Origin of the sequence: Pseudarthrobacter sp. NPDC059871 (genome assembly GCF_042731175.1) — a bacterium.
In the GTDB taxonomy this organism is placed as follows: Bacteria; Actinomycetota; Actinomycetes; order Actinomycetales; family Micrococcaceae; genus Arthrobacter.
Map to the genome: position 1 here is coordinate 111,822 of NZ_JBHWJV010000010.1, position 54,950 is coordinate 166,771.

A 54,950-nucleotide genomic window follows, 5' to 3' on the forward strand; every position below is an offset into this window, starting at 1 on the left:
GGCCTCCGCAACCAGGCGCTCCGGCACTGCCGGATCCTGCAGGTCCGCTGACAGGACGTGGACTTGGGCGCCAATGGCTTCGAGCTCAGCGGTCAGCCGGACTTCATCTTCGGGATCACTCCCCCACGGCATCCGGCCGTCGTAGTTTTCCCAGCCTGCCAGCACCAGGTCCCAGCCGTCGGCCGCGAGCTGGCGCGCGATTCCGGCGCCGATGCCGGCCAGCCGGCCGGCGCCCGTCACCAGGGCTACGTTGCGGGCAGGGACCGGAGCCGTGGATTCCATGGGTCCCAGCCTAGCCGCGCCGGGCAGGGACCCCGTTCATGCCGCTGCGTGCTCCGCCCCGGCCTGCGCTTTCCCGGCGCCGCGGTGCTTCCGGATGGTGGCGCTGATGACGGCGGCGATGGTGCACATGGCAGCGGCACCCAGCCACGCGTAGGTGTAGTGCCCGGTGGCGTCCCGGAGCGCACCTGCGGCCAGCGCTGCGGCGGCGGCCCCCAGCTGGTGCGCGGCGAACACCCAGCCGAACACCACGCTGCCGTCCGCACCGAAGGTTTCGCGGCAGATGGCGGCCGTCGGCGGCACGGTGGCCACCCAGTCCAGGCCATAGATCACCACGAACACGATCATGCTGGGCTGGACCTCGGCGCTGAGCTGCAGCGGCAGCACCAGCAGGCCGATGCCGCGGAACTGGTAGTAGACGGCCAGCAGGATGCGCGGGTTGAACCGGTCCGTGAGCCACCCGGAGGCAATGGTTCCGAGGATGTCGAAGATCCCGACGACGGCCAGCAGCCCCGCGGCAGTGGTTTCCGGCATGCCGTGGTCGTGCGCAGAAGGGATGAAGTGGGTGCCGATCAGGCCGTTTGTGGTGGCGCCGCAGATCGCGAAGCCGGCGGCCAAGGCCCAGAACGTGCGCACCTTGCTGGCCCGGCGGAGCACCTGCAGGGCCCGGACGGCAGCGTTGGCGCGCGGACCGGCGTCGGCGGCAGGCCGGGCCGGAATTCCTGCCTGTGCCGGCACTGCTGAAGGTTCGGCGCCGTAGGGCAGGACGCCGGCTTCAGCAGGCGAGTTCTTGAGGAACTTCAGCACCAGCGGGACCACGGCCAGGGCCCCTGCGGCGATCAGCAGCGAGGCCTGCCGCCAGCCCGGGTCCTGCGCGAGCATGGCGATGAAGGGCAGGAAGACCAGCTGGCCCGCGGCGCTGCCGGCCGTCAGGATGCCGATCACCAGTCCGCGGCTCCTGGTGAACCAGGTGTTGGCGATGGTGGCGGCGAAGACCAGTGCCATGGAGCCGGTGCCCAGGCCGATCAGCAGGCCCCAGGTCAGCAGGATCTGCCAGGACTGGTTCACCAGGACGGTGAGGGCGCTGCCCATGCCGATCAGCACGAGTGCCGTGGCAGTCACCTCCCTGACGCCGAAGCGTTCCATCAGGGCCGCGGCGAACGGTGCCGTCAGGCCGAACAGGACCAGGTTGATGCTGACCGCCGCGGACAGGACGGTGGTACTCCAGCCGAATTCCTGCTGCAGCGGGACCATGAGGACGCCCGGGGCTGCCCGGAAGCCTGCTGCGCCCACCAGCGCGAGGAAGGCCACGGCCGCCACGATCCAGGCGGGGTGCAGCCGGCGGGGAGGACGCGCCTGCTCCGCGTGGTTGGGGCGTTCCGGGGCGTCAGCCGCCCGCTCGTCGGGGACGGCCGCTTCGTCGGGCAGGGTGCTCATGCTGCGGTTCCGTTGTGGCTGGCGGTGGCAAGGGCCAGGGGCGTGTCGGACCGTGTCTGGCTGTGCCAGCTGGTGTTGGCGGCGGTGAGCTGCTGGCCGCAGGAGGTGCAGGTATCGGCGGACGTGGTGCGCTGCCCGCAGTCCGAATGGATAACGAACATGTGGGCCTTTTCCGATGGCGCCGGCAGGTGCTTCTCCGACCAGATCGTCACGGCATTCAGGACCGGGAGTACGTCCTCGCCTTTTGCGGTGAGGACGTACTCCTGGCGGGTGCGGCCGCCGTCGTCGTAGGCCTGCTTCGCCAGCAGCCCGGCGTCGACCAAACCCGCAAGGCGCTTGGTGAGCACCGAGTCCGCCGCCTCCAGGCGGGCCTTCATGGCGTCGAAGCGGCCGTTGCCGAAGAAGACCTCGCGGAGGACCAGGATGGTCCAGGGGTCCCCCAGGACGTTCAGGCCGCGGGCCATGCTGCAGTTTCGGCGGGACCAGTCGGATCGAAGTGGCATGCCGGAAACCCTAGCTGACTTCTTTCAAGAAAGCCAGACCCTGTGCGTGCTTCAGGGGATTGCGGAGAAGGCCTGCTCCAGGTCGGCCACCAGGTCCTCTTTGTCCTCGATGCCGCAGGAAAGCCGCAGCAGGTTCACCGGCACGGCAAGCTCGGTGCCCTTGACCGAAGCGTGGGTCATTTCGGACGGGTAGTTCATCAACGATTCGATGCCGCCCAGGGACTCGGCCAGGGTGAACACCGAGGTGGATTCGGCCACCTTCCGGGCAGCCGCCTCGCCACCCTTGAACTGCACGGATACCATGCCGCCGAAGCTCCGCATCTGCTTGCTGGCCAGCTCGTGGCCGGGGTGCGACGGCAGGCCCGGGTACAGGACCGCTTCCACCTCGGGGCGTTCCAGCAGCCATTCGGCCACGGCCTGGCCGTTCTCGCTGTGCCGGTCCATCCGCACGCCCAGGGTCTTCAGGCCGCGGGTGGTGAGGAACGCGTCCATCGGCCCGGACACGGCACCGACGGCGAACTGCACGAAGCCGATCTTTTCCGCCAGTTCCGCGTCCTTGACCACGACGGCGCCGCCCACCACGTCGGAGTGGCCGCCGATGTACTTCGTGGTGGAGTGGACCACGACGTCGGCGCCCAGGGCGAGCGGGTTCTGCAGGTAGGGAGACGCGAAGGTGTTGTCGACCACCAGGAGGGCACCGGCGTCGTGCGCAATGTCCGCGAGCGCGGCGATGTCCGTGATCTTCATCAGGGGGTTGGACGGGGTTTCCACCCACACGAAGCGGGTCTTGTTCGCGGCGACGGCGCTGCGGACGGTGTCCAGGTTGGCCATGTCCACGGGGGTGTTGCCGATTCCCCAGTCGCCCAGCACACGGCTGATCAGCCGGTACGTGCCGCCGTAGGCATCGTTGCCAAGGACGATGTGGTCGCCTGGCCGGGTGAGGGCCCGGATCAGGGCGTCCTCAGCGGCCAGGCCTGAGCTGAAGCTGTAGGCGTGGGTTCCCAGCTCCAGTGCGGCCAGCTGTTCCTGCAGGGCGTCGCGGGTGGGGTTGCCGCCGCGGCCGTACTCGTAGCCGCTGCGAAGGTTGCCGATGCCGTCCTGCGCGTACGTGGAGCTGAAGTGCAGCGGCGGAACAACGGCGCCGGTGCGGGGCTCGAAGGCTTGGCCGGCGTGCACGGCGCGGGTGTTGAATCCTTGGTTTTCCTGCAGGGACATGGTGCTCCTTTCGAACGGTGGTTGAGCGTGCCGAAAACGTGTTTCGGCAAGCTCATCCACCGGGTATCAGTTGCTGAGGTACGCCAGAAGGTCGTGCCGGGTGAGGATGCCGATGGGGGCGCCCACGAACGTGACCATCACGGTGTCCACGTCGGAGAGCAGCTCGCGGGCCGCCGAGATGCTTTCCAGCGATCCGATGACGGGCAGCTTGGGGCCCATGTGTTCGGCGATCTTGTCCGTCAGTTTGGCTTCGCCGCGGAAGAGCTTGGCCGTCAGGGTGCGTTCGTCCACGGCACCGAGGACCTCGCCCATCACCACCGGGGGTTCCTGGGAGAGCACCGGGATGTGGCTGACGCCGAACTCGTTCATGATGTTGATGACGTCGCGGACCGACTCGTTGGGGTGGATGTGCACCAGGTCAGGCAGTTCACCGTTCTTGGACTTGATGACCTCGCCCACGGAGGTTTCCTCGCCGCCGGACAGGAAGCCGTAGGAGCGCATCCACTGGTCGTTGAAGATCTTGGCGAGGTAGCCGCGCCCGGAGTCGGGCAGGATCACGACGACGACGGCTGATTCGGGGAGGTCCTTCGCCGCCTGCAGGGCCGCCACCACGGCCATCCCCGACGAGCCGCCCACCAGCAGTCCCTCTTCGCGGGCCAGCCGACGGGTCATGGCGAAGGAGTCTGCGTCGGTGACGGCGATGACCTGGTCCGGGACGGACTTGTCATAGTTCGCCGGCCACATGTCCTCGCCCACGCCCTCGACGAAGTACGGCCGGCCGGTACCGCCCGAGTAGACCGAACCCGAGGGATCCGCCCCGATGATCCGGACCACGCCGCCGTCGGACTCGGGACGGTCCGCCGAAACCTCCTTGAGGTAGCGTCCGGTGCCCGTGATGGTGCCGCCGGTGCCCGCCCCGATGACCACATGGGTGACCTTGCCGTCGGTGTCCTGCCAGATCTCCGGACCGGTGGTCTTGTAGTGGCTGCCCGGCGCGGCCGGGTTGGAGAACTGGTCCGGCTTGTAGGCGCCCGGCGTTTCCCTGACCAGCCGGTCCGAGACGCCATAGTAGCTCTGCGGGCTGTCCGGGGGCACGGCGGTGGGCGTGACCACAACCTCGGCGCCGTACGCCTGCAGGACCGCCCGTTTGTCCTCGCCCACCTTGTCCGGGACGACGAAGATGCACTTGTAGCCCTTTTGCTGTGCCACAAGTGCCAGGCCCACTCCGGTGTTGCCGGAGGTGGGTTCGATGATGGTGCCGCCGGGCTGCAGCTTGCCTTCCCGTTCGGCGTCCTCAACCATCTGCGCCGCGATGCGGTCTTTGATGGACCCGCCGGGGTTCAGGTACTCAACTTTCACCAGGACGGTGGCCCTGATGCCCTCTGTCACGTGGTTGAGTTTGATGAGCGGGGTATTGCCGATGAGGTCCAGGATGGACTGGGCGTACTTCATAGGTATAAAGCTACCGCTTCCTGCACGCGCCACCCGGCCCGGGGTGCGACGATAAGTCGGTGAAGCAGTTCGCATGGGCCAAGGCTGCCCGCAGTTACCTGCTGCCCGGTGCCGCGCTTGCGGCAGGCCTGGCAGCCCTGGCCACCGGCATCCTTCCTCTTCCGGCGTTCAATGAACTGGCCGGACGGACGGTGCCTATCCTGGGCTTTGTCCTGGCCATGTCCCTGGTCACCGAACTGGTGGACGAGGCCGGCCTCTTCCGGGCCGTGACGGGAAGGCTCGCAGCCCTGGGCCGGGGCCGGGTGTTTACCCTGTGGCTGCTGGTGATCGCGCTGGCCACCGTGTCCACGGTATTCCTGTCCCTGGACACCACCGCGGTACTGGTGACGCCGGTGGTGGTCCTCCTTGCCATGCACGCCGGAATTCCGCCGCTGCCATTCGCCCTGACCAGCATCTGGCTGGCCAATACGGCCTCGCTGCTGCTGCCCGTGTCCAACCTGACCAACCTGCTGGCCCAGGAGCGGCTGGGGCTGAGCCCGGTTCAGTTTGCCGGGCTGGTGTGGGCACCGGCAGTAGTGGGTTTGCTGGTCCCCCTCGTCCTGCTGTGGCTGGCGTTCCGGCGCGACCTCCGCGGGCAATACCGGCCACGGCCCGTCCGCCCGGCCCGGGACAGGCCCCTGCTGGCGATAGCCGCGGCCACGCTGCTGGTCCTGCTGCCGGCCCTGGTATCCGGCCTCCCGGTCCAGTACCCCGCCCTTGCCGCAGCGGCTTTCCTGACAGCTGTGTTCGTCTGGCGCCGGCCGGCGGCCTTGAAGTGGTCCATGGTGCCGTGGCGGCCCCTGATGCTGACAGCAGGGCTGTTCATGCTGATGGAAGCCCTGCATGCCAACGGCCTGACCGCCCTGCTCGACGGCGTTGCAGGTTCCGGCGAGGACTTGCCCGCCCTGCTCCAGTTGGCCGGGGTGGGGGCGGGCGCGGCGAACGTGGCCAACAACCTGCCGGCCTACCTCGCCCTGGAACCCGTGGCGGACTCCCCCGCCCGGCTGGCCGCGCTCCTGATCGGGGTTAACCTTGGGCCGCTGGTCAGCCCATGGGCATCCCTGGCCACGCTGCTGTGGCACGAGCGGCTCCGCGTACTGAACGTCCCCGTCAGGTGGGGCGGCTTCGCGCTGGCCGGGCTCGTGGCGGTGCTGCTGACGGTCCCCCTTGCCGTCCTGGCACTGTGGTCCGTCTCAGGGATGCACTAATTCGTCCGTTGCCCCGCACAGTGACTGCATGGGCGACGGTCAGGCGGCAAACATCTGCCAGAGAATGATGGCGGGCAGAATGGCCTGCCCGATCCCGCTAAGCCAGAGCCTTGGTTCACTGATGACCAGAACAGCACCGAGGATTGCATGGGCGATGCACATCATGGCCACGATGGTCCGGCCTGTCGCGACGTCCCCGGAGTTGGCAATGATCACCCCGGCAATCCCGAACAGGCCCCACACAATGTTGTAGAACCCTACGTTTACCGTCCACAGCCGAACCGCTCCGGTGTCTTCAGGCTTGATCAGGAAGATTGGGTAGAGCCGCGGATTTTTGTACGCGAAGGCTTCCAGCAGGCCCACCGAAACGAGGGTCAGCCCCGTGATAATTGCCAGCACCTGGATCAGTGTGCTCATACGGAGCCCTCCTGACTCGGCGGCGGGCTGCTAGGTGCCGTCCGCCGTTGCCTGGCCGGCCCCGCCGGGTTCGCCGGCTTCATTGGCGGGAAGGTTCTCCCACAGCCCCAGCACGTTGCCTTCGGTGTCCTTGAAATAGGCGAAGTGGCCCATGCCCGGGATGGTTTCTTTGGCCCGCACCACCGCTCCACCCAGCGATTCGACGGCCTTGAGGGTGGCATCGATATCCGGTACGTCCACGGTGATGACGGGCGAGGCCAGGTCCGCCTCCCGGTCCATCATGCCGCCATTGATCGCTCCGGGTTCCGTGGGCCGGCCCGAGGAATCCATCGGCGTGGTGGTCACGTTGGTGTAGTAATCCATTCCCGGCACCGGTTCCAGGGTCCAGCCCAGGGCCTGCCGGTAGAACTCTGCTGCCCGTCCGCGGTCGTCCGCGGGGATTTCGAAATGCACTACTCCGCCCATGGCGTTTTCCTGCCTTCCCGGCCGGGCGCGGCGTCTCCGCGCCTCACGCTGGATTTTAGTCCCGCCCGTCTCCGCTGATAAGGGCCCGCCATGTCGCAGGGCCGTGGGACGATTAAGGCATGACCATCGCAGCAGCACCTCCCCGGCTTGCCGCCGGCGCGGACGTGTCCCTGTGCTGGTACCCGGAGGGCTCCTACAGCCTGGCCCGCACCCTTGGGCCGCTGCTGCGCGGCCACAGCGACCCGTCCTTCAGCGTCCAGGGAGATGTCATCTGGAACGCGTTCACGACGCCGGACGGTCCGGCCACGCTGCGGCTCAGCCCGGTGGGAGGTACTGCTGCCGGAGCGCACGACGACGTCCCCCGGGTCCCTGCCCGGGTGGACGTCCAGGCGTGGGGACCGGGCGCCGAACTGGCGGCACGGGCTGCTCCGCGGCTGATGGGCGCAGATGACGACTGGTCCGGTTTCGATGAACCGGAATTCCACGCCACGCTGCCCCGGATGGTCCGCGAAGCCCGGCGGCGGAGCCACGCGCTGCGGCTCCCGGCCAGCGGCCGGATGGTGGACCAGCTGGTGCCCATCATCCTGGAGCAGAAGGTCACTGTCATCGAGGCCCGGCGGGGGTACCGGTACCTGGTGCAGCGGTACGGAACGCCTGCCCCGCCGGCCGGCACGTCAACACCCAAGGGTCTGCTGGTTCCGCCCACGGCCACGCAGTGGCTGCAGGTTCCCAGCTGGGAGTGGCACAAGGCGGGCGTGGGACCCCAGCGTTCGGCCACGGTCATGCGGGCCCTGCGCTCCGCAGTCGCGCTTGAACGGCTGGCCGGGCTGCCGGCGGCCGAGGCCGGGATGAAGATGCAGACCATCCCGGGCATCGGAATCTGGACGGCGGCTGAAGTAGTGCAACGGACACACGGCTGCCCGGATTCCATCGCCGTGGGTGACTACCACCTCGCGGCCTATGTGGGGGCGGCCCTGACCGGACGCCGGACCGATGACGCCGGGATGCTCCGCCTGCTCGAGCCCTGGAACGGGCAGCGGCAGCGGGTAGTACGGATGATCCAAAGCACCGGCTTCCGCAAGCCGACCTTTGGCCCCCGGATGACCATCCAGGACCACCGCGGGCACTAGCCACCGGACTGAACGCGTAAGGCGGCCCGCAGGTGGGTAAGGTTTCCGGATGGATGCGGCAACGAATGCGACCCCCGGTACCAACGAGCCCGAAGAGGACAGCCATGTCCAGCTTCAACTGGCCATCTTCAATGTCACCCGGGATGCGGAGGGCAACGATCTGGAGGAGATCAAGGAGATGCTCCGGGCAGAATTTGCCCGCCGCGGCGTCCAGTCCCCGCCGGCCACCTGGCTGGACTCGGTGGCGTCCGCCGCGTTCTACGGGAAGCCGTATATCGTGGACCTCCCCTCCGCGCTGGCCGCCGATCATGTCGTGCCCGCCCCCACCGAGGAGGTGAGGGAACAGCTTGAACTGCGGCGGGAACTGCGGAACGAAAAGCTGCCCCCGGGTATCCTCCCCGCCGCGTCCGAATGGAAGCTGTCGCCGGACGAGGTGACCGCGGCTGAACCCGCCCCACCGCCGGGCGGGCGTCCCGCCCACAGCACGGAACGGAGCGCCGCCGGCCTCCGTCCGCTGCTCGTGGCAGCCGCGCTCGCCGCCGCCGGCGTCCTGGCGTTTGCCGCCGCGCGGGCCTCCCGCCGAGGCGGCCGCCGGACCAGGTAGGTCGCCTCAGGCAACGGCAGGGCTGCGCCGCAGGAACGAAGGAAAGGTTACAGGCCCAGCCGGGCCACCGCTTCCTGCCGCATCTCCACCTTGCGGATCTTCCCCGAGACCGTCATGGGAAAGCTGCCGCGGATCTCGACGTAGCGGGGTACCTTGTAGTGGGCCAGCTGCCCGCGGCAGAAGTCGGCCACGGCCGCAGCGTCCAGCCGTTCGGCGCCGGGCTTGAGGATGATGCAGGCCATCAGTTCCTCACCGTACTTGTCGTCCGGCACCCCGATCACCTGGACGTCCTGGACCGCCGGGTGGGTGTAGAGGAACTCCTCGATTTCACGGGGGTAGATGTTCTCCCCGCCGCGGATCACCATGTCCTTGATCCGGCCCTCCACCAGCACGTAGCCGTCGGCGTCCATCCGCGCGAGGTCTCCGGTGTGCATCCAGCCCTCGGCGTCGATGGCCTCCGCGGTCCTGTCCGGCTGGTTCCAGTACCCTTCCATCACCGCGTAGCCGCGCGTGCAGAGTTCGCCTATCTCCCCGTGCTCCACCACGGCGCCGGACGCGGGGTCCACGATCTTGCTCTCCAGGTGCGGCATGGTCCGGCCCACCGTTTCGGTCCGGTGCTGCAGGGTGTCACCCTTGCGCGTCATGGTGGACACCGGCGACGTCTCGGTCATGCCGTAGCAGATGGCCACGTCCGTCATGTTCATGTCCGCGATGACGTGGTTCATCACCTCGATGGGGCACAGCGACCCGGCCATCACCCCGGTGCGCAGCGTGGAGAGGTCGTACGAGGCGAAGTCCGGCAGGGCGAGCTCGGCGATGAACATGGTGGGCACCCCGTACAGGGACGTGCCGCCGAAATCCTGAACCGCCTCCAGCGCCGCGGCCGGCGAGAACCCGCGGCCGGGGATGATGGTGGCGGCGCCGTGGCTCAGGGCGTTGAGGTTGCCGATCACCATCCCGAAGCAGTGGTAGAACGGCACCGGGATCACCACACGGTCGTGCTCGGTGTAGCCCAGCAGTTCCCCGATAGCGAAGCCGTTGTTCAGGATGTTGTGGTGCGTGAGGGTGGCGCCCTTGGGGAAACCCGTGGTGCCGGACGTGTACTGCAGGTTGATGGGATCGTGCGGATCCAGTTCCGCCATACGCGCCTTCAGGGCGGAGTGCCCGACGGCGTCAGCCCGCTTGAGCAGCTCTGCGTACGTCTGCTCCGCGTCGCTGAGCGGGGACACGGCGTCGTCCACGTCCCCGCCCGGAACCGGCAGGAACACCAGTTCCCGCAGCTCCGGGCAGACGGCGAGCGCCTGCCGCGCCATGCCCACGTAATCGCTGTTGGTGTCCGACGGCGCGGTCACGAGGGTCCGCATCCCGTTCTGCTTCACCACGAATTCAAGCTCGTGGCTGCGGTACGCGGGGTTCACGTTGACCAGGATGGCTCCCACCTTTGCGGTGGCGTACTGCAGCAGCGTCCACTCGGCGCAATTGGGGCTCCAGATGCCCACCCGCTCCCCCTTGGCCACGCCCAGGGTGAGGAGCGCGCGGGCCAGCCGGTCGACGTCGTCGTTCATCTTGCTGTAGCTCCAGCGGCGCGCGTCGGCGCCGGGCACCGGCGCCGCCTCGATCAGGGCGTCGTGGTACGGGAACCTGGCGGCCACCCGCTCGAAGTTCGCACCAATGGTCTCCTCGAGCAGCGGAACGTCAGTGTCCCCGGCTGTGTATGCACGCATGCAGGCACGCTACCAACAGGGAGGCGGCAATGACAGCATCCCTGTCGCATGTCCGCCGCAACACGGCGGGAAGCGGCGCCGGCGCCCGGTATTGTGAAATCCATGAGTGCACCGATCGACCTGCAGGCAACGTTCATCCCCAACGAGGGCGAGTTCTTCCGCGTGAAGCTGGCCCTGGAAATCGCCATCGACGAGGTGGTGAACGAGCCTGGCTGCATCCGTTACGAACTGACGGAAGCCACGGAGGAAAAGCTGGTCCTGACCGAACAGTGGGCCTCCGAGGAGGACCTGGCCAAGCATTCGAAGGGGACCGCGGTGCAGGACCTCAACGAATCGCTGAGCGCCCTGCTGGCCGAGCCCGCCACGGTGGAACGCCTCTAGCGGGCCCTTGAAACCAAAAGAGCGGGACCTCCCTGGGGAGGTCCCGCTCTTCGTTTAAGGATTTTTTACAGGTCCGGGATCTGCGAGCCGTCCTGGGGACCTGAGGGCTTGGCCGCGGCTGAAGCCTCTTCACGCTGCTTGGCCACGTGGGCGTGGACTTCCTCCATGTCCAGGGCCTTCACGGCGTCCACCACCTGTTCCAGCTGCTGGGCGTTCAGCGCGCCGGGCTGGGAGAACACCAGCACCTTTTCGCGGAAGGCCATCAGGGTGGGGATGGAGGAAATGCCTGCCTCCGCGGCGAGCTGCTGCTCGGCTTCGGTGTCCACCTTGGTGAAGAGGACGTCCGGGTGTTTCTCGGAAACTGCCGAGTACGTGGGCCCGAACTGCTTGCACGGACCGCACCATTCTGCCCAGAAGTCGACCAGGACAATGTCGTTGCCTTCGATCGTCGATGCGAACTGTTCACCTGTGATGTCAAGGGTTGCCATGGAATAACGGTACGCGGGATGCCGCCGCGGTGCGTGGCTGTTCGCTGCACGCGTCATCGGGAATAACCCGGCCCTGCACATGTACACCGCCGCTCCGGGGGCTTACCCTGTGGTCATCAGCCCCGCAGCGGCACCCGGGAGGGCAGCATGGACATCGCGGTCTCCGCGCATTCCCTGACCAAGAGCTTTGGCCGCCGCGAAGTCCTGCACGGCGTCGACTTTGAGGTGCAGGCCGGCAGTGTTTTCGGTGTGATCGGCCCCAACGGCGCGGGCAAGACCACCACCATGCGCTGCCTCCTGGACATCATCCGCCCCAACGGCGGTGAGGTGCGGGTCCTGGGCCAGGACCCCCGGGCGGGCGGGCCGGACCTGCGCCGCCGCATCGGCTACCTCCCCGGCGAGCTCTTCCTCGAAGGCCGGGTGACGGGGCGGAAGCTGCTGGCCCACTATGAAGCGGTCAGCGGACCGGTGCCGCCCGGCAGGATTGATGAACTCGCGGAGCGGCTGGACCTCGACCTGGACCGGCACACCCGCAAGCTGTCCAAGGGCAACAAGCAAAAACTCGGCCTGGTGCAGGCCTTCATGCACCAGCCGGAACTGCTGGTGCTGGACGAACCCACCAGCGGGCTGGACCCCCTGATCCAGCAGGAGTTCCACGCCATGCTGCGCGAGGCCCGCCACAACGGGCAGACCGTGTTCCTCAGCTCCCACGTCCTCAGCGAGATCCAGCAGACCGCTGACACGGTGGCCATCCTCCGCGACGGCCGCATCATCGCCGTCGAATCCGTCACGGGGCTGCGGGAGAGCGCAGTGCGGCACCTCCGCTTCACGGCCTCCCACACAGCGGCGCCCGACGCCGTAGCGCTGCTCACGGCCGTGCCAGGCATCGGGAACATCGAGGTGCTGGAGTCCAACGGCGGGGTCACCCTGTCCGCGGTCCTCGAGGGCGCCATCCAGCCGCTGCTCCATGCGCTGGGACGGCTTGAGCTGACCGACCTTGTGCTGGAGGAGCCCGACCTTGAGGAGTCCGTGCTGAAGATGTACGCCACACCACGGAAGGAAAGCCGGTGAGCCATCCCGCGGGTACCAGGCTTCCGCTCTTTCGGCGGGCCTTCTTCGATTCGTGGCGCTCCACCCTGGCCTGGGCAGCCGGGCTCGCTGCGGCGGCGTTCCTGTACCTCCCGCTGTACCCCTCCATCGGCGGCAGCGACCAGATGCAGGACATGATCAACGCCCTGCCGGCGGAGATGACCCGCGCCCTGAATTACGATCAGATCGCTTCCGGCCCCGGCTACACGCAGGCAACTTTGTTCGGGCTGATCGGCTTCCTCCTCATGAGCATCGCCACCGTGGCCTGGGGCGCAGCTGCCGTGGGCGGCGATGAGGAGTCAGGACAGCTTGAACTGACGCTGGCCCACGGCGTGCGGCGGGTGCAGGTAGTCCTGGAACGCGCACTGGCGCTGCTGTTGCGGGTGCTGGTGCTGTCCGCCCTGGCCTTCGTCATCGTCGCCCTGCTGAACGGCCCCTCGCAGCTGGACATCGATCCCGCCAACCTCTTCGGCGCCGTGGTGCTGTTCGCCGGGCTTGGCCTGCTCACGGGAACCTCGGCACTGTTCGTCGGCGCAGCGACCGGACGCCGCACCTACGGGCTCGCGGCAGGAGCGGCGGTGGCGGTGCTCGGCTACGTGTTCAACGCCGTCGGCAGGCAAAGCCCGGACGTGGAGTGGCTGCTCAGGGTCAGCCCCTACCACTGGGCCTACGGCAACTCCCCCATGGTCAATGGGGCCGACTGGGTTGCTGCCGGGTGGCTCTGGGGCATCTCCGCGGCACTGGTGGTGCTGGCCGCCGTCGCCCTTGAGCAGCGCGACGTCGGCGCGTAGCCGGCGCCGTTGGTTCAGAACCCATTGCGGGCTGGCGCTGGGACCAGGCATTTAGGCCAGGCGTGCGGAGCCGGCGTTACGGCCAGGCGTGCGGAGCCGGCGTGCGGCTTCCGGGCAACTGGCTGGATTCGCGCCATTCGTGGATCCACTCGGGCAGCACCAGGTCCGCGGGCGGCTGGCCGAACTCGCGGAGGATCTCCTCCTGGCTGACCGGACCGGACCTGCCCACCAGCCGGGTGGCGATATAGGCACGCGCGTAAATCTCGCCGTCGGCCACCATCCGCTGCTCGAAGAAGATGGCCTTGGTGTCCAGCCCGATGATGCGGGTTTCGATGCTGTAGTGCTGCCAGAGCTGCAACGACTTCCGGAAGGCAATGGTCTCAGCCGCCACCACGGGACTCCAGCCACGCCGCCTCATCCGCGTCCACACGCCGCTGCGCACCATCAGGTCGAACCTGCCCAGGTCCATGAGGGACAGGTACATGCCGTTGTTGACGTGCATGGCGATGTCGATATCCGTGGGCAGGACCCGCAGCGGCAGTGAAGCACTGTCCCAAACGGTGAGCGGACGGCGGCGGGCTGAACGGAACAGCAGGAGCAGGGTCCTCAGGAGAAGGTGCATGACTCGATGTTACCCGCTGGTAACTTTGCCGGGCAGGCCAGTGAGGAGGTCCCCCACGCCGGCCGTGCACGTAGGATTTCCAGCATGACGCACCAACGCTACCGGGACCTGGCGGAATGGCCGCTGATGGGCACTGCGCTCATCTTCCTGGCAGCGTACGCGTGGCAGGTGATCGGCCGTCTTGAAGGCAGCGGCGCGAGCTGGCTGGAAGCGGTCATGTGGGCCACCTGGATAGTGTTTGCCGTCGACTATGCGGCCAACCTGTGGCTGGCACCCCGCCGGTGGGACTGGTTCGTCCGGAACCTCCACGAACTCCTCATTGTCGCCCTTCCGTTCTTCCGGCCGCTGCGCCTGCTCCGGCTGGTCACGCTGCTGTCCGTGCTCCACCGGACCGTGGGCGAGACCTTGCGGGGACGCGTAGTTACTTACGTGGCCGGTTCCGCAGGAATGCTCATCTTCGTAGGTGCGCTCGCCGTCCTGGATGTGGAGCAGTCCGCACCGGACGCGAAGATTGTCACCTTCGGCGACGCGCTCTGGTGGGCCATCACCACCATCACCACCGTGGGCTACGGCGACCTCTACCCGGTGACCCCGATCGGCCGGATGGTGGCGGCAGCGCTGATGATGAGCGGAATTGCGGTACTCGGCGTGGTCACCGCGTCGATTGCTTCGTGGCTGGTGCAGCGGGTGGAGGACACGGCGGAGTCAGTGGCCGAGGCCGTCGAGGAACCCGTCCGCGCCGAGGTTGCGGAGCTGGTGGCCGAGATCTCCGCACTCCGCCGCGAGATCGCTGAGCTGAAGGAAAACCGGACCCTCTGAGCGGTGCCCGCAGGTATGTGGCGGCCGGTTCCTGAGTACGCGGGCCGGCGGCGGCCAAGTAGCGGGCTGGAAAAGTCGGGTAATTCCTACTGATGCCGGGCTGTTCCCCGGCTTCCTAGACTCGGGATTCCTAGGACAGCACCACGCACCGGCGGTTCCCCGGGTTTGCTCCCCGGGCCCTCCGCCGCCATAAGGAGCCCCCCGCATTTTCTGGGTATGCGGCCGGCCTCATCGCACGCACCGCGCGGCCCCCGCTATGGGCAGCTACGGCGCGTCAGATCTTAATTCTTCCTGCCGAAGCCGGCTTTTTGTGCCCGGCGGCGGGAGCGCACCCGGATGGGCCACCATGAACCAGCCATACGTCACTACCGATCCCAGCAGCAGAAGCTTCGCCACCGACGAACCCCGCGACACCATCACGCCCGGCCGCCCGGCTATCAGCAACAGGCTTTGGGCCGGGATGGCAACTGCGGCAGTAGTGGCGGCCGTGGGGGTGGGAGCCTTGGCAGGCCCGTCCACCCCGATCACCAGTTCGCCGAACCAAGGCACGACGACGGCCGGCCAGGTAGCCAATGCCGCACCTGCAGCGCAACCCGCCGCTGCCGGGGACGCGCCGGCGGCTTCTACCGAACAGGTTGCCGCGGATCCGGCGCCGGCACCCCCGGCCGGGGCTGCCGCCGCACCCGCCGCCGCGGCACCCGATCCGGTCCCCGCGCCGGCTCCTGAGCCAGTACCCGCACCTGCACCGGCACCCGCAGCTGATTCCAACCGGTACACAGTGGTGGCGGGCGATACCGTCGGCGCCATTGCCGGCAGGTACGGCGTCGACATGGACACCATGCTGGCCGCCAACGGGCTGGGTACCTACAGCATCATCGTCCCCGGGCAGGTCCTCGTGTTGACCGGTCCCGCGGTGGCTGTGCCCGCGGCAGCTCCCGAGGCCATCCCTGCAGCAGCACCGGCACCCGTCGCCGCTGCACCGGCACCCGCACCCGTGGCCGCACCCGCTGCACCGGCTGCCCCCGCCGTACGCACCATCTATGTTGCCGGCGCCGGCGGGCAGTCAATGGTGGATGCCTGCATCGGCCCCATCCACTACACCCCGAACGACGGCTACTCGCTCTTCATCACCGAGCACGACTTCTGCGGCGGCTGGGCCCGGTTCTCCGGGATCGGCGTCGGCGAGACGGTGAGCATCCCCGGCTACGGGACGTACAAGGTGACGGGACGGGGCCAGGTCCCCAACCCCGGTACCACCAATGACATCATCGCCGTTTTCGGCGGCTTCCCCCGCGCCATCCTACAGACCTGCATTCCGGGGACCAGCCAGATGCTGGTGATCGCGCTCAACTGACGGACCGTCAGGCCCACCCGAACCCGGTTTCTCAGAAGCTTGTCCGCGGATCCGAACCTTGAAGGTAGGGATCCGCGGACAAGGCCATGACATGGTGCGCCGGCTACACCCCGTGGCGCTCCGAAATGTGTTCCACCAGTTCGCCTACGCGGTGTTCAGAATAGTTGCGGGCAATGTCACCCTGGCTGATGATGCCGACTAGTTTATGGTCGGCGATCACGGGGAGCCTGCGGATCTGGTGCTTTTCCATCATGTCGATGGCGGCATCCACGTTGGCGTCGGCGTCGATCCAGTGCGGCGTGCCGGAGGCGAGCTCGCGGGCCATCACCTGCCCCGGGTCCCGGCCGGCGGCGACGCACTTGAGCACGATGTCGCGGTCGGTGATCATGCCTTTCAGCTTGCCGTCGTCTCCACAGATGGGCAGCGAGCCGCAGTCCATGTCACGCATTGTCCGGGCAGCTTCCACGAGGGACTCATTTTCCTTGATACATCGCGCATCAGTGGTCATGAATTCGCGTACAGCACTCATTGAATCCTCCTTCATCGATGGAATATCGACGCAGGGCATCGGGGCACGTGCGCCGATGGTGCCAGATTACGCCCGGTCCCACACGGATGTCGACGGCGGTCTGACACGGCGGATCAGGCCGGAGCTGACGCGGGAGAAGGTGTTCCGGGGAACGAAAAAACCTCCGGAACCTGTTGGTTCCGGAGGCTTCTCCTTGGGTGGCAGATGAGGGATTCGAACCCCCGTAGGCGTTGCCAGCTGATTTACAGTCAGCCCCCTTTGGCCGCTCGGGTAATCTGCCGAACTTCATAAGAAGACCCTGATTGCAGTCTGAGAAACTTCCCTTTTCTGTTTCCAGTCCGGTCCGTTCCGCTTCCTGTAACCGCGGGCAAGACAACTTTACAGAACTTCCGCCCAAGAATCGAATCGGGTGGCCGGACGCCCCGGAAAGCCCGGAACGGCGCGGAAAACGGGGGCGCTTCAGGCCTCGCCCGCGATCCTCCCGGCCAGCCTGGCCTCAAACCTGATGGCCTGCTCCTCGGTGATCTGGTTCAGCTGCACGGCCCGCAAAAGGTCCTCACTGACTCCTGCCATGCGCGAGGATGCGTCTGCCACCGGACTGAAGACGATGGACGCCGCAACAGCGGCTGCCGCCACGGACGTTGCTGCCGTTGCCACTGCTCCTGCGGCCGCCGAAGTGGTCCGGGTGACGTAACTGACGGCTTTGCGGTGCATGGCGGTTCCCTTCGCGACTTTCCAACACGTACAACTGTTCCCGCCCCGCCTTCGTTCCCTCCGGGTGTCCGCTGAGAGGGAACTGTGAATCTTCGGCCCCCCGGTGGGAAGCAACCGTACTAGTCTGGAATGCAGAGAATAGTGCCCTGTCCGCGGACGGGGCTCCAGCCGGAATAAGGAGAGTCATGGCAGGCGAGTCAACGTTCGACGTCGTAAGCAAAGTGGACAAGCAGGAAGTGGCCAACGCCCTGAACCAGGCCCAGAAGGAACTGGCCCAGCGCTACGACTTCAAGGGCGTGGGGGCCGAGGTGGACTTCAGCGGTGAAAAGATCCTCATGAAGGCCAACTCGGAAGAGCGCGTCCTTGCCGTGCTGGATGTCCTCCAGTCCAAGCTGATCCGCCGCGGCATCTCGCTGAAGTCCCTGGACACCGGTGAGCCCTACCCCTCGGGCAAGGAGTTCCGCCTGGAGTCCACCATCAAGGAGGGCATCGCGCAGGACCTCGCCAAGAAGATCAACAAGATCATCCGCGACGAAGCGCCCAAGTCCGTCAAGTCCCAGATCCAGGGCGACGAGCTGCGCGTGACGTCCAAGTCCCGCGACGATCTTCAGGCCACCATGGCGCTGCTGAAGGACTTCGATGAAGCCGACCTACAGTTCGTGAACTTCCGCAGCTGACCGTCCGGCTACTGCAGCGGCCGGCCGGCCATGCGTTCCAGCCGGGCGATCCGGTCCCGCATGGGCGGGTGGGTGGCGAACAGCTTGTTCATGGCCCCGCCGCGGAAGGGGTTGGCGATCATCAGGTGGGAGGCGTTGACCAGCCGCTGGTCCGGCGGCAGCGGAACCATGGTGACGCCCCGCTCGATCTTGGCCAGGGCTGAGGCGAGCGCCAGCGGATCTCCCGTGAGCTGCGAACCGTCCTCGTCGGCGTCGTACTCCCTGGTGCGGGAGATGGCCATCTGGATCAGCGACGCCGCAAAGGGCGCCAGCAGGGCCATGGCGATCATGGCCAGCGGGTTGCTGTTGCGCCGGTCGCCGCCGCCGAAGAAGAGCAGCATCTGCCCCACCGACGTGATGACGCCGGCGACGGCGGCCGCCACCGATGAGGTGAGGATGTCGCGGTTGTAGACATGCATGAGTTCGTGGCCCAGGACGCCGCGGAGTTCGCGGGCGTCCAGGAGCTGGAGGATGCCTTTGGTGCAGCAGACGGCGGCGTTCTGCGGATTCCGGCCGGTGGCGAAGGCGTTGGGGTTCATGGTGGGCGAGACGTAGATCCGCGGCATGGGCTGGTTGGCCCGGACGGAAAGTTCCCGCACTATCTGGTACAGCTGCGGCGCTTGGGCTTCGGAGACCTCGAAGGCCTGCATGGAACGGATGGCGATCTTGTCGCTGTTCCAGTAGCCGTAGAACGTGGTGCCGACGCCCACGAGCGCCATGATCCAGATGGGCGCCGAGCTGCGCGTCCCCGCCCCGATCAGTGCGCCCAGGGCAAGCAGGACCGCCCAGAGCACGCCGAACAGCGCCGCGGTCTTGAGCCCGTTGTGATGTTTGTGCACGATTCCTCCTTACTAAGGGAACGGATCGCTACGGAGCCGGGTTCCGCGAGTCGTAGCGGCGGAAACCCGGCTGCAGCTTCGCCGCGGTCCAGGCCCCCGCGATGCAGAGCAGGCCTCCGAAAAGCAGCACCCAGCCCTCATTGAGGATCTTAGTTGCGCCGCCGGCCAGGAGGTCTCCAACCCGCGGCCCGCCAGCCACCACCACGATGAACACACCCTGCAGCCGGCCGCGCAGGTGGTCCGGCGTGGCGGCCTGGAGGATGGTGTTGCGGAAGACGCTGCTGACCGAATCTGCCACGCCCGCCAGCACGCAGCACAGCGCCGCGGGCAGCAGCCACGGGGTGGCCGTTTCGCCGTCCGCCCTGCCCGCGAGGAGCACCACCAGGCCGAATCCTGCGATGGACGCGCCCCAGCCCATCACGGAGAAAACCACCGCGGTTCCCTGGGCGCGTACGGTGCCCAGCGGCCCGGAGAACAGGCCGGCGAGGAAGGCCCCGACGGCGGTGCACGCGAGCAGGATGCCCACTGTCTTCTCGCCGCCGCCGATCATCAGCGCGGCGACGGCTGGGAGCAGGGCGCGCGGCTGGGCCAGGATCATGGCTACGAGGTCAATCACGAAGGTCATCCGGAGGTTGGGCCGGGTTCCCAGGAAGCGGAATCCTTCGACGACCGACCTGATGCCCGGTTTGCTGCGGGCTCCTGCGGGGCCAGGGGCGGGAGCCGGTACACGGCCCAGAGGACGAAGGCGAAGCTCGCGAAGTCGATGGTATACGTCCACCCGAAGCGGATCCAGGCCACCAGGACGCCCGCCAGCAGCGGGCCGGCGGTCATGGCGAGGCCGAACACCAGCATGCTGAGGGCGTTGGCGGCAGGCAGGAGTTCCTTGCGGATGAGCATGGGGATGATGGCGCTCCGGGCAGGCTGGTTGATGGCCTGCGCACCGCTCTGCAGCGCCACCAGCAAATAGAGCACCCAGACGTTCCCCACGTGGAGCCAGGACTGGAGTGCGATGAGGCCTGTGGTCAGCCACAGCACCGTGGTGGCCAGCAGCGCCACCTTGCGCCGGTCATGCGAGTCCGCGATGGCTCCGCCCAGCAGGCCGCCGATCACCAGGGGAACCAATGCGAAGATGCCCAACAGTCCCACGTAGAAGCTGTCCTGGGTCAGCCTGTAGACCTCAAGGCTCACCGCCACGAGGGTGAGTTGGCTGCCGACGGCAGAGACCGCCGAACCCAGCCAGAGCCGGCGGAACTCCGGGCTTTCGCGCAGCGGTGTGATGTCGGCCAGCAGTTTCCCCACCCTGCCACAGTAGTGGGCCGCCCCTGGCCCGGCCGGCAAAGCCGCAGGTCCGCCACGCTTTGAGGTAAGCCACGCCTTATTGTGAGATAGTCAGAATAAGTGGTCTAATGGGTTTCATGACGGAACACTTTGACGGCCAGGACGCTTGGGCTGCAGCCCTGCGTGCCCACGGCCGCAGGGTGACCAAGCAGCGGCTCGCTGTACTCGCCGCCGTCGAAAGCCACCCCCACTCCCCCGCCGAAAGCATCCTGGCTGCAGCCCGCGCCGAGCTTCCGGAACTGACGGCACAGTCCGTCTACGTGGTACTCGGAGACCTGACGGACCTGCACATGCTCCGCCGGTTCGAGCCTCCCCACTCCCCCGCGCTCTATGAAACGCGGGTGGACGACAACCACCACCACGCCATCTGCATCAGCTGCGGACGCGTGGAGGATGTGGACTGCGCAGTCGGCCACGCTCCCTGCCTCACCCCCCACTGGAATCCGGACGCCAAGCCGATGACCATCCAGATCGCCGACGTCATGTACCAAGGCATCTGCCAGGACTGCCAGCAGTCCCAGAAACAAACTTTCAATCCTCCCCTACAGATAAACGAGAAATAGGAGAACAATGACTGCCATTTCGACCACACAGTCGGGCGCACCGGTTACGTCCGATGCCCACTCGAAGTCAGTTGGTGCCGACGGCGCCATCATCCTGACTGACCACTACCTGGTGGAAAAGCTCGCCCAGTTCAACCGCGAGCGGGTTCCGGAGCGCGTAGTGCACGCCAAGGGCGGCGGCGCATTCGGTACGTTCAAGGCCACCGAGGACATCTCCAAGTACACGAAGGCCGCCTTCCTGCAGCCGGGCGCCGAGACCGAGATGCTGATCCGCTTCTCCTCCGTTGCCGGCGAGAGCGGCTCCCCCGACACCTGGCGTGACCCGCGCGGCTTCGCCGTGAAGTTCTACACCTCCGAGGGCAACTACGACCTCGTGGGCAACAACACCCCGGTGTTCTTCATCCGCGACGGCATCAAGTTCCCGGACTTCATCCACTCCCAGAAGCGCCTGCCGGGCACCCACCTGCGCGACGCCGACATGCAGTGGGACTTCTGGACCCTGTCCCCCGAGTCCGCCCACCAGGTCACCTGGCTGATGGGTGACCGCGGCCTGCCGGCTTCCTGGCGTGAAATGCAGGGCTACGGCTCGCACACCTACCAGTGGATCAACGCCGAGGGCGAGCGTTTCTGGGTCAAGTACCACTTCAAGTCCAACCAGGGCGTGAAGAGCATGACCTCCGACGAAGCCGAAGCCCTGGCCGGTTCCGACGCGGACTTCTACATTCGCGACCTGCACGAGAACATCGAAGCGGGCAACCTCCCCTCCTGGGACCTGCACGTCCAGGTCATGCCGTACGAGGATGCCAAGACCTACCGCTTCAACCCGTTCGACCTGACCAAGGTCTGGCCGCACGGTGACTACCCGCTGATCAAGGTGGGCACCATGGAGCTGAACCGGAACCCGGAGAACTACTTCGCGCAGATCGAGCAGGCCACCTTTGCGCCGTCGAACTTCGTGCCGGGCATCGCCGCGTCCCCGGACAAGATGCTGCAGGCCCGCATCTTCTCCTACGCTGACGCCCACCGCTACCGCGTTGGCACCAACCACGCCCAGATCCCGGTGAACCAGCCGAAGAACGAGGTCAACAACTACAGCCAGGACGGCCAGGGGCGGTTCCTGTTCAACGCGCCTTCCGTTCCGGTCTACGCCCCGAACACCTTCGGCGGCCCGGCTGCTGTTGAGCCGCAGAACGCGGCCGGCGGCTGGGAGAACGACGGCGAGCTGACCCTCGCTGCGCACTCCCTCCACGCTGAGGACGGCGACTTCGTCCAGGCCGGCGCGCTGTACCGCGAAGTCTACGACGAAGCCACGAAGGCCCGCTTCCTGGAAACCATCACCGGTGCCGTGGGCGGCGTAAAGCGCGCCGACATCAAGGAACGCGCCATCCAGTACTGGACCCACGTTGACGCCGAGCTCGGCGCCAAGCTGCGCGCCAACCTCGGCGCTGCCGGCCAGACGGAATCCGACGCCGAGGCAGCCAACAAGGTCTAGCCCGGTTACGGCCTCCGCGCCGCAACGCAGACACCCCGCCACGGATTTTTCCGGGCGGGGTGTTCTGCGTTTGTACACCTACCCGCCCGCACCTTCTGCGTTGTGCACATACGGCTGCCGGTCCACTGTTCCCCGGTGCCTGCCGGCCCTAGGCTCCGTACATGGACACTTTCGCAGGGATTCCGCCGGAGGCCTTCCGCTTCTACGAGGAACTCGAAGACAACAACAACCGTGAGTGGTGGCTGGAGCACAAGTCCACCTATGATTCCGCGGTCCGCGAGCCGCTGGAGCTTCTCCTGGCCGGGCTTGAGCCCGAATTCGGGCCAGCTAAACTGTTCCGGCCCTACCGGGACGTCCGGTTCGCACAGGATAAATCCCCGTACAAGACCGCCCAGGGCGCCTTCGCCACCCGGCAGGAAGGGGTTGGCTTCTACCTCCAGGTCAGCGCCGACGGGCTGCTGGTGGGCGGCGGCTACCACTCGCACACGCCTGCCCAGCTGGCCCGGTTCCGGGCTGCTGCAGATGCCTCCGCCAGCGGGTCCGGGCTGCAGGACATAGTGGATTCACTGGCCGGCGCGGGGTTCGCCATTGAGGGCGAGAAGCTTAAGACAGTCCCCCGGGGTTTCGGCAAGGACCACCCTCGGGCGGAGCTGCTCAAGCATAAGTCGCTGTCCGCGGGGGTCGAGCTGGGGCGGCCCGGGTGGGCATCCACGACGGCGGCCAGCGACGAAATTGCCCGCAGGTGGCGGGAGCTGCGTCCCCTGGTGGAGTGGGTGGGCCGGTACGCAGCCCCGTGACGCTTACTGCCCGGCGGCCGCCAGCCGGGTCTCGAGGTTGTTGAAGAACACCGTCAGCATCAGTTCGAACGCCTGGGTGGCGGCCTCGGGCTCGTTCATCACCACGAAGTCGAACTGCAGCCCGTAGAACGTGGACGTGAAAAGCCGGGCGTCGGTGTCCGCGAATTCTTCCTCGATGCCCTGCACCATCAGCCAGTCGCGCGTCTGGTGGTGCAGCATGCGGAAATGTTCCCGGGAGGTCCCGCGGGGTTCGGCCGCCACGATGTCCTGGGCTGCGGCCTCGAATTCCAGGCGGGTCAGGTGCCGGTTGCGCTGGGCCATGGTCCATTGCCAGGAATCGAGGAGGAAAGCACGCCAGGCTTCCCGGTCGATATCACGCACGTCGGTGCTGCGCAGCCGGTCCAGCCGGGACTCGATGGACACCACAATGTCGTTGATCAGCTGGTCCCTGCTGCCGAAGTGGTACACCAGCACGTAGGAACTCATGCCCAGGCCCTCGGCCAGGCTCCGGAACGTCAGCTGGGTGAGGGACTTGTCCATCAGGTAGTCCTGGATGGCGCCCAGCAGTTCAGCTTTGCGTTCGGGTCGTGTGGGGCGTGCCATGCATCCATCCTAAGAGCGGGCTCCATCCCGGAGCGGGACAGGCGAATGCCCGCCCGGACGGCAGCCGGGCGGGCATTGGCAGGAGCAGGTCAGGCGCGGGTCAGTTCGTCCTCGTCACCGGACTCGGACCCGGTGGCGCTGCCGTTGACTGCGGCGTTGGCGGCGCTGAAGCGTTCGTTCAGGCGCGAGTGCCGCTGGCCATAGGCGAAGTAGATTGCCAGGCCGATGGCCAGCCAAATAGCGAAGAAGATCCAGGTCTCCACGGCCAGGTTGGTCATCAGGTAGAGGCACAGCACGGCGGAGACCACCGGGAGGACCTTGCCGAACGGAACCCGGAAGGACGGCTTCAGGTCGGGGCGCTTGCGGCGCAGCACCAGGATTCCCAGGCTCACCACCACGAAGGCGGAGAGGGTGCCGATGTTGATCATTTCCTCGAGCAGGTCCACGTTGGTCAGGCCGGCCACCAGGGCAACTGCCGCGCCGCAGATGATCTGCAGCCGCACCGGGGTGGAGCGCTTGTCGCTGGTCTTGGACAGGGAGCGCGGCAGGAGGCCGTCGCGGCTCATGGCCAGGACCACGCGGGACAGCCCCATGAGGAGCACCATGATCACGGTGGTCAGGCCGATCAGCGATCCGAAGGCGATGACCTTGGCAGCGGAAGTATCACCCACGGCCTCGAAGGCGGTGGTGAGGGTGGGGTTCTCTGCTTCGGCCAGCTGCGTGTAGGACACCATGCCGGTCAGGGCCAGCGAGACGAGGATATAGAGGAGCGTCACCACGGCCAGGCCGCCGAAGATGCCGCGGGGAAGGGTCTTCTGCGGGTTCTTGACTTCCTCGGCGGAGGTGGCCACCACGTCGAAGCCGATGAAGGCGAAGAACACCAGCGCGGCGCCGGCGAAGATGCCGAGGGTGCCGTACTGCGCCGGTGCGGCTCCGGTCAGGAAGCCGAAGAAGGACTGCTTCAGGACGTCTGCGGCGCCGGTGCCGCCGGTGGGCTCAGCCGCGGGGACGAACGGGGCGTAGTTTTCGACCTTGACGTAGGTGAAGCCCACGACGATCACGAAGAGAACGACGCCGATCTTGATCAGGGTGAAGATGTTGCCCACCCGGGCGGAGAGCTTGGTTCCCAGCACCAGCAGCACGGTGAAGATGGCCACGATCAGGAAGGCGCCCCAGTACAGGTCCACGCCGCCGATGGTCAGCGCCGGCGGAACGTCGGCGCCCATCAGGGCGAACACCTTGCTGAGGTAGATGCCCCAGTATTTGGCGATCACTGCCGCGGCCGTGAAGAGCTCAAGGATCAGGTTCCAGCCGATGATCCAGGCGAGCAGCTCACCCATGGTGGCGTAGGTGAACACGTAGGCTGATCCGGCCACCGGAATGGCGGTGGCGAACTCGGCGTAGCACATGATGGCCAGCGCGCAGGTAACGGCGGCGATGGCGAAGGACACGGTCACGGCCGGGCCGGCAAAGTTGGCGGCGGCTTTGGCACCCACGGAGAAGATGCCGGCGCCGACGGCAACAGCGACGCCCATGATCATCAGGTCCCACGTGCTGAGGGAGCGCTTGAGCTTGCGTCCGGGTTCATCGGCGTCGGCAATCGACTGCTCGATGGGTTTGGTCCGGAGAAGGTTCATAGGGATCACAATCCTGATTTGTGAAGGAAACAGACCTATCAACCGTAGTGTCCATCCAGTGGACGGTCACAATCGTCCCGAATAGTGAGATGGCTAAAGTGCAGAACTTTGTTCTGCCAAAAGCACTTGGGACCCTCAAAGTGAGGGCCCCAAGCGCTTTTGAACCGAATCAATGGATTCGCCGGTTTCTGCTTAAGCCGGCCAGTCCATCAAGGTGGAGCGGATCAGGAAGCGCTTGCCTTCCGGCGCCTCCACGGAGAAGCCGCTGCCCCTTCCGGGTACCACATCCACGGTCAGGTGGGTGTGGCTCCAGTAGTTGAACTGCTCCCGGGACATCCAGAATTCGAGGGGCTGCGGCTCCAGCCCGCCGGACAGGTCGAACAGCCCCAGCAGGACATCCGCATCGCCCGTCTGGAATTCGCCCGCCGGGTAGCACATCGGCGAGGATCCGTCGCAGCAGCCGCCGGACTGGTGGAACATCAGCGGTCCGTGCTGAAGCCACAGCAGGCGCAGCAGGTCAGCAGCGTCCGGCGTGAGCGCCACCCGGGAGAAGTCCTCCCCGGGCAGCGTCACGGCGGCCTGCAGGCTGTCCGGGGACATCAGAACCTCAGGACCACGCGGCCGTCAATCTTTGCGTGCTTCATCTCATCGAAGACCGCGTTGACATCTGACAGTTCCCGGACTGAGACGGTGGGGTGAATCTTCCCCTGGGCGTAGAAGTCCAGGGCCTCCTCCAAATCCTGCCGGGTACCCACGATGGAGCCGCGGACCGTCAGGCCCTTGAGCACAATCTCGAAGATCGGCGCCGGGAAGTCGCCCGGCGGCAGCCCGTTGAACACAATGGTGCCGCCACGGCGGGCCATGCCGATGGCCTGCCCGAACGCTGAAGGGTGCACCGCAGTAACCAGCACCCCATGGCAACCTCCTGTCTCGCGCTGGATCACCTCCGCCGGGTCCTCGTGCAGGGCATTGACCGTCAGCTCCGCCCCGTGGGCCTTCGCCAGTGCGAGCTTGTCATCGGCGATGTCCACGGCGGCCACCCGAAGGCCCATGGCAACGGCGTACTGCACGGCAATATGGCCCAGCCCGCCGATCCCGGAGATGGTGACCCACTGTCCGGGCTGCGCCTCCGTCATCTTCAGGCCCTTGTAGACGGTGACGCCGGCGCAGAGCACCGGCGCCACCTCGACGGGGTCGGATCCCGCCGGTATGCGGGCGGCGTACCGGGTGTTGACGAGCATGTACTCGCCAAAGGACCCGTCCACGCTGTAGCCGCCGTTCTTTTGTGCCTCGCACAGGGTTTCCCAGCCGGTGCGGCAGTACTGGCAGTCACCGCAGGCGGACCACAGCCAGGCGTTGCCCACCATGTCGCCAACGGCGAGGTCGGTGACGCCTTCGCCGAGGGCCACCACTTCACCGACGCCTTCGTGGCCGGGCACGAACGGCGGCGTGGGCTTGACGGGCCAGTCGCCTTCCGCGGCATGGAGGTCGGTGTGGCAGACGCCGGTGGTGAGGACCTTCACCAGGGCCTCCCCCGGACCGGGGGTGGGGACGGGCAGTTCCTGGACCTGGAGGTCGGTACCGAAGGTGTTGACCACTGCTGCTTGCATTGTCGTCGTCATTGGCGATCCTTGCGTTGATGGAGGGGTGGATCCGGGCTTAGAAGAAGCCCAGCTTGTTCTCGTTGTAGCTGACCAGCAGGTTCTTGGTCTGCTGGTAGTGGTCCAGCATCATCGCGTGGTTCTCGCGGCCGATGCCTGAGGACTTGTAGCCGCCGAACGCGGCACCCGCCGGGTAGGCGTGGTAGTTGTTGACCCAGACGCGGCCGGCCTGGATTTCGCGGCCGGCGCGGTAGGCGATGTTGCCGTTGCGGGACCAGACGCCGGCGCCGAGTCCGTAGAGGGTGTCGTTGGCGATGCCCATGGCGTCGTTGTAATCGCTGAACTTCGTCACTGCCACCACGGGTCCGAAGATCTCCTCCTGGAAGATCCGCATCCGGTTGTGGCCTTCGAAGACGGTGGGCTGGACGTAGAAGCCGCCGGCCAGGTCTCCCGGCAGTTCGGCGCGGGCTCCGCCGGTGAGGATCTTTGCGCCCTCCTGCTTTCCGATGTCGATGTAGGAGAGGATCTTCTCGAGCTGGTCGTTCGAGGCCTGCGCGCCCACCTGGGTCTCGGTGTCCAGCGGGTTGCCCTGCACCATCTTCTCCACGCGGGCCACGGCATCGGCCATGAAGGAGTCATAGATGTCTTCCTGCACCAGGGCGCGGGACGGGCAGGTGCAGACTTCGCCCTGGTTGAACGCGAACAGGGCGAACCCTTCCTGGGCCTTGTCGTAGAAGGCGTCGTCGGCCTGGGCAACGTCGCCGAAGAAGATGTTCGGGCTCTTGCCGCCGAGCTCCAGGGTGACCGGGATCAGGTTCTGGCTGGCGTACTGGCTGATCAGGCGGCCGGTGGTGGTCTCTCCGGTAAAGGCGATCTTGCGGATCCGGGAGCTGGAGGCGAGGGGCTTGCCGGCCTCCACGCCGAAGCCGTTGACCACGTTGACCACGCCGGCGGGCAGCAGGTCGCCGATGAGCTCCATCAGGACCAGGATGGACGACGGCGTCTGCTCGGCGGGCTTGAGCACCACGGCATTGCCGGCGGCCAGTGCCGGGGCCAGCTTCCAGACGGCCATCAGGATGGGGAAGTTCCAGGGGATGATCTGGCCCACCACCCCCAGCGGCTCGTGGAAGTGGTACGCGGTGGTGTCGTCGTCGAGCTGTGACAGGGAGCCTTCCTGGGCCCGGACCGCGGAGGCGAAGTAGCGGAAGTGGTCGGCGGCGAGCGGGAGGTCGGCGTTGAGGGTTTCGCGGATGGGCTTGCCGTTGTCCCAGGATTCGGCGACAGCCAGCATTTCGAGGTTTTCATCGATGCGGTCCGCGATCCTGTTCAGGATGGCGGCGCGCTCGGCCACGGACGTCTTGCCCCAGGACGGTGCAACCTTGTGTGCGGCGTCCAGTGCGAGTTCGATGTCCTCTGCGGTGCCGCGGGCCACTTCGCAGAACGCCTTGCCCGTCACCGGGGTGATGTTTTCGAAGTACTGGCCCTTGACCGGGGCCACCCATTCGCCGCCGATCCAGTTCTCGTAACGGTCCTTGAAGGTGACCTTCGAGCCCTCGGTACCCGGCTGTGCGTAAACGGTCATTGCGTAGCTCCTTTGCTGTGCAGAAGGCTTTCCCGTACGGGATGAGCCGATGCAGCCAGCGTAGGAGCAGGGGGGTTGCAGCAAGGTTGCAACGTCAGTCCCCACCTGCCCCCTAACCTCGCAAGCTCGGTCAGGGAACCCTGCAGTCGTGGGCCCACACCGAGTAGGGAGCTAGGCGCCGAGTTCGGCTTCCAGCCGTTCCAGTTCGGCGACGACAGCGGCCCGCTTGGGTGAGCGCGGCGGCAGGAGGCGGAGTGCGGCACGGCGGATCCCGACGTCGTCCCTTGCCTCGGGGAGCGCGGCGTACCGGAGCAGCGAATCGGCACTGCCGTCCGTGAGGACAGCCTCGCGCAGGAGTGACGAGACCTTGTTCCGGAGGTCGACGATGCCCGGCGCCTCGGACCGCGGCAGCACCGCACCGCGGTAGATTTCCAGCGCAATGCGGTGTGCGCCGCGCTGCAGGCAGCTGAGCACCTGGCCGCTGTCCGGCACCAGGTCCAGCGGGAGCCGGTAGGGCCTGGATTCGGGCACGGCGCCGGGGTTGAGCTGCTGCAGGACCTTCCGCAGGCGCACCATTTCGGCCCGCAGGGTGATGCTGGAACCCTCCGCCGGGTAGAGCAGGACGCACAGTTCCTCGGCGCTCAGCCCATCCGGGTGCGTGCCCAGCAGGGCCAGGATCTCGCTGTGCCGGGCGGACAGCGCAACGGTCCTGCCGTCAATGCTCAGCAGTGCCTGATCGCGGCCCAGCAACTGGAGGCTGTTGCGGTACAGGCTCCCCTCGCGGGCACCAGCGCCCGGTGCGCGGGCCGCGGACGCCGTGGACCGGCGTCGTACCGGCGCGGCCGCCAGCTGCGCTGCGGCCTGGAGCCGTTCCACCCGCAGCTGCGCCTGGGCTGCCGCCACGGTGGCCTCCACCAGGGACAGGGTGTGCGGGGCCACGGCGGCCGCCGTTCCGGTGATGTCCACAACCCCCAGCAGCGCGCCGGAATCGGGGTCGTGGAAGGGGACGGCAGTGCAGCTCCAGGGATGGACGGCCCGCTGGTAGTGCTCGGCGCCGGCGATCTGGATCCCGCGGCCCAACGCCAGGGCAGTGCCCGGGGCGCTGGTGCCGACGGTAGCTTCGGACCAGTCGGCGCCGGCAACGAACATCATGCCTTCCGCGCGGCGCTGCAGCGACGGATCCCCGTCCACCCACAGCAGCCGGCCCACCTCGTCACCCACCGCCACCAGGAGTCCGGTGTCGTGGCTTGGCTGGACCAGGAGTTTGTTGATGACCGGCATGATGGTGGCCAGCGGATGCCGGCTCCGGTAGTCCTCAAGTTCATCGTGGTCCATGGCCAGCGGCGCGGCGGGGTTGTCCGGGTTGGCCTTGAACCCGGCGGAGCGCAGCCAGGACTCCCTGATCAGCGAGCGCAGGCCGGGTGTGTCGGGGGCGTCAGGAAACCGGCCGCCGTCGAGTTTCTCGTGGGCGGCGAGGGCACTGCGCTGCAGCGGCTCCGGCTGGGTGAGGTTCTTCATCGAACTCCTGTGCTGCTGCGCTGCTGTGATGTCTTAGGACACGGCGTCAGCACGCCGGCCAGGGGATGCTCGCCATTGTAGCGGGCACCGGCCCCCGGCGGGAGCGGGATCTCAGCCGCGGGAAATGCGGATCATGTCCTCGCGCGGAACCACCTTGATGCGCTCGCGGACCACGTGGTCCAGGCCTTCCGGTCCAGTCCAGGCGGCGCCGAGGCCAGCCTCGTGGGCATCGAGCCTGTTCCAGCCCTCCCACGTGGTGTACTCGATGCCGCGTTCCTCCAGCAATTCGATGATGGCCTGCGGATCAGGGTTGCTGGCTGCCGGCAGCGTGAGGCGGTCTTCCAGCAGGAAGCCGATGGTTTCCAGGGCGTCGCCCTTGGTGTGGCCGATAAGCCCCACCGGGCCGCGCTTGATCCAGCCGGTGGCGTAGATGCCCGGGACGGGGTTGCCTTCGGCGTCCAGCACCCGGCCTCCCTCGTTGGGGATGACGCCGCGTTTGGCGTCGTATTCCAGTTCATCCAGCGCCGAGCCGTGGTAACCGATGGCACGGTAGACGGCCTGCACCGGGTATTCCACGTACTCCCCCGTGCCCTTGGCGTTTCCGGTGCCGTCCAGTTGCATGCGCTCGAATTTGATGCCCGCCACCTTGCCACCGGCGGAGTCCCCGCCCTCCGGAAGTATTTCCACCGGGCTGTGCAGGAAGTGCAGGTGCAGCCTGCGGGAGGAGGGATTCTCCGATTCCGCGTGCTCCTCCACCAGCCAGTTGGTAAGCGTGTTCACCATGGTCTTGATCTGGTTGTTGCTGCGGATGGCCTCGTCCGACGCCTCGTCGAACTCGAAGTCCTCCGGGTACAGGACGATGTCCACATCATTCATGTGGCTGAGTTCGCGCAGTTCCAGCGGCGTAAACTTCACCTGGGCCGGGCCGCGGCGGCCAAAGACGTGTACGTCGGTAACAGGGGAGGCTTTCAGTCCCTGGTAAACGTTGTCCGGGATTTCCGTGGTGAGCAGTTCCTCCGGGTGCTTGACCAGCATGCGGGCCACGTCCAGGGCCACGTTGCCGTTGCCAATGACGGCGATTTCCTTGGCCTCCAGCGGCCAGTCACGCGGAACGTCCGGGTGGCCGTCGTACCAGGACACGAAGTCCGCGCCGCCGAAGGAGCCCTGCAGGGTGATGCCCGGGATGTCCAGGTCCGCATCCTTGATGGCGCCCGTGGAGAAGATCACCGCGTCATAGAAGGCGCGGAAATCGTGCAGGGTGAGGTCGCGGCCGTAGGTCACGTTGCCCAGGAAGCGGATGTCGCCGCGGTCCAGGACCTTGTGCAGGGCGTTGACGATGCCCTTGATGCGGGGGTGGTCCGGGGCCACGCCGTAGCGGATCAGGCCGTAGGGTGCGGGGTAGGCCTCGAACAGGTCGATGCTGACCTCGAAGTCGCCGTCCTTCACGCCGCTGGACTTGGTGAGGATGTCCGCAGCATAGACGCCCGCCGGTCCTGCGCCCACAATGGCGACGCGGAGGGGACGGGTGGAGCTGGTAGCGCTGGGAGTGGACACCGGGAGCCCTTCTGGCCTGATCACATGCATGATTCACGGGGTGCGCCTGGTTGGGTGGCGCAACAGCTTCCCATTCTAGGCCTCAGCCGCTTTCCGCCAGCGGTACAACGTCACCTTCGCGGTACAGCAAGGCACGGAGCTCAGCTTCGGCGGACTCGATCCGGTGGGGGTCGATGGTTTCACCGTCGTTGAAGTGGTCCACGACGCGCGGATCCACGTAGCTCTTGCGGGCAATCGACGGTGTGTTCCCCAGCACCTCGGCCGCATCCATCATGGCCCGGCTGACAGCCCGCTTCCGCTTGGCCACGGTAGGCTGCGTCCCGGTCCGGGCCAGGCTGGCCGCCGCGGCCAGGGTGCCGCGAAGTGTGCGGAAGTCCTTCGCCGTGAAATCGGAGCCGGTGCGTTCCTTGACGTAGGCGTTGATGTCCGCGCTGGTGACCGGCCGCCAGCTCCGGCCGTCCTTGTAGGCCAGCAGCCGGGCGTTGCCACCGCGCCGCTTGAGCAGCCTTACCAGGGCGGCGAGGTCGGCGTCGCGGATTTCCGATTCCCAGTCCTTCCCGCTTTTGGCCGGGAAGCTAAGCAGGATCCGGTCCTTGCGCACCTGGACGTGGGCGCACAGCAGGGTGGCCAGTCCGCGGCTGCCGTTCTCGTTGGTGTACCGCTCGGATCCCACCCGCAGGGATCCGCTGTCCAGCATCCGGAAGGCTCCGGCCAGCACGCGTTCGCGGGTGAACCCTTCGCTGCGCAGGTCCATGGTGACCCGGCGGCGGGCTACCGGCAGCGACTCGGCGAGCTGCAGCGAACGGTCGAACTTGAGCCGGTCCTTCCGCTCCCGCCATTGCGGGTGGTAGATGTACTGCCGGCGGCCCACAGCGTCCACGCCCGTGGCCTGGATGTGCCCGTTTTCGAACGGGGCTATCCACACGTCGGTCCACGCCGGCGGGATACCGATGCTTTCCAGCCGCTCCCGCACCGGCCCGGACGGCAGCGTTGATCCGTCAAGGTCCCGGTAGCTGAAGCCTTTTCCGGCGGCAATCCGGCGGTAGCCACGGCCCGAGGCATTGCTGCGCCGGAGCCTCATGGGGCCACGTCCGGCAGGTAGGCACAATCCATGAAAGCAAGCGTACTGACTAATTGCCGGATTTCGGACCCCGCTGCTTGGAATACCGGGCCCGTTGCTGATGTTATGGGTTCCGTGCCGAACCCCGATCCCTCCTCCCCCGCCTCTCCTCCCCCTGCGTCCGCCCACGCCCCGGCCCGTCCGGGCGCGGCGGCCGCCAGGGCGGCGGATGCCGCGGTCAAGGACAAGGACACGACGGCGGGAATCCTCTTCGGCATCGGAGCATACGGGCTGTGGGGGCTGCTCCCGCTGTACTTCTTCGTGCTCAAGCCCGCCGGCGCCGTCGAAATCGTGGCCAACCGCGTGGTGTGGTCCCTGCTGTTCTGCGCCCTGCTGGTCACCGTGACGCGGGCCTGGCCCGCCCTGATCGCCGCGCTCCGCAACCGGGCCGTCTTCGGTTCCCTGGCGCTGGCGGCCTTCCTGATCGCCGTCAACTGGCTCACGTACACGTACGGCGTGACCACCAACCAGGCGGTGGAAACGTCGCTGGGCTACTTCATTAACCCGCTGGTCTCCGTCCTGCTCGGTGTGTTCGTCCTCAAGGAGAAGCTGCGGCCTCTCCAGTGGGCCGCCGTCGCCATCGGTTTCATTGCGGTGGGGGTGCTGACCTACTCCTATGGCAAGCTGCCCTGGATTGCCCTGACGCTGGCGTTCAGTTTTGGCCTGTACGGCTTCGTGAAGAAGCGCGTGGGCCCCCGGGTGGATGCCGTGACCAGCCTGAGCGTGGAAACCGTGGTGCTGGCGCCGTTCGCGGCCGCCGCCATGGTGGTCCTCGGCGTTTCGGGTGCTGCCACCCTGACCACCCAGGGTGCCGGGCACTTCTGGCTGCTGCTGGCCTCCGGCGTGATCACCGCGGTTCCCCTGATCTTCTTCGGCGCTTCCGCGCGCCGGCTGCCGATGACCACCATCGGACTGCTGCAGTATTTCGCCCCGGTCCTGCAGTTCATCGTGGCGCTCGTGGTGTTTCGCGAAGCCATGACCACGGAACGCTGGATCGGCTTTGGCGTGGTGTGGGTGGCGCTGCTGCTGCTCACCGTGGACATGCTCCGGACCGCCCGGACGAACGCGCTGTCCAAACGGCGGACCCCGGTGCAGGCCGCCGGCTGAACGGCCAGGGTCAGCCGCCCAGCGCCTTCCTTATCGCGTCGTAGGGCGGGGTTGGCTTCCCGTTTTCGAACAGGTAGTCGTGGCCCTGCTGCAGGCTGCCGTCGTCGTCGATCAGCCAGTCATACCGGTTGTCCACGCCCCAGGTGGTGTAGGAGACGCAGGCGCTGGAGCGCAGGCAGGTGGCCAGGACGGTGGCGTACTGAGCGGCCTGGACGTCCGTGCCGTCGTCGTCAGCCACGTCGTTTTCAGAGATGCGGGCGTGCAGCCCGGCGTCCTGGACGTTCCGCAGTGTCTTGGTGAGCTCGCCGGCCGGGATGGCGTCGGTTTCGATGTTGTAGACGTGGGCCTGGAGGCCCACGCCGTAAATGTGCCCGCCCACCGCGTTCGTGTCCAGGGCGAGTTTGAGCAGTGCGTCCTGGCGGGGCCCCGGAATGTCCGCCCCGTTCTCGTTGATGTACTGCTTCACCTGCGGATCGGCCGCGTAGACGGCCTGCGATACGACGGCCGGGTAGGCCGGTCCGAAAACGCGATACCAGGTGTTCTGCTGCAGTCCCGTGCCCTGGTCGACGTCAAAGGGTTCATTGACCACGTCCAGCGAATCGAGCCGGCCCTTGAAATGCGTCACGACGGCGGTGACGTAGTCGAGCAGGGCCCGCGCACTGGCGCTGCGCTCCGCATCGGTGGCCGCGGGAAGGTCCTGCATCCAGCGGGGCATTGCCTCGGTGAAGGCGATGGTGTGGCCGTGCACGGCCATGCCCTTGCTTTCGGCGACTGCCAGGATCGCGTCCGCCTCCTCGAAGGTGTAGACGCCCTGCTGCGGGGAGAGGTTCTGCGCCTTCATGGCGTTCTCCGGAGTGATGGCGCCGAAATTCCCTACGAGCACCCGCCCGTAGTCGGCGTCCGAGGCCAGCGGGCCGAGTGCCACAGCGGCACCGATCCTGAAGTCCGGACGGATTCGTGCGGCCAGCGCCTGCAGGCCATCGGGCAGCTGGCTCGCCTGCTCGACGGCGGGGCCCGCGGTGCTGAGTGAGGCGCCGCCGGGTGCGGTGGCGGTGAGGGAGCTGACCTGGAATGAGCCGCCGTCGCTCGCGAGTCCCAGCCAGAGCTGCCCGGAGTCGAAAATTCCGCGCAGGGACTGGGACAGCACGGTGTCCCCTCCGCTGGACACCTCAAGCTTGTCCCCTGACCGGCGCACCGTAAGTTCGGCCCCGGGGTTTTGGAGCCGGACGCGCTCATCGTGTGCCGGCTGGGGATTGGTAACGGACTTCTGGCGTGAGCCGTCAAACACCGCGATGTCCAGGTCGTCGCCCCGCAGGGTGAGCCGCAGGCCGGAGGGTTCGATCCGGAATTCGTCGGCGATCACCGGAGGGCTGTCATAGACAGTCAGTGACGCGTCGGCCGTTACGTCGGTGAATGCTGCGCTGAGGGTGAAGTCGCCCGTGGCCACGAGGTGCGTTCCGGCCAGGTTGACCGGCGGGTTCGGCTGCCCTCCCCCGCCGTCCTGTTCCACGATGCTCCGTGACGTGGCCGCCACCCGCAACCCGCCGCCGTCGGCCGTCACCCCTGGCGTGTGCTGCCAGTCCTGCTGGAGCAGGTTGACCACCATGTCAGGCTCCGGATTGTCCGGCGTGCAGCCGGCAAGGGCGAGCAGGATGCCGGACGCCAGCACGATCACTGCGCGCGGGCGCCAGGCCATCCTGTTTCCTCCCATATGGTGACCTCAATCCTGGACCGGGCTCAGGGCTTGGTCCAGCGGACGTCGTCGAAATACGCCTGCAGTCCTGAGTTGGCCTGGACGATGACCTGCAGGCTTGCCTTAGCCACCGCGGTGGTGCTTGGCGAGTAGGTCAGGTCCACGTTGGTCACTCCGGCGGCCGCCACGCCGAGTTTGTACTGCCCGGAGATCCATTGGCCGGCCGCGTTGTACTCGTCGATGTAGAAGCCCACTTCACCGCTGGTGCGGGCGGCGACATTCAGGTACCCGGCAATGTTGTAGGACCCTGCCGTCACCGCCACTTGGGGTGAGAACAGGTGCTTGTTCGCCGTCGTTGACGTCAGTTTGACGGAGTTGACCGGGTTGGCGGGGCTCCCGTGGTTGGCTGCGTCGGCCAGGATGGTGGGTGCGGAGTCGGTGCTCCAGCCCGAGCCGATGCCGGCGTCGAAGGTGCCGTTGGCCACCAGGTTGGTGGACGCTGGCGGCGGCGGGGTGGTCCCTGCGGTGAGTGCGAGCAGCTGCACGTTGTCCAGGTAGGCCGTGATGCCGGTGCCTGTCACCCACACCTGGAGGCTCGCCTTGGCCACATTGGTGGAGCTGGGCGTGTAGGTGAAGTTCATGGCTTCCACCCATCTGGTGTTCTCGCGTTTGCGGAACTGTCCGGAGATCCACTGCCCGGCCGCGTTGTATTCGTCCACGTAGAAGCCCACTTCGCCGGTGGTGATGGCGGCGACGTTCAGGTAGGACTTGAACAGGTAGTTCGTGGTCGGTGACACCGCCACGGCTGGCGAGAACAGGTGCCCCGTGGCCGTCCCGGAAACCATCTTGATGGACCGGGCTGCGTCCGGGAAGCTGCCGTTGGTCGCGGAGTCGGCCGTGATGGCGGCAGGTGCATCGGTGCGCCATCCGTCGGCGATCCCGGTGTTGAACGTCGGGTTGGGCATCAGGTTCGGTGAACCGGTCACGAGGCCCTTGCTGACGTTGACATTGCGGATCTGCCCGGCCGTCACCTTGGTCTTCACATAGGCGGCGAGCTGGTCCAGTTCCGCGGTGCCGTACTGGTAGTCATCGGGCACCTGGCTCGGGTTGGGCCGGATGTCATGGAACGTAAAGACCACCCATTGCTTGTTGGCAATGGCCGCGTCCACCTGGGCCTTCAGCGCCGCCACCGGTGTGGTCACTTCCTGCACCGGGACGTTGCGGAGCAGGTAGTCACCCAAAGGCCAGATGTTGTTGCCCGTGTCAGCGAAGCCGCGCATGGAGCTGTAGTACTTGGCTATGCGTGCAATGGTGGGCATGTCGTAGTCGCCGTAGGGCGGCGCAAAGGCCGTGGCGTTGATGCCCTGGGCGGCCAGTGCCGACTTGCTGTTGGCCAGCTGGGCCTCCACCTGGGCTGCGGTCAGCTTGTTCGCCTGGCAGTCATCGCCAACGCTGACGAGGCACTGGTGGTTGACGGTGTGCGATCCGATTTCCCAACCGTACGTGTTCTGCAGTTGCAGGATCTGGCTCCACGTCATGTAGGGCACGTCGGTGTTGGCGCGGCAGGTGTTGGGTACCGTCGTCATGCCCACGCAGCCGGTGATGACGTAGTTCGTGCCTGTCAGCCCGTACTTCTGGAGGGTCGGCGCGGCCTGCGTCAGTGCGCTTTGGGCACCGTCATCGAAAGTGAAGGACACCAGGGGGCCTGGTGCGGGGTTGTCCACGGCCGCGTTGGCCGCCCCGGGCGTCAGCAGCGCAGCGGCCATGGCCACCACCGCCACCACGGTGCTCATGAGCTTGACGCGCCAGGGCGCCAGGCTGGATCTGGTTCCGGTCATGTGCTGTTCCGTTCTTTTTGGGGCCGGCGGCGCCGGGTTACACCGCCGAAGTCTGGTCAGGGTCCCTGTAGCTTTTCGAAGGCCTGCATGACCGGCTGGACCTCAATGTTGCTGTCGTCGACGAGCTGCAGCTGGGCGGCGAGGACGTCGCTGGTGATGGTGCTCCGGTCCGCCGCGATGCTGTGCTCCTGGGTGCCGGTGGACTGCGGCGTGGCTATCTGGTGGTAAACGAGGATGAGCCATCCGTTCATCCGGGCTGTCTCGGCGAGAGCTTCGGACAGGGTGGCCATGGTGGTCTGGTCAGTCACGTAGAAGACCTTCAGGTCCTGCTGGTCCAGGCTTTGCCGCGTATTGATGCCGTCATCCGTGCCGCGGACGATGTCGAAGTATTTGTTGGCGTACCAGTCAACCTGCGGGTCGTGGCGGCCGTACGGGGGCGCCAGGTCCCTGGTTTCAAAGCCGGCCGCTGCCAGCGCCTCTTCGCTCTTGCGCACCTGGTCGTCAAGGCGGTCCGTCCCGATGGAGGTCAGGTCCACATGTTCGTAGCTGTGCGCGGCGATTTCGTGTCCGGCCTGGTGCAGTTGCTGCACTTCGGCTGCGGTCATGAAGTTGGGCGTCTCGATGGAACTGGCGTTGATGTACTGGGTGGACCGGAAACCGTGCTGGTCCAGCAGCGGAAGTGCGCGGTCGTACACCGATTGCCAGCCATCGTCGAAAGTGATCGAGACCATGGGCTGGCTCCAGCGCAGGGGGCCGGGCTTCGTGGAGTCAGTGAGCGAATAGTTGCGGACGCTGGTGGTGCCGTCCCCGTGGGCCACCAGCGTAACCATCGCTGAGGTGGCTCCGGCGGGCGCCTGGAACGCTTCGCTGACGGTGGTCCATTCTCCGGCCGGCAGCACGGTCTCCAGGCTGTGGAACGCGCGGCCCCCGTTGGCGAGCTCGAACTCGGCCACCACATCCACCTCCCGGTCGGACCGGTAGGTGGCACCGAATACAAAGGACCTGTCACCGGTCACCGGGACGGGCTGGTACTGCCACTTGGCCTCGCCGGACTTGTAATTGGAGATGCGGGTCCAGAGGTAACTGCCGCCTGCGTCCTGGCTCCGGCCGGACTCCGCCGTCAGTGCCCCGGAGGCGTAGGGGGACCAGGCATCAGGCCCGGCCGGCTGGATTCCCGTGAGGCCAGGGTTGGGGATCAGGTTCGGCCCGGGCGGCGGCGAGGGCAGGAGCAGGACGTCGCTGGCCGGCTCCAGATAGGCTCCTTCGACCTTGAGTGCGCCGTCCGACGCCAGCCGGAAGACGTACTCGACCGCGGTGGTCGCCTCGCCGCTGTCGAAGGCATCGCTCACCGTGTAAGGGGTGTTCCCGGGCCGCTCCAGCGGATTCCGGAGCTGCTCCAGCACCGTGCTGCCATCGGCCTGAAACCGGCGGGCCAGCAGGGTGAAGTCGGTGTCACTGGAGGCAAAGGCCTTGAAAAGGTAGGTCTGGTGGGGCTTGACGTCCACGCGGGGGGTTGTCAGCGTGACGTCGCCCGTGGTGTAGCCGGTGATGTCCAGCCGGAGCGCCTGGCTTTGCAGCTCTCCGGCTGCCAGCTCCAGGGAGGTTTCGGCGGTCCCGCTGCGCCGCACGGTCCAGCCGCCCACCTGCCCGGCCGGGTCCGGCTGGCCTGATGCCGCGGGGGTGACCCCGGCCGACGGGTCGAAGGCAGGGAACAGGTTGGCGCCGGGCCGTGCCTGGGCCATGCTGGCGTTGCCCCGCGTGTACACCAGCCAGCCGGCGGTGATCAGCGCCACCACAGCCATGATGACCACGAGCGGGTTCAACAGCACACGCAGGAACCGCCGGCGTTTACGTGGCATTGGCCACCACCAGGCTGCCGGCCCGTTGCGGTGACTTCCAGGTGTTGATTTCGGGACGCCGGAAGAGGCCGCGTGAGCGCAGGATGCAGCGAAGTGCCGCTGTCAGCTGCACCAGGTCCATGATGTAGAAGAGGAAATATGCCGTGGGGGCGTAGACGGAGAGCCGGCTGCGTTCCCGCACTGTCAGGTTCTCGTCCATCCACACGGTGAGCAGGGTGTAGGCCGTGATGGTGGCGTAGGCCCCGAGGATCAACGCAGGGGTGTGCGTGGCCAGCGACCAGTAGACCGCGTACGTCCAGGCCAGTGGCGAGACCAGCAGGGTGAATTCGCTCAGCAGGGCCATGGGCATCCGGTAATAGGTCAGGGTGGGCGTGTACCTGCGGCTCGGGTTCAGCATCATGCCGCGGTACTTAATGAGGTTCTGGATGCTGCCGTACTTCCAGCGGTAGCGCTGCTTGGCCAGGGCGCGCAGCGAGAGCACGCCCTCGGTCTTGGCCACCACGTCGGCACCGTAGAGCATGCGGAAACGCCGGTTGCCAAGGTTGGTGATTTTCGCGCTCAGTCCGATGTCCTCGGTCACGGTGTCGGTGTCGTAGAAGTCCACCTTCCGCAGCACGCGCATCCGGTAGGTGGAGGCCACTCCGCCCACCACGAATTCGGCGTTCAGCAGGGAATAGAACTTCTTGGAGCGGTAGCCGATCATGTGCTCGAAGCGCTGCAGGATGCCGAGAACGGTGGTTTCCTCCAGGATCTGCACGTTGGCGGCGACTCCGGCCACGCAGGGATCGTCAAAGTAGGACAGGGCGTTGGTGATGGCTTCGGGACCGATGATCGAATCGGCGTCGAGGGTCATGGCGAACTGGCCGCGGGCGTGCCGGCGGAGCACCGAGTTCAGCGCTGCGCCCTTGCCGATGTTGCGGCGCATCCGGACCAGGTGCAGGTCCATGGTGGGGTGGCGCAGCTGGAAGTCGCGGACCAGCCTGCCGGTCAGGTCCGACGACGCGTCATCGGCAACGAAGACCTCGAAGGACCGGTAGCTGCTGTTGTCGATGGACTCAAGGGTCCTGACGATCACTGCTTCCTCATTGTGGGCGGCGATGACGATGGTTACCAGCCCCGGCACCTCCGGGCGGGCACGGCGGGTCCAGGTGGCCGTCGCAGCGCATTCCGGCTGGAATTCACCGGGTGCGCGCACGCCCCTCATGCCCTTGCGGCGCTGCTGCCAGATGTCGTAAAAGTTGGCACCCGCCAGGTAGAGACCGAAGTGCACGACGTAGAGGATGCTGACGCCGGCGAACAGCCAGAAGATGACGAGTGCGAAGTCCATCCTTACCCCTCCGTGGAGCTGGCGAGCACGGGCATCTGCCGGCGGCGGCTGCGGAAGATCCGGCGGTGCACCTGAACGGGCGCGGCCACGGCGGCAGGAAGCTCGGCCGGCTGCAGGTCTTCCCTGAAGGTGGCGTCCGCCGCCATGACCTCGATGAGTCCGGCCGGGGAACGCTCAGCCCGGGTGTCCGCGGCGGCCACCGGACCGGGCGTCAGAACGGGCGGCGCCAGCGCAGCGGCAAGTGCCCTTCGGGTGGCACCCCTGCGGTACATGCCCACGCCAACGAATCGGATCACCACAGTGAGGACCACCAGCCCCCACAGCACCAGGCTCAGCTGGGCTACGAAATCGAGCAGGCCTTCGAACATGGCCCCATCCCGGCCGAAGGTAGCCTGTGCAGGCACTGCAAAGCTTTCGATGTCCCTCATCGGAGGCCCTCCCTTGCTGTGTACGACAACTGCATCGCGTCGTTTCCCCTCTGTGTTGTGCAGGATGTCCTTCGCCGGCTTCGGGCGATACCGCTGCCGCCGCTCGAACCCTGTGCCGCCGTCCGGATGTTGGTACGCGCTTACTCGCTTCGCTGTGAGGCGTTCGTCATTGTGGAGGGGCTTCGCTGTCCGGAAACTCCTCAAAGATGCACTCCAGGGGCCGCTTTCCGGGTCCCGGTGTGTCCAAGTTACGAGTACCTGAGGATGGTTAACACGAGTACCAAGTACTCCAAAAAATTCTTGGGGATACTTACCGCAACCTGCCTTAACTACCGGGTGGTTAGGTGTTTGCCGGACAGGCAAGTAGGGGGCATTAGGTAGTCCGCCTTTCCCGGCGCGGGGAGTGGGTAGTTACCCCGGTAGAAGGGCACGGAAAACGCGAAAATGCTTGTTAACCACAAAGCAGCACCCCCGCAGTGCGGGGGTGCTGCTTTGGTGCTTAGCGGCCTGCTGGTCAGGCGTTGGCCGTGGTGCTCGTCAGGCGTTGGCCGTGGTGCTCGTTAGGCGTTGGCCTTGATGGCGGCGGCCAGGACATCGAGGCCGTCGTTCAGCAACTCATCGGTGATGACCAGCGGCGGGAGCAGCCGGATGACGTTGCCATAGGTACCGCAGGTGAGGATGATGACGCCTTCCTTCAGGCAGGCGGCGGCAACGGCCTTGGTCAGTTCCGGGTTGGGCTCCTTGGAGCCGGCGTGGACCAGTTCGATGGCGAGCATGGCACCGCGGCCGCGGATGTCACCGATCACTGCGGAGCCGGCGCCGGCCAGCTCCTCCTGCAGGGCGCTGAGCCTGGTGGTGGCCAGTTCCTCGATGTGCTTGGCGCGGGCGTTGAGGCCGTACTCCTCCATGGAGCCGATGGAAGCCAGCGCGGCAGCGCAGGCCACCGGGTTGCCGCCATAGGTGCCGCCGAGACCGCCCGGGTGGACGGCGTCGAGCAGGTCTGCCCGGCCGGTGATGGCGGACAGCGGCATGCCGCCGGCGATGCCCTTGGCCATGGTGATGATGTCCGGGATGACGCCCTCGTGGTTGACGGCGAACCATTCACCGGTGCGGCAGAAGCCGGACTGGACTTCGTCTGCGATGAAGACGATGCCCTTTTCTTTGGCCCAGGCGGCCAGTGCGGGCAGGAAGCCCTCGGCCGGGACGATGAAGCCGCCTTCGCCCTGGATGGGTTCGATGATGATCGCGGCCACCTGGTCGCCGCCGATCTGCTTCTCGATGGCAGTGATGGCGCGCTTGGCCGCCTCGGCACCGGTGATCGAGGGGTTTTCCTCGCGGTACGGGTAGCTCATGGGCATGCGGTAGACCTCGGGGGCGAAGGGGCCGAAGTTGGTCTTGTACGGCATGGCCTTGGCGGTCAGCGCCATGGTGAGGTTGGTGCGGCCGTGGTAGGCGTGGTCGAAGGCCACGACGGCGTCGCGCCCGGTGGCCAGGCGGGCCACCTTGACCGCGTTTTCCACGGCCTCGGCGCCGGAGTTGAAGAGGACGGTGCGCTTCTCGTGGTCGCCCGGGGTGAGCCGGTTCAGCTGCTCGGCGACAGCCACGTAGCCTTCGTAGGGCGTGACCATGAAGCAGGTGTGGGTGAAGTGCTCCACGGCTTCCTTGACGGCACCGACGACGGCGGGATCGGACGCTCCCACGCTGGTCACCGCGATGCCCGAGCCGAGGTCGATGAAGGAGTTGCCGTCCACGTCCTGGATGATGCCGCCGTCAGCGTCTGCCACGTAGACCGGGACGCTGGAGGCGACGCCGGCTGCGACGACCGACTTGCGGCGTTCGGTCAGTGCCACGGACTTGGGGCCGGGGAAGTCGGCCTGGACGCGGCGCTTCTGCTCCAGGCGGTAAGTGATGTCTGCTGCAGTGGTGGTCATGAGGGGTTTTCCTTCTAGGAGTCGAGGGCGGACATGACGTGCTTGATGCGCGTGTAGTCCTCCACGCCGTACATGGAGAGGTCCTTGCCGTAGCCGGACTGTTTGAAGCCGCCGTGGGGCATTTCGGCGGTGAGGAGGATGTGGGTGTTGATCCAGACAGCGCCGAAGTCGAGGTCCCGGCTGAGGCGCATGGCAGTGCCGTGGTCGGTGGTCCAGACGCTGGAGGCGAGGGCGTATTCAACCCCGTTGGCCAGCTCCACGGCTTCTTCCTCGGTGCTGAACTTCTGGACCGTGATGACGGGGCCGAAGGTCTCCTGCTGCACCACGTCATCGGTTTGCTTGGCGCCGGTGATGATGGTGGGTTCGAAGAAGTAGCCCTTCTCCCCCGCCCGGTGGCCGCCGGTTTCGATGCGGCAGTTGGCCGGCAGGTTCTCCACCACGGACGTGACGGCGTTGAAGTGGTTCACGTTGTTCAGCGGGCCGAAGTAGTTGTCTTCGTCGTTCTGGGAACCGGTGTGCAGGGTCCGGGTGTGCTCCACCATGGCGGCGACGACGTCGTCGTGCACGGAATCCTCCACCAGGACGCGGGTGATGGCGGTGCAGTCCTGGCCGGCGTTGAAGAAGGCGAACTCGGCGATGGCCGCGGCGCTCTTCTTGATGTCGGCGTCCTTGAAGACGATGGCGGGTGCCTTTCCGCCAAGTTCCAGGTGGGCGCGCTTGAGGCCCTTGGCGGCGCCGGAAGCGACTGCAATGCCGGCTCGGACCGAGCCTGTGATGGACACCAGGCCGGGGACCTTGTGGTCAACCATCATGGCGCCGGTCTTGCCGGTGCCGAGGACAACGTTCAGGACGCCGGCCGGCAGGATCTCTCCGGCCAGCCGGGCGAGGACCAGCGTGGACTCCGGGGTGGTGTCCGAGGGCTTGAGGACCACGGTGTTGCCGGCTGCCAGGGCCGGGCCGATCTTCCAGATGGCCATGAGGAACGGGTAGTTCCACGGGGCCACCTGGGCCACCACGCCGATGGGCTCGCGGCGGACGTACGAGGTGTGGCCCTCGAAGTACTCGCCGGCTGACTTGCCCTCAAGGATGCGGGCGGCACCGGCGAAGAACCGCAGCTGGTCGGCGCCGGCGGCAACTTCCTCGGACGCGATCAGGGAGCGGACCTGGCCGGTGTTGCGGTGCTGGGCCTCGACGAGTTCGTCGCTGTTGGCCTCAACGGCGTCGGCGAGCTTGAGCAGCATCAGCTGTCGCTGGCCGGGGGTTGCGTGCTTCCAGGTCTTGAACGCCTCCGCGGCAGCGGTCATTGCGGCGTCCACGTCCGCCTGCACAGAGATGGGCGAGTGCGCCACGACCTCCCCGTTGGTGGGGTTGACCACGTCCAGCACCTCGGTGCCGGCGGGAGTGACGAACTTCCCGTTGATGAAGTTCTGCAAGGTTTGGACCACGGTGTGCAACCTCTTTCTTAGGGGCCAACGCGCCCGGCGGAGACCACGGCGGATGGATGGAACTGCCTTGAGCCTATGCCAGCCCCCAACCCGAGTGAATAGCCACCTGCACACCCTTCGCGCAAGGGCTTAGTGCGGTTGTCCAGCATCCCCGTATCCTTGTTCCATGGCCATTTCCCTCGCCGCCCTGCTGGGCGTGAACTCCCTGAAGCTGTCCAAGGCAGGGGTTGCCGAGACCACCTGGCACCAGGACATCAACTGGGTTGCCGTCACCGAGCTGGAGGACCCGCAGCGGTTCCTCAACGGCGGCGAACTGATCCTCACCACAGGGCTGAGATTGAAGTCCGCACCGGAGCAGCGCCGCTTTGTCCGGCAGGTCCAGCGGGCCGGGGCCGTGGGGATCGGATTCGGGGTGGGGCTCTCACACGATGCGGTGCCGCCGGCGCTGCTGGCGGAGGCAAACCGGTGGGGCCTGCCCGTGGTGGAAGTACCGTACGAGACCCCCTTCATCGCCATCACCAAACTGGTGGCTGATGCGCAGTCCGCGGACCACTATTCCAAGCTCGAACGCCTGATCGCCGGGCACCAGATCCTGGCCCGTGCGCTGCTGACCGGCGGCGGCCTCGCCGAACTGCTCAAGCAGCTCGGCAGCATGCTCCGCACGGACATCGCGCTCACGCAGTTCACGGCCCAGCTGTACAACAGCAGCACCGCCGCCCCCGCAGCCGATGCCTGGTCCTCCTTTCCCATCCCCACCGGCCGCCGCGACGCCTGCACGCTCTGGGTCCGCCAGCCGTTCGAGGACACGGGAATTGTGGGCTATGCGCAGAACCTCATCAGCGTGGAACTGAACAACATGGTCAAGCAGCGGCAGGCGCAGCGTGCCCTGTGTGGGCAGGTGCTTGAGGACGTCATCCACGGCGCCCTGGAGACCAGTGAGGCACAGCGGAGGCTGGCCGGGGTGGGCATCAACAGCACCCGCAAGAACGTCGTCCTCCTGGCTGTCTCCCCCGCCCACCACAAGGCCTTGGGGAGCACATCGGTTCCGCGCGCACTGGAAGGCGCGGTGGCCGCCGTCGTGGGCAAGGACCTGGTAGTGGTGATCAATGACGACGGCGGCGCGGCGCCGGCCCTGGCGCGCCAGCTCAGCGACCACCTGGCTGAGGCAGGTATCCACGCCACCATCGGCATTGGCGGCGCCTACACGAAGCCGAACGGCCTGCGCTGGAGCTACTTCGAGGCCCGCGATGCCGCAGGCCACGGGCTGCCGGTCAACGAGCCTGAACGGTTGAGCCTGACCTCGCTCCTGCTGGCCAGTGAGGACGTGCCCCTGGCGGACATGGCCCACGAATCGCTGAACCCGCTGCGGGCCTTCGATGCCGCTCACGGCGCCGAGCTGATGACCACACTGGAGAGCTACCTGACCAATAACGGTTCGGTGGCGGCCGTGGCGGAGCAGCTCACCCTGCACCGAAACACCGTCCGGTACCGGCTGGCCCAGATCACCGAACTGACCGGGTACGACCCCTCGGTCACGCCGGACCGGGTGCAGCTGTGGCTTGCCCTGGCCGTGGCCCGACTGTCCGCGCGGCAGGGGAAATAGCCGCCCGATCGCTGGGCGCGGGCCAGGTGCAGAAGCCTAGGACGCGAGCCGCTGTGGAGCCCTGCGTGCGGTGGCCCGGCCGGCCCCTGGCGGCGGTTCATTGATCTCGGCCCACACGGCGTCGAGGGAAAGACCCAGGACGTCGGCGATGGCCGCAATGGTGGGGAAAGCAGGCGTGGCCACGCGGCCCGACTCGATCTTTCGCAGGGTCTCCGGAGACACCAGGGCGTCAAGCGCAGTCTCAAGCATCGAGCGCTCACCCCGGGCACGCCGCAGCAGCGCACCGAGGCGCTGTCCACGCTGGACTTCTTCGGGGGTAAGCGGCAGTCTGACCATAGTTCCAATAATAATACCGGGATAATATGACCGGTATAGTTATTGGCCGTGAACCCTGCTGGAAACACAGGGAAGCCACCCACGGAACCAGCCTGCCACCGGAAAGGGCACCGCATGATCGAGATCCTCAACCCCGCCGAGATCGCCAAGGCCCGGGTCACGGGCGCCCTGGTGGCCGACATCCTGCAGGCCATGAAGGGCCGGGCCACTGTGGGCACGAACCTGCTGGAGATCGACCGCTGGACAGCGGAGATGATTACCGAGGCGGGCGCGGAATCCTGCTACGTGGACTACGCACCCTCCTTTGGACGCGGGCCGTTCGGGCACTACATCTGCACGGGCGTCAATGACGCCGTGCTGCACGGGCTCCCCCGCGACTACGCGCTGGCAGACGGGGACCTGCTGACCCTTGACCTCGCCGTCGTCAAGGACGGCATTGCCGCCGACGCCGCCATCAGCTTCCTGGTGGGCGGTTCAGGGCCGGCCGAAAGCGTGGCCATGATCGATGCCACCGAGCGCGCCCTCGCCGCAGGCATCGCCGCCGCCGGCCCGAACGCCAAGATCGGAGACGTTTCCTACGCCATCGGCCGCGTCCTCACCGACGCCGGCTACCCCATCAACAGGCAGTTCGGCGGCCACGGCATCGGCTCCACCATGCACCAGGACCCGCATGTGCCCAACATGGGCCGGCCCGGACGCGGCTTCAAGCTCCGCCCCGGCCTGATGCTTGCCCTGGAGCCGTGGATCATGGCCGATACCGCCGAACTCGTCACCGATGCGGACGGCTGGACGCTCCGCAGCGCCACGGGCTGCCGGACGGCCCACACCGAGCACACCATCGCCATCACCGAGGACGGGACCGAGATCCTCACGCTGCCCACGGGAACGCGCCCCTAAACCCCGTTGCACTATCCAGATCGGGTCCCTAACACAGGGTTTTAGGGACCCGAAGTGATGGCGCAAAAGGGCTAGAGGACGCCGCCCCGCAGGAGGTCCCGTGACTTCCTGCGCGCCTTGCGGTACTTCTTCTCCGCGGCGGACATCAGCTCATGCTGCCTGGCCAGCAGGGCCGCAAACGGATCCGCGGCCGCCGGCGGCGCTTCGGAGCCCAGCCCGGCCAGCAGGTCCCGGGCAATGACGGCGTCGTGGTAATCGCCGAGGAACTTCTGCTGCCTGTGCGCGGCCTTGGCCACCTTCCGGGCGCGTTTGCCGCTGACGGCCGCCGCGGATTCTGCGACATGCCGCAGCCGTTTGGCATCCTTGCGGACCTGGTGGAGGGCGGTTTCGCGCTCGCTTCCCCGGCGGGCGTGCGAGGCCGCCTTATGGGAGCGCCGGATCCGCTTGGCCGCCTTGTCCACCGCTTTCGCCACCGCGCGCCGCCCCGGCTCCACGGCGGTGCCGCGGACCGGCGGGGTGTCCCGGAAATCCTCAAGGCTGTCCAGGAGCTTGAAGTAGCGCTCGGATGCCAGCGCCTCCTGAAGGAGCCGATACCCGGCGTCGAACGTTGCTCCCGCGCGGCGGTCCAGGAAATCCCGGGCCGCTTCGGTCCCCTCGCCCGGCGGCAGGCCAGCCACCTGGCCCAGCAAACGGGAGCGCAGCACCTCAGCATCCCGGGGCGCACCGAGCACCCCGCCCAGCCATGAGAGCTCGTCACGCAGGCGACGCACGGGGACTGCACGGTAGAGCTTGCGGTAGGCGGCGAGCGCAGACCGCATCCGGCGGGCGGCCGAGCGCATGTCGTGAATCGCCTCAGGCTCCTCCAGGCGTACTCCGGCGTCGTGTTCAAGAAGCTGGTTGAGCTGGCCCGCCAGGAAGACGGTGACGACGGCGGCTGCCGGAGCCTTCTTCCCCGCCAGCAGGGCGGTGCCGCCACCAGTGGCGCCGCCCGGGGCCTTCAAGGTTCGGCCTGCCCCCAACGCCTTGGCCAGCTTGGACGCATGGCCGGCCGGCCGGGCGCCGGCTGAGGCGAGGACTTTGCCGGCAGGTTCGAAGAGGCTGGCCGATCCATGGACCAGTTCCAGTTCCCATTCGCGCCAGTGCTTCGCGCTGGCGGCTGTGGCGCCGCCGAGCGGTTGGGCGTCCACCCTGTCATCGGCCAGGTCGGCCAGGTGCACGCCGTCAGGTCCGTAGAGCGGGTAGGTTGTCCGTTCGGTCTTCAGCCGAACCACGGGCACGAGGGGGTTCCCGCGCACATAGGCCTGCACATGGGCCAGCAGGCTGTCGGGTACGACGTCGGGCTGGCCCAGAGGGGCGTGCAACTCGCGTCGCCGCGGGGCTTCGGCCGCCGGGGCCGCGCCGTCACGAACGGCACCTTCGGGGGCCGTCATCCGGGAGCCGGATTCGGGGCGTGACGCTGCTTCCGCCGGCAGCTTCAGGTGCCATCCGGCGTCGGCCCCTCCTGTCCGCCGCCGCAAGGTGATGCGGCGGGACTGCAGGGTCCGCTCGCCGGTATCGAAATAGACGGCTTCCAGATCGACAGTTCGGGGCTCGCCCACCCTCGCTACTCCGGGAAGATCCTGGAGCTGCGGCACTTCGGCATCGTCGCCGACGTCGTACTTCTTCTCGACCTCCACTGCCTGCACAACCTTCACAACCGCTCCTCCCACGCGTCCGGTGCCGGCTGCGGCCGTACCGGCCGGGCCGCCGGGCTCCCGCTCGCATTCTATGGCCCCCACCTGCGGGGCCGGGAGAGCTTCCCCACAAAACCCTAGACATCAAACGTCTAACCTTTAGTCTGGAGAGATGTCCGCCTCGCCACCCCCAGCCGCCGCACGCATTTCCCCTCCGCCCGTAGTGGCAGCGCCGAAGACGCGCACCGCCGTCGTGTTCAGCGTCATCGCCCTGGTGCTCATCGGCCTGAACCTGCGCGCCGGCATCACGGGGGCGTCCGCGCTGCTGCACGACCTGCAGCTGGTGCTCGGCTACGGCCCCCTGGTGGCGGCGATCATCCCGTCCATCCCCACGCTGTGTTTCGCGCTGGCCGGCGCGGCGACATCGTGGCTGACGGGCAAGGTGGGCGTGGAAAAGGCCATCCTGCTCTCCCTGGCCCTGCTGGCCGGCGGACTCCTCCTGCGGGGCATTCCCGCGACGGGAATGCTGGTAGCCGGAACCGTGGTGGGCATGTCCGGACTGGCTGTTTGCAACGTGGCCATGCCATCCTTCATCCGCGAACACTTCGCGGCCCGCACGTCGCTGATGACGGCGGTCTACACGGTCACCATGACCACCGGCGGCACCCTGACGTCCGTGGCCGTGGTCCCGCTGGCACAGGCCCTTGGCTCGCCGTCCGCGGCGGTGGGCTCCATCGGCATCATGGCCCTGGCCGCGCTGCTGGGCTTCCTGCCCGTCACACTGCACGCCCACCGGCACAGCGCACGGCCCGCGGGCGGCGGCACCTTGCCGTGGCCGCTGCTGCGGACCCGCAAGGGCGCACTCCTCACCGCAATCTTCACGCTGCAGGCCCTGCTCGCCTACGCACTCCTCAGCTGGTTCCCCTACATGCTCACCACCCTGGGACTCAACGCCTCCGAAAGCGGCCTAATGTTCGGCGTGATGCAGCTGGTGTCCGTACCCGCCGGCGTGCTGCTGATTGCGCTGGGTTCCAGACCCGGGATGCTGCGGCCAGCGTTCTACCTGGTCAGCACCACCATGGCCGCGGGCGTGGCGCTGCTGCTGTTCCTGCCCGTCAGCCTGTCGCTCATTCCAGCAGTGCTGCTGGGATTCGGGCTGGGCATTTTCCCGCTGGTCATGGTGATGATCAGCCGCAGCGGAAGGGACACTGCCGAAACCACGGCGCTGTCCACGCTGGCCCAGTCCACCGGCTACCTCCTGGCCACCGCCGGCCCGTTCGGCATGGGCATGCTGCACAGTGCCACCGGCGGGTGGACGCTGCCGCTGGCGCTGCTGCTGGTGCTCGCCGTGGTGCAGATGGCGGTGGCGCATCTGCTCACGTCCGGGAAAGTAAAGTAGCAAGCCATGAGCCTTAGCCCGTCCGTCCGGCCCCCGCTTGCCGACGAGGTCACCGCCAAACTGCGCGCCATGATCCACTCCGGCGAGTGGCCGCTCCAACAGCGGATCCCCTCCGAATCCGAGCTCATAACCCGCCTGGGCGTTTCGCGCGGCACGCTCCGCGAGGCGGTCAAAGCCCTGGCGCACAGCGGCATGCTGGAGGTCCGGCGGGGCGATGGGACCTACGCCCGCGCCACCAGCGAAATTTCCGGCGCCGCCCGCCGGCTGTTCCAGGACCACACCGCCGAACACATCCTGGAGGTACGGCTGGGCCTGGACACCCAAGCGGCCCGGCTCGCCGCCAAGCACGCCACGGCCGACGACGTCACGGCACTCCGGGCGCTCCTCACCGCCCGGGACCAAGCCTGGCGCAGCGGGGACTGCGAAGCCTGGGCAACGGCAGACTGGGGCTTCCACGCGAAAGTGGCGCAGGCGTCCGGCAATCCCCTGCTGCATGAGCTGTATGTCAGCTTTGGCCCGGCACTGCACCAGGACCTCCTGGCGCAGCAGAAAAGGCCGGGATTCGACGGACTTCCCCTCGAGGGGCACAGCATCCTGGTTGATGCGATTGAGCGCGGCGACGCCGATGCCGCGGTGGCCACCGTCAACCGGAACCTGAACTCCTGCGCCGAATGGCTCACCGCGTAGGGAGCCCGTTTCGCCTGGGCCGGACCGGTCAGTAGGCTTACTAGCTGATCCAGCTCCCCCTCTTCCACCGCGTCACGGTGGAATTCGCTAACCCCTGAGGACCCTCGCCATGGCCCTGTTCTCCCGCCAACACCGCCGCACGTGTTCCGACCATGGAACACCCGCCACCCCGGAAGGTGGCAGCAAGACCCCGCAGCAACTGTGGGGTGACGGCTACGGCCGCGTGGGCATCCGCGCAGCCCAGACACTGCTCATCCTGGCGGTGTCCGTGGTGGCGGTGTTCGCACTCCTGCAGGTCAAGCTGCTGGTGATCCCCATGCTGATCGCCTTGATCCTGGCCGCCGCCATCAGCCCGTTCGTGAACGTCCTCAAAAGGCGCGGCATCAACGATGCGCTCGCCACGGTGATCGCCTTCGTGTCCCTCCTGGTGGTCCTGGGCGGGGTTTTCACAGTCATCTACTTCTCGGTCCGGAGCCAATGGGACGACCTGGTCCAGCAGGCCAGCTCAGGACTGGACCAGCTGCAAAGCTTCCTTCAAAGCGGACCTCTGCAGATCGACGAAGCACAGATCGATGCTGCCCGGGACGCGATCGTGGACTTCGCCACCAGCAGCCAGGCCCGCTCCGGCGCCATTACCGGCCTGTCCGTGGTGACGGAATTCCTCACCGGGGCCGTGCTCCTGGTGGTCATCCTCTTCTTCTTCCTCAAGGACGGCGAGCGGATCTGGAACTTCCTGATCAGCCCCTTCACGGGTGAGCGCGCCAGCCGCCTGCGCCGCGTGGGCACCCGGAGCCAGGAAGTGCTGGGCGGCTACGTCCGCGGAACAGCGATTGTGGCACTGGTGGACACGGTGGGGATCGGTGCCGCACTGCTGATCCTGCAGGTTCCGCTGGCGTTGCCCCTGGCCATGGTCATTTTCATTGGCGCGTTTATTCCGATTGTTGGCGCCACCATGGCGGGCATCCTCGCAGCGCTGGTGGCCCTCGTGGCCAACGGTCCGGTGGTGGCGCTGATCGTGGTGGCAGTAGTGGTGGCCGTCAACCAGCTTGAGGGCAACCTGCTTCAGCCGGTGGTCATGGGCAAGTCCCTGCAACTGCACGCCCTGGTCATTCTTCTTGCCCTCACCGCAGGCACCCTCCTGGCCGGCATTGTGGGGGCGGTCCTGGCCGTTCCAATCACGGCCGTCGCCTGGGCCATCATCAAAGTGTGGACCTCCGACGACGGCCGGGCCGCCGGGCAGGACCGGATGGTTGGCGGGACCGCCGCGAAGTAGCTGACGCACGACGACGGCCCCGCACCTTTGTCACGAAAGGTGCGGGGCCGTCGTCGTATGCCTCCCCGGCGTCAGGGGGCGGGCACTGCCAAGGTCACCGCTGCAGGCCGGCGAAGACGTTCTTGGGCCGCTGCATCTCGCCATGCTTGGCGCCGAGGACAACCACCGCCCCGGCAAAGGCGGGGATGACCCACTGGAGGGCCTTGAGCTGCTGCTGCGCGGCCTTCAGTTCATCGGACGCGCCGGGCCGCGGTTCGGTGGCACCTTCGGACCCTTCACCGGCAAGCTTTTCCACCTTCTTGCCGAGGATGCCGGAATACAGCGTGACGGCCGCGCCTGCCAGGGTCACGGCGGTCTTGATGACCGTGTCCCGGGCAACGCCGTCCTGCTTGGCGATCCGGCCCTTGTTCTCGAAGGCTATGGCGAGGTCGGCGGCGAGGTGCGTGGCGAACGCTGCCGTCTGGACGGGAGCCCACCGCATCCAGCCCGCGCTCGAGAGCCGGGTGCGTTCGGAGGGGTCCTTTGCTTCCGCTGCCGCGCCGTTCAATCCGATGGCGCCCATCAATGAGCCGCCGAACCATGCTGCTGCCGTCAGATCGTGGACTGACCGGGCAATGAGGTTTCCTGCCATGTTGTACATTCCTAACGTTGAACTGGTTCCGAGCTGCCGCCGGAGCGGCGTTGGCTGTCCGTGACCCACCCATGGCCACGTCCGCCTATGGTAAGCACACTTACTAATGTTACGAAAGCCCGTCCCTGTCGGCCGGAACGCGTAATATCGTGGCCATGGGAAACACAGGGACATTGTTCGGCTGGGCCTTCGGCGACCCGGCCCGCGAAAGTGATGGCACGTACGTTGGCGGGCTCCAGGACGAGGCGCTCCGCAACGCCCGCGAGACCGCACAGGCCAAGCACGTGGACGTGGTGGCAGGCTCGGAGGTCTTCACAGTCCTCAGCGGCAACGATTCCCTGGTGGAGCTGGACAACGCGCCGGGCCGCCTGGTGGTCCGCTGCACCGTCCACGTCGCAGGACCCGGCGCGGAGAAGCTGCGCGCCGAAGGGCCCATGAACGGCTGACCTGTGTCCGATGGCGAATCCACGCTCAGCCAGGCGGCAGACGCCGTCGAGGAAGCGTCGAACCACAAAGTCCTGGACGTCCTGGCCCGGCTGGGCTTCGCGGTCATGGCCCTGCTGCATGTGATCGTGGGAGCCATCGCCGTGGCCATTGCCTTCGGCCAACCCGGCCAGGCGGACGCCACCGGAGCCATTGAACAGCTGGCCGCCAATCCCTGGGGCCCTGCGGTCATGTGGGCCTGCGTTGCGGCCTGCACCGGGCTGTCCCTGTGGCAGGCCAGCGAGGCCACCCTCCGGATGCGCGGCGAACCACGCAAGGAACGTGTGGCAAAACTGGTGTCCTCCGGCTTCCTGGCCATCGCCTACGGCAGCGTGGGGCTCAGCTTTGCCGGCTTCGCCGTGGGGCTTCGCGGGGATTCCGGGGACAGCACGCGGGACTTCAGTGCAGCACTGATGGGCCATCCGCTGGGACCGTGGGTGCTCGTGGCGTTGGGGCTGACGATCATCGGGATCGCCGTCTACTTTGTGGTCAAGGGAGTCACCCGCGGCTTCAAGAAAGAGGAACTCTTTCATTTCAACGGGACCAGGCGCGGCAGGATCGTCGACAGCCTGGGCGTGGTAGGGCACATCGCCAAAGGCATCGCCCTCGGCCTCACCGGGCTGCTGTTCATCATCGCCGCGGCCAAGCACAGCCCGGAAGAGTCCACCGGGCTGGACGGAAGCCTCCAGGCCCTGCGCGACCACCCCTTCGGCCCCTACCTGCTGGTGGCCATCGGTGCCGGCTTCATCGCCTACGGCATCTTCGCCCTGATCCGGGCCCGGTTCGGACACATGTAGCCCGCGTGATTATGGGTAGGGAGTACATATGACCCAGCACCCGGGCGGCGCACCCGCCGCCACACGCAGCGCCGGGCAGGCGTTCGCCGCCCTGTTCCGGCTCCTGAAGGTTGCCCGGCCGGAGCGGCCCATCCATCCACACGGGCTCGGCCTGTCCGGCGAACTCACCCGTACCGGCAGCCCCGCAGCCCCGAGCGGCATCGACTGGCTCGACAACGCCGGAGTGGATGCCGTGGAAGCCCGCTTCTCACGCTCAGTAGGGCTGCCCCAGACGCTGCCCGACATCCTGGGGCTCGCACTCAGGGTGACCCCTGCCGCTGACGGCGACGCCCCTCCCGGCCCGGCGGATGTCCTGTTCGCCTCCACCGGGTGGCGGGTGCCTTGGCGTTTCCTGCTGCGGCCGCGGCTGGACGTTGCCGGCGCCACCATGACCACGCTGATGCCCTACCGCGGCCGGCAGGGCCCTGTCCTCCTGGGCCTGCGCACCCGCAGCCTCCCACCCGGATCCCTCGCGTCTGGCGAGTGGGTCCTGGGACTGCACTGGGCCACCCCGTCAGGGCGATGGCGGGAGTGCGGCGAGCTGCGGCTGCACGCCGCACCCCATCCAACGGACACTCCCCTGCGGTACGATCCGCTCGGAAACCAGCCGCCGGGGGCGCAGGCCTACGCATGGACCCGGCGCCTGCGGAAGCCCTCGTACCGTGCAGCCCAACGGACCGCACCACCCGCCGTCGGACGCCGCGCGGGCGGGCAGCCGGAACGGCCCAAACAAAGCAACGCCAGCACCCCCGCAACCGGAAGGAACGCCATGTCCACCGTTTCGCAGCACTTCAGCTCCCCGCCTGCCGACGTCTGGCGGGTCATTGCCGACGGCTGGCTGTACTCCGGCTGGGTGGTCGGCGCGTCACGCATCCGGGATGTGG

52 protein-coding genes, 1 tRNA gene and 1 pseudogene (2 of these 54 cut by a window edge) are annotated in these 54,950 nt (G+C 67.1%); 21 read left to right on the forward strand and 33 right to left on the reverse strand.

The annotated features are described in order from the left end of the window. From ACFV4R_RS14510 to ACFV4R_RS14530, 5 genes are all read right to left on the reverse strand, one after another. Window positions 1-282, reverse strand: partial view of an SDR family oxidoreductase gene (locus ACFV4R_RS14510; protein WP_377203091.1) — the 5' end (the start) only. It extends 489 nt beyond the left edge of the window; 282 of the gene's 771 nt are visible here — the first part of the coding sequence; it begins with the start codon at window positions 280-282; its stop codon lies off the left edge, out of view. Window positions 283-318: 36 nt separating this feature from the next. After that, window positions 319-1,716: an MFS transporter gene (locus ACFV4R_RS14515; RefSeq protein WP_377203092.1), complete on the reverse strand. Its 1,398-nt coding sequence runs from the start codon at window positions 1,714-1,716 to the stop codon at window positions 319-321. After that, window positions 1,713-2,219: a winged helix-turn-helix transcriptional regulator gene (locus ACFV4R_RS14520; protein ID WP_377203093.1), complete on the reverse strand. Its 507-nt coding sequence runs from the start codon at window positions 2,217-2,219 to the stop codon at window positions 1,713-1,715. Before ACFV4R_RS14520 ends, ACFV4R_RS14515 begins: the two co-directional genes overlap by 4 nt. Window positions 2,220-2,270: 51 nt before the next feature. Next, window positions 2,271-3,434 (reverse strand): cystathionine gamma-synthase, encoded by a 1,164-nt coding sequence (locus tag ACFV4R_RS14525; RefSeq protein ID WP_377203094.1) that lies wholly within the window; start codon window positions 3,432-3,434, stop codon window positions 2,271-2,273. 66 nt (window positions 3,435-3,500) lie between these two features. Continuing rightward, window positions 3,501-4,886: a cystathionine beta-synthase gene (locus ACFV4R_RS14530; RefSeq protein WP_377203095.1), complete on the reverse strand. Its 1,386-nt coding sequence runs from the start codon at window positions 4,884-4,886 to the stop codon at window positions 3,501-3,503. Window positions 4,887-4,945: 59 nt separating this feature from the next. On the opposite strand from ACFV4R_RS14530, the gene ACFV4R_RS14535 reads away from it, so the two are divergent. Next, on the forward strand, window positions 4,946-6,133 hold the full coding sequence (locus tag ACFV4R_RS14535) for an SLC13 family permease (protein WP_377203096.1): 1,188 nt from the start codon (window positions 4,946-4,948) through the stop codon (window positions 6,131-6,133). Window positions 6,134-6,172: 39 nt separating this feature from the next. On the opposite strand, the gene ACFV4R_RS14540 is transcribed toward ACFV4R_RS14535, so the two are convergent. Both ACFV4R_RS14540 and ACFV4R_RS14545 read right to left on the reverse strand, forming a co-directional pair. Continuing rightward, window positions 6,173-6,550, reverse strand: a complete 378-nt coding sequence (locus ACFV4R_RS14540; protein ID WP_377203097.1) for a DUF1304 family protein — start codon at window positions 6,548-6,550, stop codon at window positions 6,173-6,175. Window positions 6,551-6,580: 30 nt separating this feature from the next. Further along, window positions 6,581-7,015 carry a VOC family protein gene (locus ACFV4R_RS14545; RefSeq protein ID WP_377203098.1) on the reverse strand — a complete coding sequence of 145 codons (435 nt, stop codon included), beginning with the start codon at window positions 7,013-7,015 and terminating at the stop codon, window positions 6,581-6,583. A 119-nt stretch (window positions 7,016-7,134) separates the two neighbouring features. Here ACFV4R_RS14545 and ACFV4R_RS14550 point away from each other — a divergent pair, with 119 nt between their 5' ends. Further along, window positions 7,135-8,145: a DNA-3-methyladenine glycosylase family protein gene (locus ACFV4R_RS14550; RefSeq protein WP_377203099.1), complete on the forward strand. Its 1,011-nt coding sequence runs from the start codon at window positions 7,135-7,137 to the stop codon at window positions 8,143-8,145. Window positions 8,146-8,194: 49 nt separating this feature from the next. Next, entirely contained in the window at window positions 8,195-8,749 is a 555-nt protein-coding gene (locus tag ACFV4R_RS14555) for a hypothetical protein (RefSeq protein ID WP_377203100.1), read from the forward strand. Window positions 8,750-8,796: 47 nt separating this feature from the next. On the opposite strand, the gene ACFV4R_RS14560 is transcribed toward ACFV4R_RS14555, so the two are convergent. Further along, window positions 8,797-10,473: an AMP-binding protein gene (locus tag ACFV4R_RS14560; RefSeq protein WP_377203101.1), complete on the reverse strand. Its 1,677-nt coding sequence runs from the start codon at window positions 10,471-10,473 to the stop codon at window positions 8,797-8,799. A gap of 102 nt (window positions 10,474-10,575) precedes the next feature. On the opposite strand from ACFV4R_RS14560, the gene ACFV4R_RS14565 reads away from it, so the two are divergent. Further along, a complete protein-coding gene (locus ACFV4R_RS14565) occupies window positions 10,576-10,854 on the forward strand; it encodes a putative quinol monooxygenase (RefSeq protein ID WP_377203102.1) in 279 nt (92 codons plus the stop codon). A gap of 65 nt (window positions 10,855-10,919) precedes the next feature. On the opposite strand, the gene ACFV4R_RS14570 is transcribed toward ACFV4R_RS14565, so the two are convergent. After that, entirely contained in the window at window positions 10,920-11,342 is a 423-nt protein-coding gene (locus ACFV4R_RS14570; protein ID WP_015937931.1) for a co-chaperone YbbN, read from the reverse strand. A gap of 147 nt (window positions 11,343-11,489) precedes the next feature. Here ACFV4R_RS14570 and ACFV4R_RS14575 point away from each other — a divergent pair, with 147 nt between their 5' ends. Together ACFV4R_RS14575 and ACFV4R_RS14580 are read left to right on the forward strand one after the other, a co-directional pair. Then, a complete protein-coding gene (locus ACFV4R_RS14575; RefSeq protein ID WP_377203103.1) occupies window positions 11,490-12,413 on the forward strand; it encodes an ABC transporter ATP-binding protein in 924 nt (307 codons plus the stop codon). Continuing rightward, a complete protein-coding gene (locus ACFV4R_RS14580; RefSeq protein WP_377203104.1) occupies window positions 12,410-13,222 on the forward strand; it encodes an ABC transporter permease subunit in 813 nt (270 codons plus the stop codon). The genes ACFV4R_RS14575 and ACFV4R_RS14580 overlap by 4 nt, the downstream gene beginning before the upstream one ends. A 76-nt stretch (window positions 13,223-13,298) precedes the next feature. Here the strand turns inward: ACFV4R_RS14580 and ACFV4R_RS14585 are convergent, their stop codons facing one another. Then, the gene (locus tag ACFV4R_RS14585) at window positions 13,299-13,844 is read right to left on the reverse strand and encodes an acyl-CoA thioesterase (protein ID WP_377203105.1); all 546 of its coding nucleotides are present in this window, start codon (window positions 13,842-13,844) and stop codon (window positions 13,299-13,301) included. 84 nt (window positions 13,845-13,928) lie between these two features. On the opposite strand from ACFV4R_RS14585, the gene ACFV4R_RS14590 reads away from it, so the two are divergent. Both ACFV4R_RS14590 and ACFV4R_RS14595 read left to right on the forward strand, forming a co-directional pair. Beyond that, entirely contained in the window at window positions 13,929-14,663 is a 735-nt protein-coding gene (locus ACFV4R_RS14590) for a potassium channel family protein (protein ID WP_377203106.1), read from the forward strand. 346 nt (window positions 14,664-15,009) lie between these two features. Next, window positions 15,010-16,017, forward strand: coding sequence for a LysM peptidoglycan-binding domain-containing protein (locus ACFV4R_RS14595; protein ID WP_377203107.1), 1,008 nt, complete (start codon window positions 15,010-15,012; stop codon window positions 16,015-16,017). Window positions 16,018-16,120: 103 nt separating this feature from the next. Here the strand turns inward: ACFV4R_RS14595 and ACFV4R_RS14600 are convergent, their stop codons facing one another. The 3 genes from ACFV4R_RS14600 to ACFV4R_RS14610 all read right to left on the reverse strand — a co-directional run bounded on the left by ACFV4R_RS14600 (window position 16,121) and on the right by ACFV4R_RS14610 (window position 17,260). Next, window positions 16,121-16,546, reverse strand: coding sequence for a CBS domain-containing protein (locus ACFV4R_RS14600; RefSeq protein ID WP_045729515.1), 426 nt, complete (start codon window positions 16,544-16,546; stop codon window positions 16,121-16,123). A 198-nt stretch (window positions 16,547-16,744) separates the two neighbouring features. Further along, window positions 16,745-16,826: transfer RNA gene (locus ACFV4R_RS14605), tRNA-Tyr, on the reverse strand. A gap of 179 nt (window positions 16,827-17,005) precedes the next feature. Next, window positions 17,006-17,260, reverse strand: coding sequence for a hypothetical protein (locus ACFV4R_RS14610; RefSeq protein WP_377203108.1), 255 nt, complete (start codon window positions 17,258-17,260; stop codon window positions 17,006-17,008). 185 nt (window positions 17,261-17,445) lie between these two features. Here ACFV4R_RS14610 and ACFV4R_RS14615 point away from each other — a divergent pair, with 185 nt between their 5' ends. Beyond that, window positions 17,446-17,937: a YajQ family cyclic di-GMP-binding protein gene (locus ACFV4R_RS14615; RefSeq protein WP_056075583.1), complete on the forward strand. Its 492-nt coding sequence runs from the start codon at window positions 17,446-17,448 to the stop codon at window positions 17,935-17,937. An 8-nt stretch (window positions 17,938-17,945) separates the two neighbouring features. Here the strand turns inward: ACFV4R_RS14615 and htpX are convergent, their stop codons facing one another. Continuing rightward, on the reverse strand, window positions 17,946-18,815 hold the full coding sequence (gene htpX / locus ACFV4R_RS14620) for a zinc metalloprotease HtpX (protein WP_377203109.1): 870 nt from the start codon (window positions 18,813-18,815) through the stop codon (window positions 17,946-17,948). 28 nt (window positions 18,816-18,843) lie between these two features. Further along, window positions 18,844-20,114: pseudogene (locus ACFV4R_RS14625) on the reverse strand (MFS transporter). Between the two features lie 116 nt (window positions 20,115-20,230). On the opposite strand from ACFV4R_RS14625, the gene ACFV4R_RS14630 reads away from it, so the two are divergent. The 3 genes from ACFV4R_RS14630 (at window position 20,231) to ACFV4R_RS14640 (ending at window position 23,005) form a co-directional block, all read left to right on the forward strand. After that, the gene (locus tag ACFV4R_RS14630) at window positions 20,231-20,716 is read left to right on the forward strand and encodes a Fur family transcriptional regulator (RefSeq protein ID WP_377203110.1); all 486 of its coding nucleotides are present in this window, start codon (window positions 20,231-20,233) and stop codon (window positions 20,714-20,716) included. A 7-nt stretch (window positions 20,717-20,723) separates the two neighbouring features. Next, a complete protein-coding gene (locus ACFV4R_RS14635; RefSeq protein ID WP_377203111.1) occupies window positions 20,724-22,208 on the forward strand; it encodes a catalase in 1,485 nt (494 codons plus the stop codon). Window positions 22,209-22,369: 161 nt separating this feature from the next. Further along, entirely contained in the window at window positions 22,370-23,005 is a 636-nt protein-coding gene (locus ACFV4R_RS14640) for a DUF2461 domain-containing protein (protein ID WP_377203112.1), read from the forward strand. Between the two features lie 3 nt (window positions 23,006-23,008). On the opposite strand, the gene ACFV4R_RS14645 is transcribed toward ACFV4R_RS14640, so the two are convergent. From ACFV4R_RS14645 to ACFV4R_RS14680, 8 genes are all read right to left on the reverse strand, one after another. Continuing rightward, window positions 23,009-23,608: a TetR/AcrR family transcriptional regulator gene (locus ACFV4R_RS14645; protein WP_377203113.1), complete on the reverse strand. Its 600-nt coding sequence runs from the start codon at window positions 23,606-23,608 to the stop codon at window positions 23,009-23,011. 89 nt (window positions 23,609-23,697) lie between these two features. Then, window positions 23,698-25,245 carry an amino acid permease gene (locus tag ACFV4R_RS14650; RefSeq protein ID WP_377203114.1) on the reverse strand — a complete coding sequence of 516 codons (1,548 nt, stop codon included), beginning with the start codon at window positions 25,243-25,245 and terminating at the stop codon, window positions 23,698-23,700. A 192-nt stretch (window positions 25,246-25,437) separates the two neighbouring features. Continuing rightward, entirely contained in the window at window positions 25,438-25,845 is a 408-nt protein-coding gene (locus tag ACFV4R_RS14655; protein WP_377203115.1) for a DUF779 domain-containing protein, read from the reverse strand. Continuing rightward, complete coding sequence (adhP, locus tag ACFV4R_RS14660) at window positions 25,845-26,867, reverse strand: alcohol dehydrogenase AdhP (protein WP_377203116.1); 1,023 nt, start codon at window positions 26,865-26,867, stop codon at window positions 25,845-25,847. The genes ACFV4R_RS14655 and adhP overlap by 1 nt, the downstream gene beginning before the upstream one ends. A gap of 37 nt (window positions 26,868-26,904) precedes the next feature. Continuing rightward, window positions 26,905-28,428, reverse strand: a complete 1,524-nt coding sequence (locus ACFV4R_RS14665; protein WP_377203117.1) for an aldehyde dehydrogenase family protein — start codon at window positions 28,426-28,428, stop codon at window positions 26,905-26,907. A 171-nt stretch (window positions 28,429-28,599) separates the two neighbouring features. Further along, a complete protein-coding gene (locus tag ACFV4R_RS14670) occupies window positions 28,600-29,946 on the reverse strand; it encodes a GAF domain-containing protein (protein ID WP_377203118.1) in 1,347 nt (448 codons plus the stop codon). 111 nt (window positions 29,947-30,057) lie between these two features. Beyond that, window positions 30,058-31,530, reverse strand: coding sequence for an FAD-dependent oxidoreductase (locus tag ACFV4R_RS14675; protein WP_377203119.1), 1,473 nt, complete (start codon window positions 31,528-31,530; stop codon window positions 30,058-30,060). Window positions 31,531-31,582: 52 nt separating this feature from the next. Next, entirely contained in the window at window positions 31,583-32,581 is a 999-nt protein-coding gene (locus ACFV4R_RS14680) for a DNA topoisomerase IB (RefSeq protein WP_377203120.1), read from the reverse strand. A 105-nt stretch (window positions 32,582-32,686) separates the two neighbouring features. Between ACFV4R_RS14680 and rarD the strand changes: the two genes are divergently transcribed. Continuing rightward, complete coding sequence (gene rarD, locus ACFV4R_RS14685; RefSeq protein ID WP_377203121.1) at window positions 32,687-33,727, forward strand: EamA family transporter RarD; 1,041 nt, start codon at window positions 32,687-32,689, stop codon at window positions 33,725-33,727. Window positions 33,728-33,737: 10 nt separating this feature from the next. On the opposite strand, the gene ACFV4R_RS14690 is transcribed toward rarD, so the two are convergent. The 7 genes from ACFV4R_RS14690 to ACFV4R_RS14720 form a co-directional block, all read right to left on the reverse strand. Further along, a complete protein-coding gene (locus ACFV4R_RS14690) occupies window positions 33,738-35,423 on the reverse strand; it encodes an endo-1,4-beta-xylanase (protein ID WP_377203122.1) in 1,686 nt (561 codons plus the stop codon). Between the two features lie 41 nt (window positions 35,424-35,464). Further along, window positions 35,465-37,258, reverse strand: coding sequence for a polysaccharide deacetylase family protein (locus ACFV4R_RS14695; protein WP_377203123.1), 1,794 nt, complete (start codon window positions 37,256-37,258; stop codon window positions 35,465-35,467). A gap of 56 nt (window positions 37,259-37,314) precedes the next feature. Beyond that, window positions 37,315-39,117, reverse strand: a complete 1,803-nt coding sequence (locus ACFV4R_RS14700) for a polysaccharide deacetylase family protein (protein WP_377203124.1) — start codon at window positions 39,115-39,117, stop codon at window positions 37,315-37,317. Beyond that, entirely contained in the window at window positions 39,107-40,444 is a 1,338-nt protein-coding gene (locus tag ACFV4R_RS14705; RefSeq protein WP_377203125.1) for a glycosyltransferase, read from the reverse strand. Before ACFV4R_RS14705 ends, ACFV4R_RS14700 begins: the two co-directional genes overlap by 11 nt. Window positions 40,445-40,446: 2 nt before the next feature. After that, window positions 40,447-40,872, reverse strand: a complete 426-nt coding sequence (locus ACFV4R_RS14710) for a hypothetical protein (protein WP_377203126.1) — start codon at window positions 40,870-40,872, stop codon at window positions 40,447-40,449. A 560-nt stretch (window positions 40,873-41,432) separates the two neighbouring features. Next, entirely contained in the window at window positions 41,433-42,803 is a 1,371-nt protein-coding gene (gene gabT, locus ACFV4R_RS14715) for a 4-aminobutyrate--2-oxoglutarate transaminase (RefSeq protein ID WP_377203127.1), read from the reverse strand. A 14-nt stretch (window positions 42,804-42,817) separates the two neighbouring features. Then, entirely contained in the window at window positions 42,818-44,248 is a 1,431-nt protein-coding gene (locus ACFV4R_RS14720) for an aminobutyraldehyde dehydrogenase (protein ID WP_377203128.1), read from the reverse strand. Between the two features lie 166 nt (window positions 44,249-44,414). Here ACFV4R_RS14720 and ACFV4R_RS14725 point away from each other — a divergent pair, with 166 nt between their 5' ends. Then, a complete protein-coding gene (locus tag ACFV4R_RS14725) occupies window positions 44,415-45,851 on the forward strand; it encodes a PucR family transcriptional regulator (protein WP_377203129.1) in 1,437 nt (478 codons plus the stop codon). Window positions 45,852-45,887: 36 nt separating this feature from the next. On the opposite strand, the gene ACFV4R_RS14730 is transcribed toward ACFV4R_RS14725, so the two are convergent. Further along, window positions 45,888-46,187: a helix-turn-helix domain-containing protein gene (locus ACFV4R_RS14730; RefSeq protein ID WP_377203130.1), complete on the reverse strand. Its 300-nt coding sequence runs from the start codon at window positions 46,185-46,187 to the stop codon at window positions 45,888-45,890. Window positions 46,188-46,301: 114 nt separating this feature from the next. On the opposite strand from ACFV4R_RS14730, the gene map reads away from it, so the two are divergent. Then, window positions 46,302-47,084: a type I methionyl aminopeptidase gene (gene map, locus ACFV4R_RS14735; RefSeq protein WP_377203131.1), complete on the forward strand. Its 783-nt coding sequence runs from the start codon at window positions 46,302-46,304 to the stop codon at window positions 47,082-47,084. Between the two features lie 71 nt (window positions 47,085-47,155). Here the strand turns inward: map and ACFV4R_RS14740 are convergent, their stop codons facing one another. Continuing rightward, on the reverse strand, window positions 47,156-48,778 hold the full coding sequence (locus ACFV4R_RS14740) for a CHAD domain-containing protein (RefSeq protein WP_377203132.1): 1,623 nt from the start codon (window positions 48,776-48,778) through the stop codon (window positions 47,156-47,158). Window positions 48,779-48,929: 151 nt separating this feature from the next. Between ACFV4R_RS14740 and ACFV4R_RS14745 the strand changes: the two genes are divergently transcribed. The 3 genes from ACFV4R_RS14745 to ACFV4R_RS14755 all read left to right on the forward strand — a co-directional run bounded on the left by ACFV4R_RS14745 (window position 48,930) and on the right by ACFV4R_RS14755 (window position 52,116). Next, complete coding sequence (locus tag ACFV4R_RS14745) at window positions 48,930-50,156, forward strand: CynX/NimT family MFS transporter (protein ID WP_377203133.1); 1,227 nt, start codon at window positions 48,930-48,932, stop codon at window positions 50,154-50,156. 6 nt (window positions 50,157-50,162) lie between these two features. After that, complete coding sequence (locus tag ACFV4R_RS14750) at window positions 50,163-50,843, forward strand: FadR/GntR family transcriptional regulator (RefSeq protein ID WP_377203134.1); 681 nt, start codon at window positions 50,163-50,165, stop codon at window positions 50,841-50,843. A 109-nt stretch (window positions 50,844-50,952) separates the two neighbouring features. Beyond that, window positions 50,953-52,116: an AI-2E family transporter gene (locus ACFV4R_RS14755; RefSeq protein ID WP_377203135.1), complete on the forward strand. Its 1,164-nt coding sequence runs from the start codon at window positions 50,953-50,955 to the stop codon at window positions 52,114-52,116. 94 nt (window positions 52,117-52,210) lie between these two features. Here ACFV4R_RS14755 and ACFV4R_RS14760 read toward each other — a convergent pair whose 3' ends face one another. Beyond that, window positions 52,211-52,747, reverse strand: coding sequence for a hypothetical protein (locus ACFV4R_RS14760; protein WP_377203136.1), 537 nt, complete (start codon window positions 52,745-52,747; stop codon window positions 52,211-52,213). Window positions 52,748-52,902: 155 nt separating this feature from the next. Between ACFV4R_RS14760 and ACFV4R_RS14765 the strand changes: the two genes are divergently transcribed. The 3 genes in view from ACFV4R_RS14765 to ACFV4R_RS14775 are tightly spaced (at most 28 nt apart) and all read left to right on the forward strand, a layout consistent with a single transcriptional unit that may run on beyond the window. Beyond that, complete coding sequence (locus tag ACFV4R_RS14765; protein ID WP_377203137.1) at window positions 52,903-53,193, forward strand: hypothetical protein; 291 nt, start codon at window positions 52,903-52,905, stop codon at window positions 53,191-53,193. 3 nt (window positions 53,194-53,196) lie between these two features. Beyond that, window positions 53,197-54,027: a DUF1206 domain-containing protein gene (locus ACFV4R_RS14770; RefSeq protein ID WP_377203138.1), complete on the forward strand. Its 831-nt coding sequence runs from the start codon at window positions 53,197-53,199 to the stop codon at window positions 54,025-54,027. 28 nt (window positions 54,028-54,055) lie between these two features. Next, window positions 54,056-54,950, forward strand: partial view of an SRPBCC domain-containing protein gene (locus ACFV4R_RS14775; protein WP_377203139.1) — the 5' portion only. The gene runs 326 nt beyond the window's last position; the window shows 895 of its 1,221 coding nt (coding positions 1-895); the start codon lies at window positions 54,056-54,058; the stop codon falls past the right edge of the window.

Bases quoted from the DNA above. Each gene is read 5' to 3' on its own strand.
- ACFV4R_RS14515 (WP_377203092.1), bottom strand. From the start codon at position 1,716: ATGAGCACCCTGCCCGACGAAGCGGCCGTCCCCGACGAGCGGGCGGCT.
- ACFV4R_RS14520 (WP_377203093.1), bottom strand. From the start codon at position 2,219: ATGCCACTTCGATCCGACTGGTCCCGCCGAAACTGCAGCATGGCCCGC.
- ACFV4R_RS14525 (WP_377203094.1), bottom strand. From the start codon at position 3,434: ATGTCCCTGCAGGAAAACCAAGGATTCAACACCCGCGCCGTGCACGCC.
- ACFV4R_RS14530 (WP_377203095.1), bottom strand. From the start codon at position 4,886: ATGAAGTACGCCCAGTCCATCCTGGACCTCATCGGCAATACCCCGCTC.
- ACFV4R_RS14540 (WP_377203097.1), bottom strand. From the start codon at position 6,550: ATGAGCACACTGATCCAGGTGCTGGCAATTATCACGGGGCTGACCCTC.
- ACFV4R_RS14545 (WP_377203098.1), bottom strand. From the start codon at position 7,015: ATGGGCGGAGTAGTGCATTTCGAAATCCCCGCGGACGACCGCGGACGG.
- ACFV4R_RS14550 (WP_377203099.1), top strand. From the start codon at position 7,135: ATGACCATCGCAGCAGCACCTCCCCGGCTTGCCGCCGGCGCGGACGTG.
- ACFV4R_RS14555 (WP_377203100.1), top strand. From the start codon at position 8,195: ATGGATGCGGCAACGAATGCGACCCCCGGTACCAACGAGCCCGAAGAG.
- ACFV4R_RS14560 (WP_377203101.1), bottom strand. From the start codon at position 10,473: ATGCGTGCATACACAGCCGGGGACACTGACGTTCCGCTGCTCGAGGAG.
- ACFV4R_RS14565 (WP_377203102.1), top strand. From the start codon at position 10,576: ATGAGTGCACCGATCGACCTGCAGGCAACGTTCATCCCCAACGAGGGC.
- ACFV4R_RS14570 (WP_015937931.1), bottom strand. From the start codon at position 11,342: ATGGCAACCCTTGACATCACAGGTGAACAGTTCGCATCGACGATCGAA.
- ACFV4R_RS14575 (WP_377203103.1), top strand. From the start codon at position 11,490: ATGGACATCGCGGTCTCCGCGCATTCCCTGACCAAGAGCTTTGGCCGC.
- ACFV4R_RS14585 (WP_377203105.1), bottom strand. From the start codon at position 13,844: ATGCACCTTCTCCTGAGGACCCTGCTCCTGCTGTTCCGTTCAGCCCGC.
- ACFV4R_RS14590 (WP_377203106.1), top strand. From the start codon at position 13,929: ATGACGCACCAACGCTACCGGGACCTGGCGGAATGGCCGCTGATGGGC.
- ACFV4R_RS14595 (WP_377203107.1), top strand. From the start codon at position 15,010: ATGAACCAGCCATACGTCACTACCGATCCCAGCAGCAGAAGCTTCGCC.
- ACFV4R_RS14600 (WP_045729515.1), bottom strand. From the start codon at position 16,546: ATGAGTGCTGTACGCGAATTCATGACCACTGATGCGCGATGTATCAAG.
- ACFV4R_RS14610 (WP_377203108.1), bottom strand. From the start codon at position 17,260: ATGCACCGCAAAGCCGTCAGTTACGTCACCCGGACCACTTCGGCGGCC.
- ACFV4R_RS14615 (WP_056075583.1), top strand. From the start codon at position 17,446: ATGGCAGGCGAGTCAACGTTCGACGTCGTAAGCAAAGTGGACAAGCAG.
- ACFV4R_RS14630 (WP_377203110.1), top strand. From the start codon at position 20,231: ATGACGGAACACTTTGACGGCCAGGACGCTTGGGCTGCAGCCCTGCGT.
- ACFV4R_RS14635 (WP_377203111.1), top strand. From the start codon at position 20,724: ATGACTGCCATTTCGACCACACAGTCGGGCGCACCGGTTACGTCCGAT.
- ACFV4R_RS14640 (WP_377203112.1), top strand. From the start codon at position 22,370: ATGGACACTTTCGCAGGGATTCCGCCGGAGGCCTTCCGCTTCTACGAG.
- ACFV4R_RS14645 (WP_377203113.1), bottom strand. From the start codon at position 23,608: ATGGCACGCCCCACACGACCCGAACGCAAAGCTGAACTGCTGGGCGCC.
- ACFV4R_RS14650 (WP_377203114.1), bottom strand. From the start codon at position 25,245: ATGAACCTTCTCCGGACCAAACCCATCGAGCAGTCGATTGCCGACGCC.
- ACFV4R_RS14655 (WP_377203115.1), bottom strand. From the start codon at position 25,845: ATGTCCCCGGACAGCCTGCAGGCCGCCGTGACGCTGCCCGGGGAGGAC.
- adhP (WP_377203116.1), bottom strand. From the start codon at position 26,867: ATGACGACGACAATGCAAGCAGCAGTGGTCAACACCTTCGGTACCGAC.
- ACFV4R_RS14665 (WP_377203117.1), bottom strand. From the start codon at position 28,428: ATGACCGTTTACGCACAGCCGGGTACCGAGGGCTCGAAGGTCACCTTC.
- ACFV4R_RS14670 (WP_377203118.1), bottom strand. From the start codon at position 29,946: ATGAAGAACCTCACCCAGCCGGAGCCGCTGCAGCGCAGTGCCCTCGCC.
- ACFV4R_RS14675 (WP_377203119.1), bottom strand. From the start codon at position 31,530: ATGCATGTGATCAGGCCAGAAGGGCTCCCGGTGTCCACTCCCAGCGCT.
- ACFV4R_RS14680 (WP_377203120.1), bottom strand. From the start codon at position 32,581: ATGAGGCTCCGGCGCAGCAATGCCTCGGGCCGTGGCTACCGCCGGATT.
- rarD (WP_377203121.1), top strand. From the start codon at position 32,687: ATGGGTTCCGTGCCGAACCCCGATCCCTCCTCCCCCGCCTCTCCTCCC.
- ACFV4R_RS14690 (WP_377203122.1), bottom strand. From the start codon at position 35,423: ATGGCCTGGCGCCCGCGCGCAGTGATCGTGCTGGCGTCCGGCATCCTG.
- ACFV4R_RS14695 (WP_377203123.1), bottom strand. From the start codon at position 37,258: ATGACCGGAACCAGATCCAGCCTGGCGCCCTGGCGCGTCAAGCTCATG.
- ACFV4R_RS14700 (WP_377203124.1), bottom strand. From the start codon at position 39,117: ATGCCACGTAAACGCCGGCGGTTCCTGCGTGTGCTGTTGAACCCGCTC.
- ACFV4R_RS14705 (WP_377203125.1), bottom strand. From the start codon at position 40,444: ATGGACTTCGCACTCGTCATCTTCTGGCTGTTCGCCGGCGTCAGCATC.
- ACFV4R_RS14710 (WP_377203126.1), bottom strand. From the start codon at position 40,872: ATGAGGGACATCGAAAGCTTTGCAGTGCCTGCACAGGCTACCTTCGGC.
- gabT (WP_377203127.1), bottom strand. From the start codon at position 42,803: ATGACCACCACTGCAGCAGACATCACTTACCGCCTGGAGCAGAAGCGC.
- ACFV4R_RS14725 (WP_377203129.1), top strand. From the start codon at position 44,415: ATGGCCATTTCCCTCGCCGCCCTGCTGGGCGTGAACTCCCTGAAGCTG.
- ACFV4R_RS14730 (WP_377203130.1), bottom strand. From the start codon at position 46,187: ATGGTCAGACTGCCGCTTACCCCCGAAGAAGTCCAGCGTGGACAGCGC.
- map (WP_377203131.1), top strand. From the start codon at position 46,302: ATGATCGAGATCCTCAACCCCGCCGAGATCGCCAAGGCCCGGGTCACG.
- ACFV4R_RS14745 (WP_377203133.1), top strand. From the start codon at position 48,930: ATGTCCGCCTCGCCACCCCCAGCCGCCGCACGCATTTCCCCTCCGCCC.
- ACFV4R_RS14750 (WP_377203134.1), top strand. From the start codon at position 50,163: ATGAGCCTTAGCCCGTCCGTCCGGCCCCCGCTTGCCGACGAGGTCACC.
- ACFV4R_RS14755 (WP_377203135.1), top strand. From the start codon at position 50,953: ATGGCCCTGTTCTCCCGCCAACACCGCCGCACGTGTTCCGACCATGGA.
- ACFV4R_RS14760 (WP_377203136.1), bottom strand. From the start codon at position 52,747: ATGGCAGGAAACCTCATTGCCCGGTCAGTCCACGATCTGACGGCAGCA.
- ACFV4R_RS14765 (WP_377203137.1), top strand. From the start codon at position 52,903: ATGGGAAACACAGGGACATTGTTCGGCTGGGCCTTCGGCGACCCGGCC.